Source organism: Streptomyces nojiriensis (genome assembly GCF_017639205.1).
GTDB classification, from domain to species: Bacteria; Actinomycetota; Actinomycetes; order Streptomycetales; family Streptomycetaceae; genus Streptomyces; species Streptomyces nojiriensis.
In genome coordinates, this window is sequence record NZ_CP071139.1 from 7,780,317 (window position 1) to 7,836,317 (window position 56,001).

Genomic DNA, 56,001 nt, shown 5'->3' on the forward strand with positions numbered 1-56,001 from the left:
GGTGGCCGTCGTCGGGGTCAGCACCACGTCGAAGCGGTCGAAGACCTCGCCGACCCGCCGCCGCAGCACCGTCTCCGCCCTGCGGGAGGCCCGCAGGGCGAGCCCGCCCAGGACGCGGCCCGTCCGTACGGCCTCGTGCGTGCGCGGGTCCAGCAGTGCGGGATCGGGCACCCGCGCCACCCAGTCCCGTACGCCACTGGTCGCGCGGGGTACGAAGGTCAGACCGATCGGGCCGTAGCGCGGATCCTCCGGGATCACCTCGTGCCCCAGCGACTCCAGCCGCGCGGCCAGCCGCTCCACGGCGGAACGGACCTCGGGGTCCAGGGACTTGGGCGTCGCCGTGAAGGCCGTTGCGAAGGAGAGGGCGATCCGCAGCCGGCGGGGCGTGCGGCGGGTCGCCTCGACGGCCGAGATCCGTGCCGGACGGTGCAGGTCCCCGGGGTGCGGGCCGCTCGCGGCGTCCAGCAGGAGCGCCGCGTCGGCGACGGTGCGGGCCAGGACTCCGTTGACCGTCAGCCCGTGGAAGGACTCCGGCTCCGGCCAGGTGGAGATGCGCCCGCGCTGGGGTTTCACCCCCACCAGATGGGTCCAGGCCGCGGGGATCCGGACCGAGCCGGCCCCGTCCGAGCCCAGCGCGGCCGGGACCAGGCCCGCCGCCACGGCGGCCGCCGAGCCGCCCGAGGAGCCGCCGGGCGTGTAGGCCGGGTTCCACGGGTTGCGGGTCTCGCCGAAGGCCTTGCCCTCGGTGAAGGGCCACTGCCCCAGCTCCGGCGTCTGGGTCTTGCCGACGATCACGGCGCCGGCCGCGCGCAGCCTTCGTACCGCCTCGCTGTCGGCGGTCTTCGGGGCGAAGGATCCCGCGCAGCCGAAGGCGGTCGGCTCCCCGGTCACGTCCATGTCGTCCTTGACCGCCAGCGGTACGCCCAGCAGCGGCAGCCGTTCGCCCGCGGCCAGCCGCCGGTCCGCCGTGTCCGCCTCCGCGAGCGCGGCCTCGGCGCGTACGATCCGGAAGGCGTTGAGCTCCGGCTGGGCCGCGGCGATCCGGCGCAGCGCCTCCTCGGCCAACCGCCGCGCCGACACGGTCCCTTCGGCGAGTGCGCCGACCATGTCGACCAGGCCGGAGGTCGTCGGAACAGCTGAATCGGGCATCGCGTACCACTCCCCATTACCGGTCGGTAGGAAGACCGTAACGGGGAGCGGCCGGGTCGTTCTAGAGCCAGCCCTCCAGGGAGGCCATGAACCCGTCGAAGTCGTCGCGGTGGATGGTGTGTCCCGCTCCGGCGACCGAACGCACCTCGAAACCGCGGCTCCCCAGCAGCTGCGCCCGCTCCTCGTCGATCAGGACGCTCGGATCGGCGAGCTGCACGAGGGACGGGACCACCGGTGCGGGCGGCATCAGGTCGGTGCCGGCCAACGGCGCGAGGCTCAGCGCGGTCCGCTCGTCCCAGACCGCCAGGGTCTCCAGCTCGATGTCGACGTCCACCTCCTCCCAGCGCGGGTTCATCGCCCGTATCTGCTCCTTGGTCGCCGTCTTGAACCGCGCGAGCACCTCGGGACCGATGCCGTCGGCGGGGGCGGCCAGGTGGAACGCGGGGTCGCTGAACACGGCCCGGGCCGGCCGCAGCCGGTCCACCGCGAGCGACAGGGTCAGGCCGCCGAGGGAGTGGCCGATGGCCAGTTCGGCGCCGGCCGGGAGCGTCTCGACCACGTCGTCCGCGAAGAGCCCGGGGCTGTACTCGCCACGGCCGCTGGCGCCGTGGCCCCGCAGGTCGACGGCGATGACGCGGTAGCCGTGGTCGGCGAGGGCGGGGCCGACCCGGCGCCAGGTCCGGTGGTCGGCCATGATGCCGTGGATCAGGAGGGCGACGCGGTCGCCCTCGCCCCAGGTCTGGGTGTGCAGGTGCACGGTGTGCCTTTCTCGGCGGTGGATCTCGGTCGGGGTGGCGAGTGGGGAAGGAAGGAAAGGCAGGAGAGGCGCCGGGGTGTCAGCGCACGCTGCGGATCGGCTTCACGGCCAGGGCCCCCGCCACGGCCAGTACGGCCGCGACGACGAACAGCGCGGTGTACCCGCCGCTGAACGAGACGATCATCGAGGCGACGAACGGCGCGATGATCTGCGGGCCGGCGTTGGCGACGTTGAGGACGCCCATGTCGCGGGCGGCGTCCTCGGCCTTGGGCAGCACCATGGTCACCAGGGCGGTGTCCACCGCCATGTAACACCCGAACGCCAGCCCGTTGACCGCGGCGAAGGCCAGCATCGCGGTCCAGCTGGTCGACACGGCCGGGATGACGAGCGCGACGGCCGACAGCAGCGCGGAAGCGCCGACGAAGAGCTTGCGGCGGTCGAACCGGTCCGACAGGTAGCCGCCGAGGACCGTGGAGACGACCATCGCCACACTGGTCAGCGGCATCAGCACCGCCACCGCGGCCTCCGGCTTCATGCCGTCGGGCAGCACGGTGTGGTCCTGCAGGATGTAGAGCTGGTAGCCGCTCACGGCGAAGTAGCCGAGGACGAGCAGCGCCCGCCCGATGAAGGCCCACCGGAAGTCGTGGTCGCGCAGCGCGCTCGTGAAGGCGGCGAGCTGGTCCTTGACGGGCATCGGGGCGCGGGCCGGGAGCCGCTGCTCGCGGCCGCACGCGGTGAAGAGCACCGCGGCGCCCGCGACGAGGGCGCCGAAGACGAGATAGCCGGTCCGGTAGTCCTCGGAGAAGGCCGCCCCGACGAGCGCGCCGAGGGTGGAGCCGAAGGGCAGGCCGAGGCCGACGGCCGCGGAGGCCTTGCCGCGGGCGTCCACGGGGACCCGGTCGGGGACCACGGAGGTGATGGCCGCCTGGTAGACGTTCATGACGGCCTGCCCGAGGCACCAGGCGATCGTGATCAGCAGGATCGTGTCGGCGAGGCCCAGCAGGAACATGGCGGGTACGGCGGCGAGTCCACCGCCGAGGATCCAGGGGTTGCGCCGTCCGCTGCGGTCGGACAGGGCGCCGGCGACGGGGTTGAAGACCGTCGCGAAGATCGCCGAGACCCCTGCGATCAGGCCGAAGTTCGCCACCTTGTTCGCCGGATCGATGTCCTCGACCTGGAGCGCGAGCAGCACGCCGGCCACGCCGATGTACAGGGCGTACATGGCGCTGTTGCCGACGAGCAGCAGGGGCAGCAGACCGCGCCGTGCGGGTCCGGTGCCGGGTCCGGTGCCGGATCCGGGGGACGCGTCGGTGGTGGTGGCGGAGCCGGTGCCGGTGTCGGGGGAGGAAAGGGCCACGGTGCCCTCCTGGGCGGATGCGGGCGGATGAGGGGAGGGGGAGGTGCGGCGGGGTGTGGAGGAGTGCGCGCCGCCCTGTCGCGACGGCGGGGGTGCGACGGAGCGCGGCAGGACGGCGGCACGGCGGGGCACGACGTCGACACATCGGCCGTAGAGGGATGTGACGCCGTGGTTACACGTGTCAATGACTCGTGTAACCACTGTGTAGCATCCGTTTCCGGCCATCCGCTAGCCCTCGGGCGTGATCGGTCTGGAAAGATGCCACGGCAATGTCTCAGTCATCGAAATCGCCGAAGCCGCCCACCCCGGCCTCCGGATCGACCACCCCGCCGCCGCCCCCCGTTCCGACGAGCGCCGACGTGGCCCGCCTCGCCGGCGTCTCGCGCGCGACGGTCTCGTACGTGCTGAACAACGCGGAAGCCGTGCGCATCAGCGAGCCGACCCGCCGCAAGGTCCGCGAGGCCGCCGAGGAGCTCGGGTACGTCCCGCACGCCGCCGCCCGCAGCCTGCGCGCCGGACACACCAGGATCGTGCTGCTGCCCACCTCCCACGTGCCGGTCGGACCGCTCTACAGCACCTTCCTCAACGAACTCCAGTGGGCGCTGCGCCGCCTCGACTACACGGTGGTGCAGTACGGGAGCCTCGGACTCAGCGGCGACGAGGCCGTGCGGGCCTGGGCGGAACTGCGCCCGGTGGCCGTGATCTCCCTCGGCGAGATCACCCTCTCCGCGCGCAACGTCGCCACCCTCAAGCGGGCCGGGGCCCGCGCGGTGATCACGATGGGGCCGGTCGCGGTGCCCGGCGCGCACGCGCTCGTCATGGACCAGCAGGAGGTCGGTGTCCGGGCCGCCGCCCATCTCGTGGAGCGCGGACGCGGGCGGATCGGTGTGGTCGTTCCGGAGGAGGAGGGCCTGGAGCTGTTCTCCGTGCCACGGCTCGCCGGCGCCCGGTCGGTGGCGGGCGCCGAGGTCACGGCCCTCCCGATGGCCTACTCCGAGGAATCGGCCGCGGCCCTCGCGGCCCGCTGGCGCGGGCTGGGGCTGGACGCGGCGTTCGCGTACAACGACGAGTACGCGATGCTGCTGATGCGGGCCCTCCAGGACGAGGGGCTCCGCGTCCCCGAGGACGTCGCCGTCATCGGCGCCGACGACCTGCTGATCGGGCGGCTGCTGCGGCCCCGGCTGAGCACCGTACGGCTGGAGATGCCGACCGGCGCCCATCTGGCCTCACTGGTGGACCACGCGGTGCGCGAGCCGTCGGAGGTCACGGAGCGGCACGACCTGATGGCGGCCGCCGCCGTCCACCGGGAGTCGACCTGACGGTGCCCCCGCGCCGGGGGAGCCGTTGACAGGCGGTGACGTGCGGACGGAGACTGCGGGCGCGCCCCACCGGGCGTGCCCGGCGGCGTGCCCCGGTGCCCACACCGGCACCGACGCGCCACCGCCCGTACGGATCCGCGCAGGAGAGACCCCATGAGCATCCGCACCGTCCGCGACGTCTACGTCGTCGACGCCGTCCGCACCCCGATCGGCAAGTTCGGCGGCGCCCTCGCCGGGGTCCGGCCGGACGACCTGGCCGCGCACGTCGTGCGCGCGCTGGTGGAGCGTACGCCGGACCTCGATCCGGCGCGCATCGACGACGTCGTCTTCGGCGACGCCAACGGCGCGGGCGAGGACAACCGGGACGTGGCCCGTATGGCGGTGCTGCTGGCCGGGCTGCCCGTGAGCGTCCCCGGGGTCACCGTCAACCGGCTCTGCGGTTCCGGCCTCGAAGCCGTGATCCAGGCCGCCCGCGCGATCGCGCTCGGCGATGCCTCCGTGGCCATCGCGGGCGGCGTCGAGTCGATGAGCCGCGCGCCGTGGGTCGTGCAGAAGCCCGAGCGCGCCTTCCCGGCCGGGCACCAGCAGATGTGGTCCACCACCCTGGGCTGGCGCATGACCAACCCGCGCATGCCCGAGGAGTGGACCGGCTCGCTCGGCGAGGGAGCCGAACTCGTCGCGGACAAGCACGGCATCACCCGTGACGCGCAGGACGCCTTCGCGCTGGAGAGCCACCGCAAGGCGGCGGCCGCCTGGTCCGCCGGGCTGTACGACAACGAGGTCGTCCCGTACTCCGGTGTGGACCTGGTGCGTGACGAGTGCATCCGGGAGGGTTCCACGCCCGAGGCGCTGGCCCGTCTGAAGCCGGCCTTCCGGACGGACGGCACCGGCACGGTCACGGCCGGCAACGCCTCCCCGCTCAACGACGGCGCCGCGGCGCTGCTGTTGACCGACGAGGAGGGCCTGGCGGCCACCGGCCGGGAGCCGCTCGCGCGGATCAGCGCGTCCGCCGTCACCGGGATCGAGCCCCAGCTCTTCGGCCTGGGTCCGGTGGACGCCGTCCAGCGGGCGCTCGCCAAGTCCGGCCGCGGGTTCGCCGATCTGACCACCTTCGAGCTGAACGAGGCTTTCGCCGCACAGGCGTTGGGCTGCCTGGCGGCCTGGCCGGAGCTCGACCCGGCCGTGGTCAACCCGCGGGGCGGCGCCATCGCGATCGGCCATCCGCTCGGTGCCTCGGGTGCCCGGCTGGCCGGTTCGGTCGCGCACCAGCTGGCGGCGGCGGGCTCCGGCACCGGCATGGCGGCCCTGTGCATCGGGGTCGGGCAGGGCATCGCCCTCGTCCTGGAGCGCTGACCCGGGCCGCTGCCGTGCGGGCGTCGATCGTTTCCGGTCACCGCTCGGCGTCAACTGCCCAATAACTGAACTGATGTGGAGCCTCCGGTCTGGCACGATGGCGCGTGCTGCCGCCCCCCGCCCCGCCCATCCCCACCCGGAGGCCCCGCGCCATGCCGCTCCTCGATCCGACGCTCTGGCAGGACGGACCCACTCTCACCGGCGGCTCCGCCCCGGTCGTCGAACCCGCCACCGGCCGCACCCTCGCCACCGTCGACCTCGCCGCGCCCGCCGATGTGGCGGAGGCCGCCGTACGGGCCCTCGCGGCGCAGCGGGACTGGGCGCGCGCCACCCACCCGGAGCGGGCGGCCGTGCTGCGCCGCGCCGGGGACCTGTTCACCGCACACGCCGACGAGCTGCGGGAGTGGCTGGTCCGCGAGTCCGGATCGATACCCGGCAAGGCCGACTTCGAGCTGCACGTCGCCGCGCAGGAGTGCTACGAAGCCGCGGCGCTGGCCTCGCGCCCCACCGGGCAGGTGCTGCCGAGCGAGGCGCCCCGGCTGTCCTTCACCCGCCGGGTGCCGGCCGGAGTGGTCGGGGTCGTGGCCCCCTTCAACGCCCCGCTGATCCTGGCGATCCGCTCGGTCGCGCCGGCGCTGGCACTCGGCAACGCGGTGCTGCTCAAGCCGGACCGGCGCACCGCCGTCTGCGGCGGCCTCGCCCTCGCCGCGGTCTTCGCCGCCGCCGGGCTGCCGGGCGGCCTGCTGCAGGTCCTGCCCGGCGGCGCCGGAACGGGCGCCGCGGTGGTCGCCGACCCGCACGTGCGGGTGGTGTCCTTCACCGGATCCACCGCCGCGGGCCGCTCCGTCGGGGAACTGGCCGGCCGTCACCTCAAGCGCGTGCACCTGGAACTGGGCGGGAACTCCGCCCTCGTCGTGCTCCGCGACGCCGACATCGAGGCCGCCGTGGCCCAGGCCTCGTGGGGTTCCTTCTTCCACCAGGGCCAGATCTGCATGACCGCCGGGCGGCACCTCGTCCACACCTCGCTCTACGACGAGTACGTCGAGCGGCTCGCCGCGCGCGCCGACGAGCTGGCCGTGGGGGACCCGTACCGCGAGCGGGTCCACCTGGGCCCGCTGATCGACCGCGCCCAGCTGGACCGGGTCCACGCGCTGGTGGAGGCCAGCACCGGGCAGGGGGCCAAGCTCGTGGCCGGCGGCACGCACCGGGACCTCTTCTACCGGCCGACCGTCCTGGCGGGCGTCGCCGACGACACCCCGGCCTACGCCGAGGAGGTCTTCGGCCCGGTGGCGCCCGTACGGTCCTTCGCGACGGAGGAGGAGGCGGTCGCGCTGGCTTCGGCGGGCCCCTACGGCCTCTCCCTGGGGATCGTGACCCGGGACGCGGCGCGCGGGCTCGACCTGGCCGACCGGATCCCGACCGGGATCGCTCACATCAACGACCAGACGGTCAACGACGAGGCCGTCGCCCCCTTCGGCGGAGTCGGCGCCTCGGGTACCGGCGCCCGCTTCGGCGGCGAGGCGAACCTCGACGCCTTCACGGAACTGCGCTGGACCACGGCCCGCAGCACCCCCGCCGGCCACCCCTTCTAGGCGGTGCCCGGGCTCCGCCCCGCGTGGGCGGAATGCGGAAGGCGGGACGTTCGTTCAAGGGAGCAGACGGCTCAATCAGGAGGTCTGGACACCGTGGCTACAGTCGAGCTCACCAAGGAAAACTTCGACCAGACGGTCAGCGAGAACCCGTTCGTGCTGATCGACTTCTGGGCGGGCTGGTGCCGGCCGTGCCTGCAGTTCGCCCCGGTCTACGAGCGGGCCTCCGAGGCCCATCCCGACCTCGTGTTCGCCAAGGTGGACACCGAGGCGCAGCAGGAGCTGGCCGGGGCCTTCCAGATCACCTCGATCCCGACGCTGATGATCGTCCGGGACCAGGTGGCCATCTTCGCGCAGCCCGGCGCACTGCCGGAGGCCACCCTCACGGACCTCATCGGCCAGGCCCGGGCCCTCGACATGGACGAGGTCCGCGCGAAGATCGCCGCGGAGCAGCAGGGGCCCCAGGGCCCGGGCAGCGGGGACGCCGGCCCCGCGGGGGCATGAGGCGCGGGCCTGAGGATCCGCCGGGCTCGAGGGCCCGGCGGATCTGGCGCCTCAGCCCGGTGCGCACACCGGCTGCTCCGGGACACGGACCGGGAGGCTCCTGCGCTCCTCGGCGGTGAACGTCCGGTTGCCGATGGCCTTGCACAGGTCGCGCTGCCACGCCCGGGGGTCGAGCGGCAGGACACCGCCGGGGCCGGAGGGGTCGGCGTAGATCACCGCCCTGGCGTCCTTGGAGATGTCCATGAAGGAGTACGGACGTGCCGAGGAGAGGGAGGTGGCGGTGGAGGTCTGGCCCGGCGGCTGACCGAATTCGTACGACTCCAGGAGGGCGCGTTCCTCGATGCCGTAGGTCCGCACGGCGTTGTTGGCGGCGATCAGGAAGTGGCCGTCGCGGTCGAGGAACTGGGTGACGGTCGGGGTGGCGGAGTCTTCGGCGGTGCTGCGCAGGGGACCGATCTCCTTGCGCAGCGGGTCGCGCCGCCACAGTTCGACGATCGAGCCCCGGCGCATCAGCCCGAAGTAGCGGCCGCTGGGGTCGAACTGCACGGCGAGGACGTCCTCGGAGGTGCGGACGGTCTCCGTGACGGTGCCCGTGGTGATGTCGACGATGCGGACCGACGGGTCGCCCCAGACGATCACGGCCACCTTGTTCGGGGCCGGGTAGGGGCCGATGCTGGTCTGCGGCTCGGATCCCGTGGTGGGCAGCAGGGCCTTCGCGTCGTAGTGGGCGAGTTCCCGTCCCGTACGCGCGTCCCACTGCTGGACCATGGTCCCGGAGACGGTCAGGACGTTGCCGGCGGCATCGAAGAAGTGCTGGAAGTCCGCTTCCGTGCCGCCTCCCAGGATCGGCGGCGTGGTGGTGGCCGGGCCCGGCGGCTCGGCCGCGGTGATGGTGGCCAGCCGGCGCAGGGTGGAGGCGTCGAGTACGGACACCACGTTGGTCCCCTCCAGGTCCGCGAGCAGGCGTCCGTCCTTGCTCAGCCTCAGGAGGTCGGTGCTCCCGGGCTTCCGGTACGGCGTCCGGCGCGGGGCCTCGGCGATGAGCTGGTCGTTGGTACCCGGTGCCGTGGGCCGCACCTGGAGCGCGGATCCGTCGGCGAGCACACTGATCGTCCTGCCGCCGTCGTCGGTGAGGATCTGCTGGCCCACCTGGAGTACGGATTCACCGGTGGGGAGTTCGGTGTAGGTGATCAGGGAGTCCTTGTACCCGACGTAGTAGAGCTTGCCGTCGGCCGACGCCAGCCGGCGCGACCAGCGCGCGGACGGTGAGGGGACGGTGGAGAGCACCTTGTTCTGGACCAGGTCGACCAGCCGCAGCGTGTCGTCGTACCACAGCGCCACCCGCGTGCCGTCCGTGCTGACCGCCTCTGGGAGGCAGATTCCGGACTTGTACCGCTTGTCCTGCTCGTTGTACTCCTTCCCCTGCGGGGCGCCGTCGGAGATCCGCACCAGGCTCAGCGCCGTGCTGTCGCCCCGCTTGCTGCACACCACGGCCGCCGTCCGGTCCCCGGACAGCTCGACCTCGGCCACCTCGCCGGCGACCACGCGAAGCGCCTCGGTCGCCGGGTCGAAGGCGAGCAGGGCCGTGTTGTTGTCGCCCAGTCCGCTCCGCCGCAGCAGCAGGGTCCGGTTGTCCGCGCCGAGCCACAGGTCGTCGGTGCTGCCGTCGGTCTGGATCGTGGGCGCGCGCGTGGAGCGGGCGATGGCGCCGCTGTCCAGGTCCCACCAGACCAGGTGGTCCAGCACCCGGTGGACGATCAGTGTCCCGTCCGCCGACATGGTGGGGTCCAGCCCCTTCTCCGTCCCGACGGCCGCCCCCGGGGCCGCGGCCAGCTTGTGCAGCTCGCCCATCGGCTCCTCACGGTCGGCGTGCACCGGGAACCACGCGGCGACCCCGTCCTCCTGGACGTAGCCGGCCCGCTTCCCGTCGGCCGAGACCATCGGGTACTTCACCTGCCCGACCGAGGGAACCTGCGCGCTGCGGACCTGGCCGGTGGTGACGCCCGTGAAGAGCATCGCCCTGCCGTTCTTCGAGGTGGCCAGCACCACGTTGCCGTCGAGGCTGGTCTGCAGGCCCCGTACCGTTCCCAGCAGGCCCGAGACGACCCGGCTCTTGTCCGAGTACGCCACGTGCTGGCGCAGCAGCTGGTTGCGGGCCTCCTGGGTCGGCGACGTCCGGTAGGCCGCGAGCGCGAGCATCACGGACTGGGCGGGGTCGGTGGCCGCGACGTCCTGTGCCGCCTGAGTCAGGGCGCGCGAGGTGGCGAGCGCGTCGCGTTTGCGGCTCTCCTGCCGTGTGACCAGGAACAGCGACCCCAGTACGACGGCCACGACCACGATGAGGGAGACCGCGGACCACGCGCCGCGCACCCGGCGGGCCCGGGCGCGCTGGTGGGCGCGCCCGGCCTCCAGGTAGGCGCGTTCTCCGGGGCTCAGGTCGTCGGCGCGCCGGGGCAGCCACTGCCCGGCGCCCGCGAGGGCCACCTTCGTCGGCAGCAGCTCGGAGGTGCGCTCGGCCCGCTCCCAGCGGTCCATGTCGTGGCGCAGGGACTCCCGCCACACCAGGAAGGACCGGTCCTTCTCGACCCACCGCGCCAGTTTCTCCCAGCCGCTGATGAGCGCCTCGTGCGTGAGCTCGACGGTCTCGCCGCCTTCGGCGCTGCGGCCGGTCACCAGGAGCCGGGTGGCGGCGAGCCGCTGGGCGACGCGCCACTGCTCCTCGCCCAGGTCGGCGCGCAGGGCCATCCGGCGCGTCGCGGCAGGTGATCCCACGGGGACCCGGATGAGCTGGGTGAACAGCCGCCTGGCCGCCGGCTCGTCCCCTTCGGGGACGTACTCGGCCCAGACCTGGTCGGCGTGCCGGCTCAACGCCCCGGTGACACCGCCGAGGTCCTGGTAGGCCTCGTAGGTGAGCAGCCCTCCGCGCTGTTTCCGCCACAGCAGGTCGAGGGTGAAGCCCAGCAGGGGCAGTGCGCCCGGTTCGGTGCCGGTGTCCTGCAGGATGCGGTCCACGAGGCCGGTTTCGTAGCGCACCGCGGGGACGGCGTCCACGGGCGCGGTCACGACCTCGCGCAGCCGCTCGGGGCCCAGGGGGCCGAGGGCGTGGACGCGGCGGCCGATGACGGCCCCGAGCCGGGGATGCGCCAGCGCCATCTCGAGGAAGTCGGCCCGTAGCGTCGTGAGCACCCGGACCGGCTGCGGCAGGGCGTCGCCGAACAGCACATCGGCCAGTTCGTCGACGGCTTCCGGGGCTAGGGCGAGGAGTTCCTCGAACTGGTCGACCACGACGAGCAGCCGACGGCTGCCGGACAGGTCCAGTACCCGGGCCACGATGTCGGCGAGGCCGCCCTGGCGCAGTACCCCGGTCAGCTCGGAGATCCGGGAGAGGCGCCCCGTCTCGGACAGCCCGGGCTCCAGCAGCGGCAGCAGCGCTGCCGCGAGGACGGCCAGCGGACTGCTGCCGTGGGTCGGCCGTACGACGACCGCCGCGGCCCCCGATCGCCGCAGCCGGGGGATGACCCCGGCCAGGGCCAGGGAGGACTTGCCGGATCCGGAGGCGCCGACGATGGTCACCCATCGCTCGCCGGCCAGGGCGAGGTCCAGTTCGTCGCTCTCGGCCCGCCGGCCGTAGAAGTGCGGGGCGTCGGTCTCCCGGAACGCCGTGAGGCTGCGGAACGGCGAGGGCGGGAGGGTCAGCGGGCGCAGCTCGGGGAAGGCCTCCAGGATGCCGGCCGTCGGGATCAGGTAGCTGACCGGGGGCCGGCCCGACTCGGCGACGGCGATCATGCCGACCACGCCGACGCCGTTCTCGTCCCAGACCGGCGTGCCGCTGAAGCCCCGGGAGACCGGATAGCCTCCGTCGGCCAGGTCCGCCTGTATCCATCCGTAGGCCTGTGACTCCCGCAGGACTCCCGAGTGCCAGACTCCGCCCGGGCGGCCGGCGGGGAAGCCGAAGGCCCGTACCGGATGCCCCCACACCCGCTCGGCCTCGATCAGCCGCACGGGGTGGGCACCGGGCAGCGGGGCGTCCAGCCGGAGGACCGCCATGTCGCCGCCGCCCGGTTCGCGTGGCGGCAGCCAGCGTTCGACGCTCGCGCCCACCCCGGCGGTGTCCGGCGCGAAGGCGGACGCCAGGGGAAGGTCGACGCGGATCCGGGAGGCGGGGGCGGGCTCCTCGTCCTGCGGTGTGCCGAGCGCCGCGGACACCACGTGGGCGCACGTGAGGGCGAGCTCGGGGGAGATCAGGAAGCCCAGGCCGACCGGATCCCCGCGCAGGTCGCGGATCCGCAGCACCGCCGTGTTCAGGGCTTTGGGGCCGACGCCCTCCGACGCCTGCTGCCCCGTCACGGCGTCGGCTCCACCGCGGGGCCGGCGGCGGGGTCGGTGGCAGGCACGGCCGCCGGGACCGCCGCGGGGCCGTCGGACGGAGAACGGGTCCAGGTGAGCGAGATCTTGAAGTTGGCCTCGGCCGCCGTACTGGAGATCACGACGTCGGCCTCGGCGGAGATCGACAGCCCGAACTCCAGGTTCAGTTCGTCGGGCGCCTGGGCCATGCCGCGGAAGCCGTCGACGAAACTCTGCGCGACCGGCCGGATCCCGGTCACCATCTCCCCCAGCGACCGTGAGGCGCGCGCCATCACCTGCCCCGGACGGGCCACCCGGACCAGGCCGTCCTCGCCGGTCTCCACGACCTCGACCAGCACCACGTCCGGCGGCCCGTCCGCTCCACCGATCGGTAACTCCACGTGATACACCGTGTCTCCCCCTTCTCCAGGACGCGGCCCAGTGTGGACCCCCCGCTCGCAGAATGGAAAGTCTTTCTAGAAAAGAATCTAGTAATGGCGCTTTAGGCTGAACCCTAAGAGGATCGACGGGATCCGCCCCGCTAGGAGACCGAGGACGCCTGCCCGATGCCGAAGCAACAACGCGGCGAAGCCACTGTCGAACAGGTACTGGACGCGGCGCTGGGCCTCTACGCCTCGTCCGGGGAAGCGGGTCTCACCCTCGGAGCCATCACCAGCGCCAGCGGGGTCAGTTCCGGCAGCATCTACCACCACTTCGGCAGCCTGGACGGGGTGGTCGCCGCACTCGCGCTGGGGGCCCTGGAGCAGCTCCTGAAGGAACTGGGGACAGCGCTGCTCCAGGCGGCCGACGCCCGCTCCGGCATCCGGGCCGTCGTCCTGGCCTACCTGGACTTCGTACAGGCCCGTCCCGACGCGGCCCGCCTCATCCACTCCGTCACCGCGGACCGCCTGGGCATGGCCCATGCGCGCGAGATCCGTGACACCCAGGAGGCCCGGCTGACGCCGATCACCCTCTGGATCCACGCGCACCAGGAATCGGGCGAACTCGCCGCACTCTCCGCCCCTTTGATCGAATCCCTCGCGATGGGCCCGGTGGTCGCCGTCGTCCGGCGCTGGCTCACCGTGGGAGACGTCGACCTGGAGGAGGCCGCCCGCGAACTGCCCGACCACATCTGGCGGTCGGTCGGCAAGTGACCCGCCCCGGTCGGCACGGCCGACGCGGCGGCGTCACCACGCCGAAGCCGCCCGCCATCCCGGGCATGTCTCGCGGACCACACGTAGAGTGACGGGATATCAGCCCCTGACCGGGATTCCCATGGGTCCTGGTGGACCCTCTGGAACCTTGGAAGGTGTCTGTGTCGGAAGCGGTGGAGTACGACGTGGTGGTCCTCGGTGGAGGCCCGGCCGGTGAGAACATCGTCGACCGGACCCGCGCCGCCGGGCTCAGTACGGCGCTCGTCGAGAGCGAACTGGTGGGCGGCGAGTGCTCGTACTGGGCCTGCGTACCGAGCAAGGCGCTCCTGCGCCCGGCGCTGGCCCGGGCCGACGCCCGCCGGGTGCCGGGCCTGGCCGGCGCGGTCCAGGGCCCCCTGGACACGGCGGCGGTGCTCGCGCACCGCAACTACTGGACCGGCGACTGGAAGGACCAGGGCCAGATCGACTGGATCGACTCGATCGGCGCCCACGTCTACCGGGGCCACGGCCGGCTCTACGGGGTCCGCAAGGTCGCCGTCACCAGCCCCGAGGGCGAGCACCACATCCTCTCGGCCCGGCACGCGGTGGTCGTCGCCACCGGCACCCGGGCGGTGATCCCGGACCTCCCGGGGATCGCCGGGGCCCGCCCCTGGACCAGCCGTGAGGCGACCTCCGCGCAGGAGGCCCCCGGCCGGCTGCTGATCGTGGGCGGGTCGGTCGTGGCCGCCGAGATGGCCACCGCCTGGCAGGCCCTCGGCTCGCAGGTCACCGTTCTCGCACGCGGCTCCGGGCTGCTGCCGCGGATGGAGCCCTTCGCGGGGGAGCTGGTCGCCGACGCGCTGCGCGAGGCCGGGGCCGTGGTCCGTACGGGGGTCTCGGTCGAGGCGGTCGTACGGGACGGCTCGACGGGCCCGGTCAGCGTGGTCCTGGAGGGCGGCGAGACGCTGGAGGGCGACGAGCTGCTGATGGCGACCGGCCGGGCGCCGCGGACCGAGGACATCGGGCTGGACACCGTCGGCCTGCCCGCCGGCCGGTGGATCGACGTGGACGACACCTGCCGGGTGCCCGGGCACGACTGGCTCTACGCCGTCGGGGACGTCAACCACCGCGTGCTCCTCACCCACCAGGGCAAGTACCAGGCGCGGATCGCGGGCGCCGTGATCGCCGCCCGCGCGGCCGGCACCCCGCTGGACACCGCGCCCTGGGGCGCGCACACGCCGACCGCCGACACCCGCGCCCTCCCGCAGGCGGTCTTCACCGATCCGGAGGCCGCCGCCGTCGGCCTGACCCTGGCCGAGGCCGAACGGGCCGGGCACCGGGTGCGCGCGGTCGACTACGACATGTCCAAGGTCTCGGGCGCCGGTCTGTACGCCGACGGCTACACGGGCCGGGCCCGAATGATCGTGGACCTCGACCGCGAGGTCCTCCTCGGGGTGACCTTCGTCGGTCCCGGCGCGGCGGAGATGATCCACGCGGCCACCATCGCGGTCGCGGGGGAGGTCCCGATCCAGCGTCTGTGGCATGCGGTGCCGTCGTTCCCGACCATCAGCGAGGTCTGGCTGCGGCTGCTGGAGACCTACCGGGGGTGAGGGTCGGCCCCCGCGGGCCTCCCGGACACGGCCCGACCGCGCCGCACGGCGCGGTCGGGCCGTTCCGCGTTGCCCCCGTTCCCTCCGGATCCCCGGATCGGTTTTCAGAGGACCTGAGTTGACCGGCCGCCACGGAGCGGGAGATGGCGTGAAGTAGGCGTACAACCTTGATCGAAATTAGGTTAGCCTTACCTCAGTTTTACGACTTCCTGTGCCTGAAAGGTGTTCCAGTGATGCGTGCTGCCTCCCTGCCCCGTACCGCCGCCCGCGCGGCCGTCGCCGCCTCCGCCGCCGTCGCGCTCGCCGCCGGCGCGGCCGGCTCCGCCTCGGCCGCCACCTCGACGCGTACGGTCACCGACGGCGGGACCACCTACAACCTCAGCCTCACCGCGCCCTCCGCCGCCGCGGCCGCCGGTCAGAACGTCACGGTCACCGGCAGCGGCTACAACACCTCCAGGGGCATATACGTGAGCCTCTGTGCGGTGAGCGGGGCGCCGGGTGCGAGCAAGCCCACCCCCTGCCTGGGCGGTTCGGACCAGTCGGGCACCACCGGGGCCTCGCACTGGGTCAACAACGTCTTCGGCGGGACCCTGGCCAACACCTCCAAGTTCGGTACGGGCGGCACCTTCAGCGTCACCATCCACGTCAAGGCCGACCTCGGCGGCGGCCAGATCTGCGGCGAGACGGTCGAGTGCGCCATCGTCACGCGCGCCGACCACTTCAACTCCTCGAACCGCAAGTACGACGTCCACGTCCCGGTCACCTTCAACTGACCCAGCTCAGGGACCGATTCCCCGACCCGCCGACGAGGAAGCCATGACACCCCGACATCCCCTCACCCCCGGTCGTGCGGGCGCCGCCTCCGCCGCGCTCGCGCTCGTACTGGCCTCGGCCGCCACCGGAAGTCCCGTATCGGCGGCCGGGGGCGAGGGGGCCGACGTACCGCAGGGCACCGTCGCGTACCGGTCGGTGGCGCGGTTCGCCACGGCGGGCAAACCCCGTGACCTGCTGCTGCACCCGGAGTCGAAGAAGCTGTACGTCGGTTCGGACGACCTGCCCGAGACCGCCGACGTCAACGAGAGCGGACTGCACGTCCTGGATCCCGCCGACGGCAAGGTGCGCAGCACCGTCGGGCAGGCTCCCGGGCCCACCGGCACGCTCGGACGGCGGGCGGTGCGGCAGCTGCTCGCGCCGCTGCCCGGTGACGGGGCGGTCTTCCTCTATCCGCTGCGCGGCATCGGCAGCGCGAAGGACGGCGACGCCGCCGCGGCGGGCGCGTGGGTGCCGGGTGCGGCCGTCACCCACGCCACCGCCGGGCTCACCCCCTCGACGGTGCTGGTCGCGCAGGGCCCCGTACTGTCCGAGGTCGACATCGCGACCGCCGCCGTGAAGCGCTCCGTCACGCTGGAGGGCGGGGACGGGTTCGCGGTCGACGCGGCGCGCGGCACGGTCTGGTTCACGGACATCGGCAACCGCCGGATGTACCGGATCGACGCGGCCACCTTCCAGGTCGCCGCGACCGTCGAACTCCCGGCCGGCGAGGGGTTCGGCGGGTTCACGGAGGTGGACCCCGAGACCGGCGCGGTGTGGGTCGGGCTGGACTCCGCCGTCGTCGTCCACGACGCGACGGGCAAGCGGCTGGGCACCCTGCGGGGCACGGGCACCGACATGCCCCGCGCGGCGGTTTTCGACGCCACCACGCACGAGGCGTTCGTCGTGTGGCAGGACGCGGGGGACACCTCGCAGCCCGGCAGCGACAACGACGGAGCGCTCACCGTCCACCGCACCCGTGACCTCCAAGAGGCCGTGAAGCCGGTCGTACTCCCCGGGACCCACGTGCAGTCGGGCAGCGCGGCCGTAGCCGTCGAGCCCGGTGGCGCGGCCGTCTTCGTATCGGACCCGGTCGCCGCCAGGATCATCCGGCTGGAGCGGTCCACCTCCCCGCGCGTCACCCGGGGGCCCGCGGACCGGTCGGTCACGGCCGGCACCGAGGTCTCGCTCACGGCGGAGGCCGAGGGGACCCCGCGGCCCACCGTCGCCTGGCAGGTCAGTACGGACGCGGGCCGGACCTGGCAGGCCGTGGCGGGCGCCACCTCGCCGACGTACACGTTCACGGCGGCCCTCTCCGACAGCGGCCGCCGCTACCGGGCGGAGTTCGCCAACGAGGCCGGTGTGGGCCGTAGCGCTGCCGCCACGCTCACCGTCACCATCCCGCACACCACGACGGGCGGCAGCGGCGACGGCGGCTCCGCCACGACCGGGGGCACCGGCGGGACGGGCTCCACCGGCTCGGCCGGGAGCGCGGCCGGCGGCTCCGACGGCGGTTCGGGCGGTGCGGGCGACTCCGGCGGCACTTCTGGTGCTTCCGGTACTTCAGGCACCCCCGGGAGCGGCGGCGGCGGTTCGGCCGGTGCCACGGTCGGCGGCGGCGATCACAGCGCTCCGGGCGGCGGCGCGCTCGCCTCCACCGGAGTGTCGGTGGCCTCCCTCGCCGGCAGCGCCGTCGTGCTCACGGCGGCCGGGTGGGCGCTGATGCGCCGCGCACGGCAGCGCAGCACCGGCTGACGGTCGGGCGGGGGTCGGTAATGTGCAGCGGGTGGGCGGTGGTTCGGCGTGTTGAATGGGTGTCCGTTACCTCTCTTGACCAGAGACGAAGGAGACACCGCACGTGATCGTGATCGCCCACCTCAGCGACGTCCATCTCGACGGTGACCGGCGCGCGGCCGACCGCACCCGCGCCGTCATGGAGTATCTCGACGCCCTTCCCCACGACTTGGACGCCGTACTCGTGAGCGGGGACATAGCCGACCACGCCGAGGACGCCGAGTACGAGGAGGCCGCGAAACTGCTGCGCTCGCGCCACCCCATGGTGGTCTGCCCCGGCAACCACGACGAGCGCGCCGCCTTCCGCCGCGGCCTGCTGGGGGAGGGGTCCGGCTCCACCGGGCCCGTCGACCAGGTGCTGCGCGGCGAGGGCTTCGTCCTCGCCGTGTGCGACTCGTCCGTTCCCGGCGAGCACCACGGCTTCCTGGGGGAGTCCACCCTGGCCTGGCTGGACGGCGTACTGACCGACACCCCGCCGCAGGTCCCGGTCCTGGTCGCCTTCCACCACCCGCCGGTGCCGCTGCAGACCCCGTACGTGGACGAGATCCGCCAGTTCGGGGAGGAGCGGCTGGCCGCCCTCGTCGAGCGCCACCCGCACCTGACCGCTTTCCTGTGCGGGCACGCGCACACCGCCGCGGCCACCACCTTCGCGGGCCGGCCGGTGCTGGTCGCGCCCGGGGTGGTCTCCACGCTCCGGCTGCCGTGGGAGGCGCCGACCGGGTCCTCCGAGCACGTGCACCTCGACGAGCCGCCGGCCGTGGCCTTCCACGTGCTCGGTGACGACGGCCGGCTGACGACCCACTACCGAGTGGTCGCCGCCCGCCGGTAGGTACGTCCGTCAGGGGTCCGCGTGAGGCGGCCCGAGGTGATCAGATAGCGCCGCAGCGCCGAGCAGTCCTCGTGCACGGTGCGCAGCGCGTCGTTCACCTCGGGCTCCGTGTACTCCCGGTCCACCGCGAACAGGGTCTCCGTGAGGTGGGCGAGCAACTGCTCGTGCCGGGCGACCTTGCGCGGGATCACGGTGAGGCGGCCGCCGGAGAAGAGGTCGTGGACGTCCCGTCGTGGCGGGCGCGGGCGCGGGCGCGGGCGCGGGTCGGAGGCGGCGGCGGTGGCGTCGGCGGACTGCGACGACTGGTGCTCGGGGCTCTGGGACATGACGGCGAGCTTGGCCCGTCCGCGGCGGTGGCGGCAACGCATTTTCCGCATGGGGCGATCGGCCGGGCCGGCGGCGAGAAGTGACGGTCGCTCACCCCGCGACCCGCCCGGCGCCGGACACTCCGGGGCCGGGCGGGCTCGAACGGGGCCTGCGGCCGGGGACCGGCGGCGGTCAGGGACCGACGGTGATCTGCTGCGCCGGGTCGGTGGTGTCGGTCACCTTGTAGACCGCGTTGAAGGTGGAGGTGGTCGCGCTCGTCGGGCAGCCGAACCCGCCGGTGACGGTGACCGGTACGGAGACGTTCGTGAAGGTCAGCGTCGACGGAGCACCGTTGACCCAGGTACCGCCGACGTTCGCCGGGGCGGTGGGGGCGGCGGTGACCGTACAGGAGGCGAGCCCGCTCGTCTGGACCACCAGACCGCCGACCGGCAGGCCCATGGTGGCGGTGACCGGGGCGCCGTCCTGCATCGACACCGACCAGGCGCCGCCGGTGGTGACCGTGGGCGTCACTCCCCACATGCTCGAGGTGCACGAGCTGTACGTGGGCGCCGAGATCGGCGAGGACACGGGCCCGGCCGGATTGCTGTTGCCGGGGGCTCCCGGCACGCTGCCGGTGGCGACGGAGACCGTACAGGTCACGGTGACCGAACCGGCCTTGAGGGTGGCCTTCCCGCTGAGGGTGGCCTTGAACGCGTGCCCGGCCGGGGTGACGGTGGTCGACCCGGCCAGCGGTAAGGGGGCGGCGGATGCGGTGACCGAGGCGAGCGCGATGGCTCCGGCGACGGCCGTCCCGAGGGCGAGCGCGGTGCGCGTACGGCTCATGGCTGTGCTCCTTGGGGATCGTGGTGCGGGGTGGGGGGAGGGGGTGCGGCCACGACGGACTCCGCTTCTTCGGCCTTGTCGGCGTTGTCGGCGTTGTCGGTACGCCGGGCGGCGCGCGGCTGCCAGGCGAACATCAGGCCGCCGCCGAGGATGCCGAGCAGGGTGCCGATCAGGAACCCGCCGAGGTTCGACAGGACCAGAGCGGCGGTGGCGATCAGGGTGGTGAGGACACCCGCGAGAGAACGCTGAGGGGGAGAGAACCAGGCGGTGAGCCCGAGCACGATCATCACGACGCCCATCAGGACGGACGGGATCCCTGCCACCCCCTGCTGGAGCATGATCTTCAGCGGTGCCAGCGGCAGGACGCAGATCCACGACCCGGCCAGGACCGCGAACAGCCCTCCCCAGAAAGGCCTGCTGCGCCGCCACCGCCGCCAGCGCCGCAACAGGTTCAGAAGCATTCCTTCTTGCCCTTGCTGACGTCCATGCTGAGCCCGGAGAGCTTGAAGGTGCCGGCGTTCGTCGCCCACGCCGTCTGCTGGAGATCGGTGATGCTGACCGTGTCGGCCTGCTGGGCGAAGAGGTCCTGCATTCCCTGGGCCTCGGCCGGGCCCTTGTCGAGGGTGGAGGCGTCGCGCCCGATCTCGATGTTGCTGAAGACGGCGTCGCCCGCGAGCTGGGTGGCGTCGACGAAGAGGTTGCTCGCCTCGACCGGGGTCTTGCGTCCGGCGGTGAGGTTGAGCGAGATGTCCCCGATCACCGGGAGCGAGGTGACCACGGACTGGCAGAGGCTGTGGAGCTTGGCCTCCCGGATGGCGGTGACGGCCACCGGGATGAGCTCCTGGCGCGCATTGACGTCCACGCTGCCGTACTGGGCGAAGCCCTCGCCCTCCAGGCTGCTCGCCGACACCTTGAACTGCTGTCCCGACACGGCGAACGAGGCGGCCAGCACGCCCTGGGCGAGGGCGATGCCGAGGCCGGCGGTCACGGCCACGGCGGGGATGGTCAGGACGGCGAACCGGCGCCAGCGGACACGGCCGGAGTCATCGTCGGAAGGGTCGGATAAATGCGGGGAACCGGTCATGGGAGCGTCCCTTATTTCGGCTGTGCACCGTTGTTACCGACGAGTTGAATGTAAGAGTGCCAATGGGGGTTGGCAAGGTTGTGCGAGTGCACCCTTTGAGCCGACTCCTACTGCTCCGTACGCAGCAGTTCGGCGACCTCCGTGTCCACCCGCCGGGCCATCGCCCGCGCGAACTCCGTGGCCACCACCTCACCGGCCACCGGCCGCAGAGCCGCCACCGCCGCCGTGATGTGCTGCAGCTGTGTGGCCGAAAGCCGCTCCAGGCCTTCCGGTCCCGCCGGTCCCGCCCGTCCCGCCGAGCCGTCCACGCCCGCGGCGTCGATCACGTACCGCCGGAAGAGCCCCACGAACCGGTCCGCGACCGCTGCCGCCTGCGCCTGTACGAACTCCCCGGCATCCAGGATCTCGGCGAGCGGCACCCCCTGCCGCACCAGCGCCAGCGTCGACTCCAGCAGCCGGCGGTTCGGGTACGTGACCAGGTCCCCGTCGATGGTCACGTAGCCGAGCTCCGCCGCCCGCCGGGTGTCCGCGGCGGTCGCCGTCGGACCGAACAGCTCCCGCAGGTCGCCCCGGGTCAGCGTCACCGGCTCCTCCTGGACCCAGTCCCGGGTCATCTCCCGTTCCAGGCCCAGCAGTTGGGACAGGCCGCCGCCCTGTTCCCAGGCGTGCAGGAGCTCGGCGATGCCGTTGACCGTGTAGCCGCGCCCCAGCAGATCGCTGATCAGGCGCAGCCGGGTCAGGTGATCGTCGGAGTACCAGGCGATCCGGCCCTCCCGGCGTGGCGGCGGCAGCAGCCCGCGCTCCTGGTAGTAGCGCAGGTTGCGCACCTTGACGCCGGCCGCGCGGGCCACGTCCTCGCGGCGGTAGCGCCCGCCGCTCCCGCCGCCGCTCCCGCCGCCGCTCTCGCTTCCGTCCTCCACCTGGCTGCTCACGCGCCAGAGTGTAGGAGCTACCGGAAGGTCACATCGGCCTCGGACGATCCTGCTTGACCGCCCGCAGGACCACGAACTTCGGCTCGCTCGCGACCACTTCGCTGTTGCCGAACAGCCGGCGCAGATGGGTGTGGTAGCCCATGTGCCGGTTGGCGACGATCCACAGCTCGCCGCCCGGCCGCAGCACCTTGCGCGACTGCGCGAACATCCGCAGCGCCGTCGCGTCCGTCGTGGCCTGGTGGGAGTGGAAGGGCGGGTTGCTGAGCACCAGGTCCACCGAGCCGGGGGAGAGCATCGCGACCCCGTCGCCCACGTGGAACTCGGCGGTGCGCCGGCCCTCGCGGATGTTCGCCCGGTAGGTCGCCCGCGCGGATTCGACCGCCTGGTAGGACTCGTCCGTGAACACGACCTCGGCGTCCGGGTCGTGGACCTGGACGGCCGTGCCGACGACGCCGTTCCCGCAGCCGAGGTCCACGACCCGGGCACCGTCGGTGTTGGTCGGCAGGTTCTGCAGGAAGAAGCGGGTGCCGACGTCGAGCCGGTCGGCGCAGAAGATCCCGGCGTGGTTGACGACGGACAGGCCGGAGGCCGACCCGGCGTCCTCGTCCACCGTGTACGTCAGCGGCCAGGGCCCGGCGGACGCGGGACGGGTCGCCCCGGGGGTGCCCGGCGTGCAGAAGATCAGCCGGGCCTTCTTCTCCGCGAGCGAGGTCTTCGTAGGGCCGAGGATCTTCTCGAAGAGGCGCAGCGTGGAGGTGTGGATCTCCTTGACCATGCCGGTGCCGACGACGACGGTGCCCGCGTGCACGTGCGGGGCCAGCCGGTACAGCTGGTCCTCCAGCAGCGCCAGGCTCTTGGGCACGCGCACCAGCAGGACGTCGATCCGCTCGGGCGGCGGGTCCTGGGTGGTCAGCAGGGTCACCGTCGACTTGGACGTCCCGATGCCGGCCCGGTCCAGGTTCGCGGCGGTGGCGGCGCGGGTGAGGGCGGAGTCGGTGATCTGCGTCGGGTGGTACGCGGCGAGCGCCGTCGTCAGCGTCCCCCAGCGGTCCCCGAGCACGACGATCCGGCCGGCGGCGGCCAGGTCCACCGGCCCGCGTTCCCCGGTACCGGAGTCGAGGTGGCGCAGCAGGTACTCGTCGGCGGCGTCCCAGGCGCGGAGCCGGTCGCGCGGGTCCTCGGGGAAGCGGGTGAGCTCGTAGGAGCCGAAGGGTGTGGTGAGGTGGTTCATATGGGGCCCAGGCTATCCGAGCCGAAGGCCCGACCCCGCATGCGCGGGGCCGGGCGGCACGCTACTCGGGGAACTCGCCGGCCATGGCGGCCGCCATCCGCAGGTAGGGGCGGGCCTCGGTGGCCCGGCCGAGGCGCTCCAGGGTGCGACCGAGCATCAGCTGTGCGTAGTCCTCCACCGGCCAGCGCTCCAGGATGGCGCGGAGCTCGCGCTCGGCGCGGGAGAGCTGGGCGGAGTGGTAGTAGGCGCGGGCCAGCAGCAGCCGCGGCGCCAGCTGCTCGGGGGTCTCGCCCGCCAGCGTCTCCAGGATGCGGGCGGCCGTCGCGTACTCCTTCGCGTCGAAGAAGAGCTGGGCGCGCGCCCAGCGCTCGGCTGCCGTCCCGTGCTCGAAGTACGTCGTCGGCGCGTTCATCGCGTCCCTTCCGCCGTTCAGGTGATCTGTCCGCTGCCTCCAACACACCCCGGCCGTGGAACATTCCGCTCTCCACCGGCACCCCCTCGGGGCTAGGTTGTCCGCATGAGCAATCTCGATCGCCAGCCCGCTCTCTCCGCGTGCGGCGGCCGCGGCTTCGTCGTGGCCGAACCGGTGCGCGAGCTCCTCAGCCCGCGCACGGTCAGGCTCGGAGAGTCCACCGAGGTCCGCCGGCTCCTGCCCAACCTGGGTCGCCGCATGGTGGGCGCCTGGTGCTTCGTGGACCACTACGGCCCGGACGACATCGCCGACGAGCCCGGCATGCAGGTCGCACCGCACCCGCACTCCGGGCTCCAGACGGTGAGCTGGCTGCACGAGGGCGAGGTGCTGCACCGCGACAGCGTCGGCAGCCTGGAGACGATCCGGCCCCGGGAGCTGGGCCTGATGACCTCCGGCCGCGGCATCAGCCACTCGGAGGAGAGCCCGCGCCCGCACGCCCGCTTCCTGCACGGCGCCCAGCTGTGGGTGGCCCTGCCGGACGCCCACCGCGACGTCGAACCGCACTTCCAGCACCACGCCGACCTCCCGCGGGTGACGGCCCCGGGGCTGACGGCGACGGTGATCCTGGGCAGCCTGGACACGGCGACCTCGCCCGGGACGGCGTACACCCCCATCGTCGGCGCGGACCTCGCCCTCGCGGCGGGCACGGAAACCCGCCTCCCCCTCGACCCGGACTTCGAGTACGCGGTCCTGTCGATGTCGGGCGAGGCCCACGTGGACGGCGTCCCGGTCCTCCCGGGCTCGATGCTCTACCTCGGCTGCGGCCGCACCGAACTCCCCCTGCGGGCGACCTCGGACGCGGGCCTGATGCTCCTGGGCGGCGAGCCGTTCGAGGAGGAGATCGTGATGTTCTGGAACTGGATCGGCCGGAGCAACGAGGAGATCGTCCAGTTCCGCAAGGACTGGATGGAGGGCACCCGCTACGGCGAAGTGAAGGGCTACGACGGCCCTCCGATCCCCGCCCCGCAGCTCCCGCCGGGGCCCCTGAAAGCGCGCGGACGGATGCGCTGACCTGCGCTTTTCCGCAGTAGGTCGACCGGCCGACATCAGCCGCGGAGAGGCCGTATCCCGTGCGGAGACCGTTCCGGCGGGGCGAGCGACGGCGTGCTCCGAGAGGCCGTCTCCGGGCCCTCGACGTTTCCCAGGTATGACCAGCTGGGGTCAGCTTTGCCAGGACCAATGCTGACCCAATGCTGACTTTGGTGAGAGTTCGTCAGGTTTGCTGGCGTCCCGCCATGGGGCTCTCGGTGGCGTTCGAGGCCCGGCGCTGCTCGGTACAGCATGTTGTACCGAGCAGCGGGTCTGGCGGGGTGCTGGGTTCAGGCGGCGTCGCTCGCGACGGGCGGCCGCCTCCGCGGGCCGAACGTGGAGTCGAAGGTGCGACAGCGTGTCGTAGGCACGAGCAGGTACGGCGCCCCTGAACCTGCGATCGAGTGGGGGCCGGTCTGTCCAGCGGCGAGGGCGTCGTACGGGGTGAGGACGTCGAGGCTGCCGAACACGTAGTAGAGGGGCAGCACGGTCCACGCGACGAGCTGGAGGTGTGCGCGGACCGCGGCGCTTTCGATGGCGTGGCGGTGCGTCGCCCGACTGGTCATGTGGCCCTCCTTGGCAGCATGGAGGTCGGGAGTCCACCGAAGGGAGCTGTCCGTCCCTCGGAGTGCGGCTTGAACAGGGTGGGTGAGGACTCATTGACCCCACGGGTTGACCGCCCATCCGCGCGCGGTCAGTTCCTCGGCGATGCGCTGCTCGTGGGCGTCCCCCACGGCCTTCCTCTGCTGAAAGCTCGGCATGCTGTGAAGTGTTGCGCACCTCGCTCCAGGCAAAACAAGGGGCGGATGCAGACCGGCCAGGCGCAACCCCGCAGAACCCGTCTCGCTGTGTCCGCCTGTGTCCGCCTCAGTCCAGCTGTGTTCGGCTGCGTGCGGACAACAATGGCCGGAAGTAATCCACGCCTGGTCCTACTTCGCTCCGAGGCCTTCGGGGAGTTGTCCCGCTCCCCGAAGGCTGAACGGTGGTTGCGGTCAGCTGAGGCGGAGGCGGCGCAGGGCCATGACGGTGCCGTCGGGGTGGAGGGAGACGGGGCCGCGCCAATTGGCGTCCCAGGGGTCGGAGTCCCAGGAGTCGCGGAGGGTATGTACCTCGTGGCGGTACTGCTCGACCCTACCGTCGCGGAGGTGGTCGAAGAGGTCTTCCGCGAGGCCGGAGAAGGCCTCCACCCGGACGCCGTTGAGGCGGAAGACGTGGTCGGTACCCACGAACTTCTTGCCATGGATGGTGTGGGTGACGTCTTGGACGATGCCCGTTCCGGCGTGGGTGAAGGCCTCGAAATGGCCCTTGCCCTGGCGCTTGGTCAGGTACTGAGCAGTGGGTTCGCCGCCTCCGGTGAAGGCCATCAAGCCCGCGGCGTCGGCCTGGGCGAGCACCCGGCCGAACCAGCTGCACTCCTCGGGACGCACGTGGTAGCCGACCGGCGGTTCCTCGTGCGGGTCGGTGGGGGCGTCGATGCCAGGGGCGATGCTGCGGTCCTCGACCGGAGGGTCGAGGCGGAGGTCCTTCGCACCCCAGAGGGTGCCGTCGCCCGGAGCCTGGAGCAGGTAGAGAGTGATGCTCTCGCTCTTCTTGGGGAGCGTGGTGCCGAAGACGAAGGTCGGCGTCTCGTTGTACGGGCCGATGTGGATGCCCTCTACGTCGGCGGAGGCCGTGGCGAGCTGCTTGTGTACCTGCGTGGCATGGCCGTGGGTGCCCTTGCACGTGACCGGGATGACCCGGGACGGCTCACCGGGCTTCCACACCTCCAGGAAGAAGGCCGGCCGGCGCGGGGCGCTGCTGCGCCCGGCTTCCTTGCCCGTCAGCGTCCAGCCGGCCCGCATGGCTATCTCGGCGTCGATGACCGAGACCGAGTGGTCCGGGTACTGCGCCGCGAGTACGCGTCGGGCGAGTGCCAGCGCGAAGCCGATGCCGAGCTCGCCCGACTGAGTGGCGGCGTAGTGGCGCCTGGGGTTGCGGCCCTCGGTGGAGAGCGCCATGTAGCGGCCGTCGTTGCCGGTGAGGGCCTGGCAGTACTTCAGGCTGGCCCAGTGCTCGGCGAGCCCTCGCCCCGCGCCTTGGCGGGCGAGGACGTTGGCCCGGCCCAGGGAGTGCAGGACGTCCCAGGGGGTGAGTTGGAGCGAGATGCCGAGTGGCTTGATGGGTAGGGGCCGGAGTTCTGGTTTGCGGCGGAGAGGGGCCTGGCCCTTCTCCCGCTTGGCCTTGTCGTCCGCGGTCGCGGCTTTCGCAACGCTGCCCGCGAGATCCGATGTCGAGTGAACGGCCACGTTCCACGGCTGCGCGAGATCCCTCAGCACGTCTGCTCGCTTCAAGCTGCTTTCCCCCTACGTTCGTACGGGTGATACAGGCCAACGTCGCAAGCTACGTGGGGGAGTAGGGGCGCATGAAGGGCGTAAGCGCGCACATCGCCGATGTCGGCCCCCACCCTTGGGTGGGGGCCGACCAGTCAGGCGTTGACCTGTGCTACGTCGACGGCGGCGTTGCATTCGGGACTCGTCCGGTACGGGCAACGGCCCGAGAGGATGACCATCGGCATTCCCCGGCCTCGGCCGCGGGGACATCCGGGTCGTCGTTATGCACGCGCCCGGCCCGTCTAGTGGGCGGCCCGCAGGGATCGAGCCATGGCCGACGGGCGCCCTTACTGGCACGCGTCGCCTTGCCCAGACTGCTGATCGGAGATGGGGAGGTATTGGGTGGCGGTACGCAAGAGGCGCCGGTCGGCATCACGGAAGCGTCGGGAGGCTCGGCTCAAGGCGGGCGCATGGGCCGGCGTCGCGGTCCTGGCGTTGCTCCTGACGTTCTGGTCGGCCATCTGGCCATACCTGCTCGGACTGTTGCTGCTTGGGGCTGTCGGTGGTGGCACTTGGTGGCTGTGGAGGACGGACCGTCTCATCCGGGGCAGTGACCGGCGGTGGCGTCACGAGGACGCGGTCAACGTCGGCCATCGAACGCTTGCCGAGGTGGACCTGATGGACGGCACACAGTTCGAGGATTTTGTGGCCGATCTCTGCAGGCGGGACGGATGTACGGAAGTCCGCCGCGTCGGCCGCACGGGTGACGACGGCGCCGACGTACGCGGACGCCTGCCCGACGGCCGCACCATGGTGATCCAGTGCAAGCGCTACCACCCGAAGCGAAAGATCTCCAACGGAGAGGTCCGCAACCTCCTCGGCTCGCAAGTGCACTTCAAAGCCGAGGTCGCCGTCTTCGTCACCACCACGTACTTCAGCGGCCCCGCCGAACGCTGCGCCGTGCAGAACGCTGTCGTCGCCGTCCACCGTGACCACCTCGGCCTGTGGAACAACGGAGCGGCGCTCCCGTCACTCACAGCGGTGAACGGAGCCGGCCAGGGAGACCGCCGACACCGCGCCCTGCGCAAGAACACGTACGAGTAGCGCTGCTTGCGTTCCGCCTGCCGTGCTCGGAAGGCAGGGGGGGTATGAAGGGCGTAGCGCGTACCCGGAGAACGTCGGCGCCGTGTACAGCAGAAGGGCCCGGATCCTGTACGGGATCCGGGCCCTTCTGAGCAGTAGCGGGGACAGGATTTGAACCTGCGACCTCTGGGTTATGAGCCCAGCGAGCTACCGAGCTGCTCCACCCCGCGTCGATGCCTCCACCATACGGCACCTTTGGCCTGGGATTCGCCAGGTTTTCCTGCCCGACGTGCTGTCGCAAGCGCTCGCGGCTTTCAGGGGCAATCAGGGTCCGGGGCGGGTGGTCCGGACGGTGGCGATTTCGCAGCGGGCGCGGAGGGCGGACGGGTCGCCGGCGGCAATGTGCAGGGGCACGGGTCCTCCTGGGTCAGACGTCCCCGATGGTGATGTCGAGTTCGCTCACAAGGGCTTCGGCGAGGTCGGACTTCTGGCCGCGGTCGATGCGCACCTTGGCGAGGTTCGCGACGCCGCGGATTGCCGACAGATCGTTCTCGCGCATGTCGGTGTTGCGGTAGCGGCCCGTGCCGAACTCGGTGTGCCGGAGCGTGCAGTCGGTGAACACGACGTCGGACAGGTCGCAGTCGGAGAACGTGGCCTCTGTGAGAAGCAGCCGATGAAGGCCATAGGGCCGGCGACGCGGACCTTCTGGAAGGTGGCAAAGTCGAACTTGCAACCCTCGAACAGCACGTCATCGAGCACCAAGCCGTCCAGGGCGGCGCCCATCAGCTTGCAGTTCCGGACGTGGACTCGAGTCAGCTTGCTCCCAGTCCAGCGTGCAGTGCCGAGGTCCGTCGCTGATCTCGACGCTGTGGAGGTTGACTGAGCATCCAGGCCGCCATCGAGATCCGCCGCCAGCTCCTCAAGGGAGCACCCGACCTCCGCGACCTCTACAAGGTCACCGCGCTGCTCGCGAAGATCCAGCTCCGCTTCAGTGGGATCGAGTGCCCCTCCGACGGCGACGCCCTCGCCGTCCTCCTTGACGCCAAACGGCAGGACACGAGTGCGATCACCGCAGCCCGCCCCGAGCGGCCCGCCGCAGAAACGCTCGCGACCCTCGTTCTCCAGAGCTGGCTGGACACCATCCCCGCGGAGAAGCAGTGAGCGCGAGTACCAGGCGGGCCACGGCGACAGTGGGCACCTTCCCCAAACCAGTGGGGACCCGTGAGCAGGCCGAAGCCGAGGTGAAGGGATGGACGCGGCTCGCCTCGCGCATTTCGGTTCCGGCCCTTCACGGGGAGGTCGCGTTACCGGACAGGCGCCTCCTCGCCTACGAGGACGTCTTCGCCACCGGCCGGTGCGAGGTGCTGATGGGCGACGTCATCGCCCTGGCCGACCGGGACCCGGCCGTGCTGCCCCGCTTGGACCGCCTGGTGGACGGCGTCTGCGCTGACCTGCGGGCGGCGGCCGAGGAGACCGGTAAGCGCGTGCCGCTGGCCGACTGCGTTCCGGACCTCTACCTGGACCGGATCCGCCCCGGCGGCCGGTTGGACCGCTGGTACCTGCGCCGTGACCTGCCGATCGCCCTGCCCCACACCCACATGACCGTCACCCTCCGGGAGCTGGCCGACTACACCATCACCGCCAACGGCAGGCGGCTCACCTTGAACGTCGCCGACACCATCGACAGCCTCCGCCACTCCCTGGCTCCCGACCGCCTCTGGCTCGCTGGTCTGACCCAAGGCGACACCACAGAGCCCAACATCGCCGACCCGCTGTGCTGGCTCGACTTCGAATTCGCCGGACGCAACACCGCAGCGGGCGAGGCCGCCAACCTGATCTGGTACCTGATGGCCCTGGGCGGCTGGCTCGTCCCCCGCTACCAGCCCGACGTCTACGCCCGCAGCCTCCGCCTCGCCCTGCCGCCCCTGACCCGCCCGCGAATCGAACACCTGGAGCTGAACGAGGGCAGGCGGCACATCGACGTCCGGTACTTCTGGGACACCGGCCCCGGTCGTAGTGCGGCCGTCACCCGGGCCCTGGGCGGCCTTCGTGGCGAGGGCGGCAGCGGTCTGGAGGAGATCCGCGCGTTCCTCGCCCTGCGGATCCTCGGGGTGATCCCGGCCTCCCGGCTGACCGGACACGACCTCCTGCTCGTACTGATCAACCTCGCCGAGAGCCAGGACCCGCTCACGGCGATCGGCACCTTTTTCACGACGACACAGGCCCCTCACCGCAACTCTGGCGAACGGAGCAGCAATGTCCCTGCCCCTGCTTGAGACCCCTCTCCAGACCCGACCGCTCCAGGGCCGCACCGCCCTCGTCACCGGCGGGGCCACTGGCATCGGTGCCGAGATCGGACGCGCGCTCGCTGCTGCCGGCGCGACCGTCGCGGTCAACCACCTCGGCCAAGACCCCGATGCCCACGCCCTCCTCGCCGCCTTCGAGCGAGACCGCAGCCCCGGGATCGCGGCGAACGCCGACCTCGCCGATCCCGGCGCCGTCCAGACCATGGTCGACCTCGTCCGTGCCGAGATCGGCCCCATCGATATCCTGGTCGACAACGTCAGCTCCTACCCCCGCGTCCACTGGCAGGACACCGACGAGGCCGCCTGGAGCTACTCCCTCGACGTGAACCTCACCGCCCACTACCGCACCTGCCAGGCCGTGACCCCCGGCATGGTCGAACGCCGCTGGGGCCGGATCGTGAACATCGGCAGCGTCAACGCCCGCGCCGGCCGAACGAACCTCGTCGCGTACAGCACCGCAAAGGCCGGGCTACTAGGGCGTGTCCGCAATGTCGATCGGTCGTTACTCCGTTCGTGGTGCGACGTCATGAACTGACCGATCAGGCCTGGGAAATCATCGGACCGTTACTGGCTCCGCCCCGGATGGGACGTCCGGTGCGGGACCGGCGGCAGGTCCTCAACGGCATCCTGTGGAAGCTGTCCACGGGTGCTGCCTGGCGGGACCTGCCCGAACGGTATGGGCCGTGGAAGACGGTCTACGAACGGTTCCGCCGCTGGTCGGCGGACGGAACCTGGGACCGGCTCCTGGCCCACGTCCAGCAGCACTCGGATGCGATCGGCGAAGTCGACTGGTCGGTCGTCTGCGTCGACTCGACGATCGTGCGGGCCCACCAGCACGCTGCCGGAGCCCGAAAAGGGGGCCCTGGACCGGTGAGGCACTCGGCCGGTCCCGAGGCGGACTGAGCACCAAGATCCACCTCGCCTGCGACGGCCGGGGCCGCCCTCTCGCGTTCACGCTCACCGGCGGGAACGTGAACGACTGCACGCAGTTCGAGCCGGTCATGGCCCGCATCCGCATCAAGCGGTGCGGGCCGGGTCGGCCCCGGACCCGACCGGAACGGGTGGTCGGCGACAAGGGCTACTCATCCCGCAAGATCCGCTCCTACCTGCGCAAACGCGGCATCGCCTGCACCATCCCCAAACGCGTCGACCAGATCAGCGGACGGCGTCGACGCGGAGAGAGCCTGTGCCGTCTCGACCGTGAGGTCTACCGGCGCCGCAACGTCGTCGAACGCTGCTTCAACCGGCTCAAGCAGAACAAGGCCCTCGCCACCCGCTACGACAAACGAGCCCGCCACTACAAAGCCCTGGTCACCCTCGCCTGCCTGCGGCTATGGCTCCCCGGCTGACATTGCGGACACGCCCTAGGCCTGACCCGCTCTCTCGCCCGCGAACTGGGCCCGTACGGGGTCTGCGTCAACACGGTCATGCCCGGCGCCATCCAGGTCGAGGCCGAAAACGCCATCCCCGCCCAGCACCTCGCGCGCCCGGAGGACCAGATCAAGCGCCAGTGCGTCCCCCGCCGTGGCCGGCCCGAAGACGTCGCGGCCCTGGTGGTATTCCTCGTGGGCCCCTCCGCCTCGTTCATCACTGGCCAATCCATCCACGTCGACGGTGGCTGGCTGCTGCACTGAGACCGTCAACAAGCAAGGAGACAGACCGAAATGATCGAACGAGTCCGCGCCGTCCTCGTCACCGCTGACGACACGATGCTGGTCATCCGTCGCACCAAGCCCGGCATCCCGGTGTACTGGGTCCTGCCCGGTGGTGGTGTCGAACCCAGCGACGAGTCCCGGGAGGCCGCCCTTCACCGGGAGATCCACGAGGAGATCGCGGGGAAGGCCGACATCGTCCGGCTCCTCCACACGATGGAGTCCGACGAGGAGCGTCAGCTCTTCTACCTCGCCCGCATCGCCACCTGGTCCTTCGACGACCGCACCGGTCCCGAGTTCAGCGCCGAGGGCCGCGGTGAATACGCGCTGGAGGAAATCCCGCTGACCGTCGAGGGGCTCGACGGCATCGACCTCAAGCCCGAGGAGATCGCCCACGTCCTCCGGGGCGCCATCGGCGTCGGCGCCCTTCGGGCAGAGGCTGCGAAGTAGCTGTCCGTCTTTGTGGATTGCCGTCGGGACCAACGCCGAGGTGCGTCGGCCCCGACGGCGCCACGGTGCGCGCTGCTGGTCGCTGTGAGCTGCTCGGATTGGGACGGGCGTGGTTGTTGGCTGCCTGAGGGCAGTATCCCGCACCCCGAGGACCTGGCCGTCACCGTGCAAGGGGCCTACGCCGGAGCGGCCGCACATTGAATCGCGCCACCAGGCCTCGGCATGACCGAGGTGCTGGGTGCCGGCCAGTCAGAGGTGGTGCGCTCAGGACCAATCGAGGAACCTGTGAGTGATGTGCCCGAGCACTGTATCCCTGGCCGGAGCCGCATCGCGCCGCGGTCCAGCTCGATGGTCAGCGCTGCGCTCGACCTGGTCCCGTGTCGGTCCACGGGATCAGTGGTCGAGACGGCGCAGTAGCGCACCTCAACCCGTCAGACACGCTCTAGTCGGACAGACGCCCCAGCAGCGCACCCTGGCCGGACTGGAGAACGTGCGCGGCCTCCAACGGGATCCAGAAGCACTCGAAGTAGGTTGGCTCCTGCTCGACGTCGTGGTCCTCCTGGCTCATCCACCGCTCCGGGGTCGGCTCGGTGAGCTCCAGGTGGAAGACGTGCCGGTGCTGGATCTCGAACCGGTACGGGCTGATGTCGTACTCGGTCTCGCCGAGCTTGCGGACGATCTTGAATTCCGACAGACTGGTCTCCTCGCGGGCCTCGCGCAGAGCGGCGGCTTCCGGCGTCTCACCGGGGCGGACGCTGCCTGCGGGCACCTGGATGCCGACCTCCTCGTAGGAGTAGTCGGTGTGGCGGAGCACCAGCAGGTGTCCGTCACGGACGACGTAGACGAGGACCTTCTCCTTCGTAACCTTCTCAGGCAAAGCGGCAACCTCCACTCGGTTCAGGAACTGATTCGTGGGCCAGGCCCGGTGGAGGCCGGGACTCTCTACCCCGTGGTCGGTGACCATTTCAGCTGTCCGCGGACCGGCGCAGGCGTGCGGCTGATCTTCACCTGCCTGGGGTGGGCTGAAGCTCGCCCACCAAGCGCTCGGCCTCACTTCGGGCCGGCGCCAGCAGCGGATCTCCCTCGTAGGAGGAGGATCCGACGATCTTCGAGAGAAAGAAGAGTGACATCAGCTTGCCGTCCCGGCTCTCGAGGTCCGCTCGTCGCTCCTGCCGGACGCGGTCCGCGAGCGTCGGGACAGCCAGGGCGTTGCCCCACAACGTTGCGGCGTCCAAACCCCGGGGCGCCATGCCCCAGTCCTCCCAGTCGATGATGGAGAACTCCGGTCCCATCACGTTGGCCCAAGTCAGGTCAGCATGAGCCGGCGCCCATCGCTCGATCTCTGTGTCGGCGAGGCCGGGGAAGGCCTCCGCTAGGGTCTGGGTCACCTGCTCCTGCGTGATCGTCACCGTGTCCGGGGTCGCGAGCCGCGGTGTCCGCTGTGCGGCAAGCGCGTCCAGCGAACCATTCAGTGCTTCCCACCACGCATCCGGCAGGCCCGGGTCATCGAGCACCAGGGCGCTCCTTCCGACAGACGGCGACGTCATCAACTCCAGCTCATCAGCACGCCACATGACCGGCTCGCCGCGCTCGCGCCATGCCACGCCTTGGTACCACTCGGGCATCGTGACCCCTTGCAACACGGCTGCGGCCTCGGTCCCGTTCCAGCCCTGCGGGCCGATCCGCTCGAATCCCCGTCGCTCGATGCGCACCCAGGTACCCTGCTCCGTACGGCTGCCCAAGGAACGGCGCTTGCGGACCAGCGCATGCCGGTCCAGTCGTACGTGCAGGGCCTGTTCCACTCGCGCCAGCACGTCTTCCACTGGCTGGCGGCGCAGGTCCACCTGGGCGGCAATGGGCAGGGATCCAGTCATCACGACCTCCTCGGCGAACGGGCGACCGTAGCAGGAACAGGCCCACTGGCCTTGAGGCGGCCGTAGGTCTTGGTGGTCTGGTTGACCTGCTCGGTGATCCGGTAGACATCGCCGGCGACGAGGTGACAGGGCCGCAAGCCGCTGGTGCGGCGACATCACCCAGATCCCCACCGGTCAGGGCTGGCTCTACCTGGCCACCGTGATCGACATCTCCACCCGCAGGGTCCTCGGCTGGGCCACCGCCGACCACCTCGGTGCCTCCCTGGCCGTCGACGCGCTTAAAGCCGCCTGGCGTCGGTACCGCCCCCGCGAGGTGGTGATCTTCCACTCCGATCGTGGAGTCCAGTACACCAGCCGCGTCTTCGAACGCATGGGCAGCCGCCCACGACATCCGGCTCTCCGTCGGACGAACCGGCGTGTGCTGGGACAACGCCGTCGCCGAGTCGTTCTTCGGCACCCTGAAGAACGAACTGGTCACCCGACACGCGTGGCCCACCCACGCCGCTGCCAGAACCGCGCTCTTCGAGTACATCGAAGGCTGGTACAACACCCGACGACTCCACAGCAGCCTCGGCTACCAAAGCCCCGGCTGAGGTTGCTTCGGTTTGGCGGACGACACCAGCCCAGGGACGGCACCCTTCCGGGCCTCAGTGCGCGGCCACGACGCGCCGTCGCCCCGGTCAGGGGTTCGCGCCGCGGGGCACGACCATGTCGGTCAGCCGGGCGGCACCCGCTTCGAGGGATGCCCAGCCTGGCACGCGCAGCACGGCGATCGCAGATGTCGGGAACTTCGTACGGGTCTGCTGCAGCACGTAGCCGTCCGCCTCACCGGCAAGCGACAGAACCAGCTCCTGTACGCCGGGGTTGTGCCCGATCAGCATCAGCGTCCGCACCTGCGCGGGGATCTCCCGTACCACCCCGAGCAACTCCCCGGCGCTCGCCCCGTAGAGGCGGGCCTCGTAGATCACCGGTGCGGGGGCGGCGCCGAGCTCGGCCGCGACGAGGTCCCATGTCTCGCGCGTGCGGCAGGCGGTGGAACACACGACCAAGTCGGGAACGCAGTCGGCCTCGCGCAGCCAGCGGCCGGCCGCAGGGGCGTCCCGGCGGCCGCGCGCGGCGAGTGGCCGCTCGGAGTCGGGCACGTCCGGCCAGGCGGACTTGGCGTGCCGCAGGACGACCAGGCGCCGGGAGTCGCGCGAATTCATGGCGTCTCCCGGTGCTGGTGGCCGACCTCGCGCACAAGGTCCAGCCCGAGGACGCGGTCGAGAAAGGCGAACGTCTCGAATTTGGCTCCGGCCGGCACATCGGCGCGCATTGCCACGCCGGCCATCATGTCCAGGACGCCGGGGACGCCGAGGTCATCGGCGAGCGCGGCATGAGCCCGTTGCAGGAAGTCGGCAGGGATCGGCCTGGACGGCTCCTGCGCCCAGTGGGCCACCTGCTGCCGCCAGTGCGTCAGCGTCCGCAGGGCCTCTGCGAGCGCGGGGCTGGTGACCGTGACCGGTGTGCGGTAGGCGTGGCCGAGCAGCAGCATCCTCACAACCAGCGGATCGGTCCCCTCCGGGACGCCCCCGTCTGGGGGTGCCGGGCTGACCGGGCTCACGTCGATCCGGACCCCGCCGACGGCCTCCTGCACAGCGGTTCCGTACTCGACCACGTGCACATCGGCAGCGGCGCAATGGGTCTCGGTCGCCTGGTGAACACCGACAGTGGCAGGCGGGTGGATACCGAGAGCGGCCATGGCGTGATCGAGCGCACGGGCTTGCTCTTGCGGCAGGTCCGGCGTGGTGAGGACCGTGAGGGACTCCAGGCCGTGAAGCTCCGCGGCGCGCGCCAGTAGGTCGCCGACCAGGGGCGCTCGCAGGTGCACCGCGCCGATCCCGGCGTCGGCGACCGGCAGGTGGACGCAGATGCGCAGCAGGTGGCGGCGTCCTGTGGGGATCTCCACGAAGCGGCCGGTGCGAGTGTCGGCAATACGCAGCATGATGCGGAGGCTAGTCGTGGAACCCTCCGGTACCGGGGAGGACGTGACCAAGACGCCGACGTTGTGGCGTGCCGCGCGTCGCGCGAACTCGTGGCTCCGCCGCGATCAGCATGGCCGACAAGCCCCTCGGGCAACGCGTCAGGACGGCGGAGACAGGAGCGTCCCCTGCCGACGATGAATGGCGAGGCGCCGGCCGCGCGAGGCGACCACGGCGCCTGGTCGGCAGCACTGTTCACAGCCCGGCCTGAAATGCTCGAACTGCCCCATGGTCGTAGTATTGGGTTCGGGTCGAACACTCTCACGTGCGACGACCCGAAAGGGCGGCCTCGGCGGTGTGAATGCGCCGGGGCCGTTGTGGCGACCGCCGCGGCCATGAGCGCCTCAGCCCATCACGGGACAACGGTATGCCGTACCGGCCAGGCGCCAACGGCGAACGGCAAATGCGCGTTCGTGCGAGCAATGCGCGCAGGCGGCGCCAAACCATGGAGGACCTTCGCCCCATCACGGTGGCCATATGACGTTGGAGATCACCTACGGCATCGCCGTGCCCTATCCCTATCCTTGAGAGCGGTCAACAGCGTTGATACGGGTGCTCAGATGGGCTGCCGATCACACTCCCGGCAGGTGATACCTGCAGGTCAGCGGGGGTGTGGTCGTCCGATGTGCCGTTGATTCCCAAGCCTATGGCGCGGGTTCGATTCCCGTCATTCGCTCCACGCGAAAGCCCCAGGTCATGGACCCGGGGCTTTGTTGTTGCCCGAAGAGTGCCGGGCTCCCCGGGGAAATCTCCGGGGAGCTTCAGCTGCGTCGGGGCCTACTCCATACCGGTCCGCTGACGGGGACGGCGCCCAGGGAGACGACCCCCTTGGCGAGCTTCACCGCGGGTAGGGCGGCCAGCAGGGCCTCCGGGCTGTTTGCGGCGAGATTCGGCTGCGGGACGAAGCAGCACAGCCAGAACGATCACCGCGATCCGTCCGGGCGGAAGGATCCGGCACCTGGACCGTATCGCCTTCAGATGGCGTCGCAGCAGGTCGGCGAGGTGGTTGACGGTCCGCGTGGACAGCGGCAGAGGGCACTGGTAGACAAGCGAGCACGTGCCCTCGGCGCGTTTCTTGGTTTTCGTCACACAAATCCAACGGCCGCCGGGGGGGGCACCCCGGTTACGCCCGCGCCTCCCAACTCGGGGCGTCGGGCATGCCCGGTCACAGGCAGGTGGTGAACCGGCCGTCGGGCAGCTTCCGCAGCCAGCCGCGATCAACGAGTCTGACCAGCCTCCCCCCGCAGCAGTTCAAGCTTGGCCCGCACGCTGACGTCCACTCCCGGCATCTCGCCGACCTGCCGAGCCATGACCGGCCCCGCGGCCTGCCGCCCCGCGGCAAGGACGCGTTGATAGTCCGGCGGGCGCATGGTCTCCTCCACATCCGGCGTACGGTGCGGGATCAGCATCACCGCCCGGCCGCCCACCTGCCCGGGCGGCAGCGCGGCCGAGGCACGTTCGTCGGCGAGCTGGTCGCTCACACGCTCAAGGACACGTTCGGCGAGGGCGAGTTCGTCCCGCTCTGCCCGCACCTCCGCCAGCTGCTTAACCAGCTGTTCTTCAAGTTCGTCCAGTTCCGCGCGCCGCGCGGTGATCCGTTCCAGCAGCTCGGGATCCATGCACCGGATCGTAGAAGGCCGACCGACTCGAGCGAGCAGAATCCAGGGAGCCGTCCGGCCCTGCCAGACGATTTACTCCTCAGACAGCCGTCCACGACCAGCGCGAGCACCCCAACAGTTGAACACACCAGGTCCTTTGACCTGCGACTTCAGGTTGGCGGAAGCTCAGTCCGCTCGGCAGGACCACCCATGTCGTCAGATGCGCAGCGCAGACAGCCCAGCGGGGCGGCGCCGCTGCGGAGATGACCGTCGAGTCGCTCGTTTGAATGCTCATGCCACACATCGTCACGCGCCACCAAACAGACTTCATCACCCTGCGCGACGGACTCAGACGGCCCTGTGGAGCGAGAGCGGGACGGTGGCCTCCCCCGAGTGGGGGAGGCCAGAACTGGTCGACAGTCACGGCGCGACCACCTGGCCAGAGCACGCCGCGACCGCACCCGCTTCTGGCCGCCCGGTGGCGGCCGTGGCGGGGTGCGGCCATGGTCCAGCGGTCGCTCCCGAAGGGCAAGGGCAGGGCACCCGTCAGCCCGTCAGGGACGTCCACATGGTCAGGGGTCGGTCCTCGACCGTGATCTGGTCCTCGTGGCCGTGGCCGTCGCGGATCACGATGATCCGGTACTGGTCCTGGTGGAACACCCAGAACAGACTCATGCCGTTGATCCGCTGCATGTCCGGGACCGCGAGGAATTCGTCGACCCTTGTGATCCCGGTCAGTGATCGCCATAGGTCGAGCCCTCGGTCGCCGCGCTCGAGGGCGTCCTGGTGCATCCTGCCGTCGGCGATCGAGACGAGCCGGTAGACCTGGCGACCCATGAGGGTGTGGAAGACCCAGTAGTGGCTCTTGCCGTTCACCCGCTGCATGTCGGGCACCGGCAGGAAGGCGTCCACGCTTTCGATGCCGCTGAACGAGGCCCAAGCGGAGAGGGAACGGTCCGGCAGGTCGGTCCCGGCCGCCTGCTCGGGAGGGAGCCCGGACTCGGCGCCGTCGGCGATCCAGATCCGCCGGTAGACCTGCCGGCCCTCGACGGTGTGGAACAGCCAGAACCGGCTGCGGCCATTGATCCGCTGTTCGTCCGGGACGGGCAGGACCGCGTCGACCTTCGTCACTCCGATGTAGCACGGCCACATGGTCAGCGGCCGGTCGGGGCGCTCGATGACGTCCGTGTGCTCGTCCCCGTCGGCGATGGAGACCGTTCGGCAGACGGCGCCGTCACTGCCCGCCCCATACGCCCAGTACCAGCTCTTGCCCTTGTCCCGTTGCATGTCGGGGATGGGCAGGAAGGCGTCGGTCGGCCGGACTACGGTGGGCGGCTTGTCGGTGAGCCGGCCGTCACCGAGCAGCCGTAGCAGGGTCAGCGAGGGAGCGAAGGCGTAGACGGACCCCTCGGTGAAGACGAACTGGCTCAGGCTCAGCTGCGTGGTCTTGCCGGGGGTCTCGTAACTGAGCTTGCCGGCGGCGCCGACCATTCCGTCAGGGCCGGGCTTGTTGGTCCGGTTGGGTGGGAAGTCCGGGCTGTTGATCCATGCCTTCTGGATGAACTCGAACTGCTGCACAAGGTCCGACTGGTAGCAGACGAAGAGCAGGCCGCGCTTCTCGTCGGGCCCTCCGGGGCCCTCCGAGGCGGGGTCGAAGGGCGCGCCGTACGGGGCGCCGCGGCGGATGATCCGGCGGCGGTCCATCACCGGATTCTCGTCGAACGGCGGATCACCGGGCTTCTCCTGCAGGCCGTCCCGGGGGTTGGTCTTGCGCAGGTGCGAGAAGAGCGGGGTGATGAAGCCCTCGGGGTCGTTGCGGTAGCCGAAGTCGTTGTCCTCCCCGGCCAGCGCGCTGGAGGGCCGGTCGGCATTCGGGCACGTGGCGACGGGGGTGCCGGACCGCCAGCGGCCGACGAGGCGGGCGGCCAGCCACTCCGTGGTGGCCTCGGGCGGCACCACCTTGGCCTGCTTGAGCGCCTTCAGCTGCCCGGCGACCTGGAACCAGAAGCCGGGGACGTCCTGGCCGAGCCGGCGCACCACCTGGAAGCTGCCGTTGTCAGCCCAGTCGGGCGTCTCGTGCGGCACGCCGCCGACCCGGTCGTGCCCGACGACGAACTCGCCGGGCGGGATCAGCCGGGTGCCGTGATGGCCCTTGACGTACTCGGGCTTGACGGGGTCCGGCTCGTCGAAGCCGATGACACCGGGCTCGCTGACGCCGTCCTTGAAGCCGAAGTGCTCCTTCCCCCTCCGGCTGCCGGACAGGGTGGCGGCGTCCTGCTGGAACACGATCACGATCTTGGCCGCGGCGCACGCCTCGCGCTGCTGTCTGACCGTCGCCTGGAGGTCCTGGACGGTGTCCGAGGCGACGGTGAGCACGGCGTGGACGACCTGGCCCTTGCCGTTGCCGAAGAGCCACATCTCCGGCGAGCTGTCGCCGGTGTCCCCGAGTGCCCGCTTGTCCGAGCCCTGCTTGAAGGCCTCCAGACCGCTGCCGGGCTTGACGGAGGGCAGCGGGTCCTTTCCGGTCAGCTCCCACAGGCCCGCGCAGGTGAAACTGACATTGATCCAGGTGGCCTTCAGCGCCTTCGGGTCGTCGCCGGCCGAGGCCTTCCTGGCCTTGCTGAAGGCGGCATTGAAGGTCGCCACCTGCCTCGTCGTGGAAATCTGCGGTTCCAGCGCCTTGACCCAGGTGCGCGCCCGCGCTGCATCCTCGAACTTGAGGAACAGCAGGGTCATCTGGTCCTTCTTGAAGCCGGCGATCACATCGCCCTGGATGTCGTCGCTCTCACGCAGCTTGAGATCGTCCACGATGCTCTCCCTAGAAGATCGACACCTCCGCGCCGATGCTGCGCAGAGTAATCAACAACGTATGCGGCACTCCCGTGCACTCCCACCGACCGACTGGCCGATTACGCCGACCGCCACCCATTTCCGCCTCGAATCTGCTGGTAGAAGGCGTGAAGAAACCTTTGGGTTGGTCGCAGTCACCCGCCTGCGCGTCTCGGAGCGACAGTCGACCGGCGCGCCTCAACACTGAAGATCGTCACTGTGCGTGAACATGTGGCAGTCCTGGTGCAGCCCGTGTCAGCCGACGTGTCCCCCAGCCGGGGCCGCTGCGCCTTCCTCTTGCCGGCAAGGAGTCCCATGTCCCGCAGCAATCCGCGCCTACCCGCCCGCCGGAGGCTCGCCACGGCGATCTCAGTCTGTGCCGCCACCGCGATGGCCGTGTCCATGGCCCTGGCGTCGGCAGGCCCCGTACTCGCCCACACCGGTCACGGAGACGAGGGCGATGCCGTCCCGTACGGCCCCGCCTCCCGGGCGGCGAGCGCACCGGTCACCGTCGACCCGGAGGAGGCTGCGACGCTCGGCAAGGAGCACGCCGAGGAGCACGCCCGCACCCGGATGGCCATGGCCGGCGTCGGCGAGTACCCGCAGACCACCCGTACGGAGCGGCTCAAGGCGCTGACCGCCTCCCAGGAGAAGGCCAACGCATCCTTCGACCCGGCCGAGTTCGGCCGGTTCCAGGAGTACTTCCAGTCCCCGGACTTCGCGGCCCACGTCGCGCTGCTGCCCACCGGCAAGGTCCTGCTGTTCTCCTTCGAGCGGATCGAGACCAACCCGCAGAATGAGCCCGCCCCCACCCAAACCATCGGCAAGGAGAACGCCGGCCGCGCCTGGATCTGGGACCCTGCCAAGGGGACCGGCGCCGACGCGTTCACCGAGAAGAAGCCGCCGGTCATCAACATGCCCGACGGCAAGAACGAACCCCGCCCGGCCCCGTTCTTCTGTGCCGGCCACTCCTACCTGCCCAACGGCATGCTCGGCGTCTTCGGCGGCAACCTCGGCGGCAACGGAGGCAGCGGCGCCAAGCTGTCCCTGGTCTTCGACCCGTGGGCGGAGGAGTGGTACCTGAACAAGGACATGTCCGTCGGCCGGTGGTACCCGAGCGTGGTCACCGGCGCCGACGGGCGCCAGGTGATCATGTCCGGTCAGTCGGAGCTCGGCTGGGGCACCCCCACCCCCGTCGTCGAGCGCTTCCCCGCCGCGACCCACCAGGTGCCCTTCGAGAAATCGGTCAAGCCGATCGGCTGGGGAGTGGACCAGCTCAAGACCGAAGCCCCCTTCAAGTGGGACTATCCGCAGCTGTTCTCGCTGCGCGACGGGAAGATCTACGGACTCGGCCGCTCCGTGGACCAGCAATGGCTCTTCGACACCGCCGCCGACACCAAGACCGACCTGCCGAACCGCCCGGACATCAACAAGGGCAAGCCGGGCCCGGACGGCGGGGAGTGGAGGCGCAACTACGGCTCCGCCGTCCCCCTGCCGGCCGGCTTCAGAGGCCCCGACTCGGTCCTGGTCCTCGGCGGCGACCGCAACGACCCGAACACCTACCGTCTGGCCGGCGGCAAGTGGAACACCGAGAAGCCCCGCGCCTTCGGCCGCACCCAGGACGACACCCTGCTCCTGCCGAACGGCAACCTGCTCACCGTCAACGGTGCCTTCGACATCCGCGACTACGGCAACGGACCGTACAACCCCAACGCCGACCTGAAGTACCGCCAGGTCGAACTGCGCGACGAGAACGGCGACTGGAAGCTCGGCCCCGTGCAGCGGCTTCCGCGCGGCTACCACTCCAACGCCGTGGTCCTCCCGGACGGCCGAGTCATGATCACGGGCGACGAGCTACAGCAGCTCGCCAACGACCCCGACATCACCGACAACAACAACGGCAGCATCGAGATCTACGAGCCCGCCTACCTCCACCAGGGCAGCCGCCCCTCGCTCGGCCTGATCTTCAACCCCAGCGTCGTCTACAACGAGAAGATCACGGTCAGCACGAGCACGCCCAACGACGTCACCCGCGCCGTCCTGCTGGCCCCGACCACCGCCACCCACTCGATCAACACCAGCCAGCGTCACCTCGAACTACGTATCAAGAGCCGCGGCGGCAACTTCCTGGAGCTCCAGGCCCCACCGACCGCCGCCGCGGCCCCGCCCGGTCACTACATGCTCTTCCTCCTCAACGAGGAAGGCGCACCGAGCAAGGCGGGCTGGATCCAGGTCAAGCCCCCGACGACCGCCGCCACGGGTGCCACCGCCACCAAGATGAAGCCCGGCGACTGACACCCGTCGGCGCTTCGGGGCGAGCCCCCAGCCTGGTCACGGGACACGGCTGGGGGTCAATGCGGACAGCCCGCGCACAGTGGACGTCGTGCGCCGGGACGCCGACGACGGCGGCCGCGCCCGAGCGAGCGGCTGCGGGCGGGCTGAGCATGGGGTGGGGCGCTGCTGGGATGAGGTTGAGCGCGGCCCTTGTGGCAGATGGGTCAGGTCGGAGAAGACTTCTTCTCAGCGCCCTGCTTGGTAGGGGCGGCTCGCCTCGTGCCGGAGCTGGCTCTTCGCAGCCCTTGATTGGGGATGGTTCAGCTGGTTACGTCTTCGTCGATCTCATCTGTGATCCAGTCATGCGGGACCAGGGCGTCGCCGTTACTGCGCCTCCAGCGGGCTTGGACGGCGCTGCGGAAGGGTTCCTCGTCGAGGTCGGCGTGTTCCATGACGATGACCTGGAACTCGCCCTGCAAGGCGTCGATGGTGCGCCGGATGGTCTTGTACAGGTTCAGCGGCGCTGCCCGGTCAGTCACGGGGGTGCCGTCGTTGGCTCTTCGGGGAATACACCTGGGACGGCTGATCCAGGATGAGGAAGCGTGGGACGGGACTGCCCTGTTCGTAGAACCGTTCGTGCAGGCTGAGCATGGTGGCGACGTGATACCCCATCGCGTTTTCCCCGCCTCCGATCTCATTACGCTGACCAGGGAGGTGGAGCTGCTCACTCGATCGTCCTGGACGGCCGTGCCGAGCTGCTCCTCCCGTTCCGTGATCTGCACGACGATGTCCTCGCGCCGGTCGAGCACCCGGGGCACGTGCTCATGGCGGGCGGCCGTCTCCAAGAAGTGGCTGGCTCGACCGAAGGGCATGAGCGGCCCGGACCGCGAAGGTGGTCTTGCCCACGCCTGCCGAGCCGGTGACCGCGCCCACCACGCCGACGCCCGGTGCACTCTCCTCGTACACGACCCTCAACCGCCACCGGCTGCGACGTTCCTGCGCCGCAGCCAGTGCCACCACCGGCTCTGTGGCCGTTGGGTGGACATGGCCAGCGCTGTCTCCAGCGCGTTGCGGGTGCTCAAGGTATGCGTGTGCTCGTCGCCCAGGATGCGGACGCGGTCATCGAGGGTTCGGCGCAGCAGGTCTATCGCCTCGGCCTGCTCACCTGCACTGGTCAAAGCGAGAGCGAGGTTGTGGCGACTGGCAAGGGTATCCGGGTGCTCGGGGCTCAGGATGCGGGTGCGGTCCTCCAGGGTCTGCCGGTGCATGCGCACTGCTTGTGCGTGCTCGCCCATCCCGTCCAGTGCGAGACCGAGGCCGTCACGGCTGGCCAGCGTGTGCGGATGCTCGTCGCCCAGAATGCGGGCGTGGTCGTTGAGCGCCTGCCGCAGCAGTTGTATCGCTTCCGTCTGCTCACCCGCCCTGGCCAGGGCACTGGCGAGGTTGTGGCGGCTGAGCAGGGTGAGGTGGTGCTCGGGGCCCAGGACACGGATGCGGTCGCCAAGGGTGCTCCGGTGCATGCGCACTGCATGTGCGTGCTCGCCCATCCCGTCCAGCGCGAGACCGAGGCTGTCCCGGCTGGCCAGGGTATGCGGATGCTCGGGGCCCAGGACACGGGTACGGTCGTTGAGGGTCTGCCGCAGCAGACCTACTGCCTCGGCATGCTCACCCGTCCCGTCCAAAGCGCATGCGAGGTCATTGCGGCTGGTCAAGGTATCGGGGTGCACGGGGCCCAGGACGCGGGTGCGGCCCTCCAGCGTCTGCCGGAGCAGGCGTATTGCCTCGGCCGGCTCTCCCATTCCGAACAAGGCATTGCCCAAGTCGTTGCGGCTGGTGAAGGTATCGGGGTGCTCGGCGCCCAGCATGCGGGTCTCGACGTCGAGGACCCGTTCGTGCAGCAGGCGCGCCGCACCGAAAGCGCCAGCCTGCTGCAGCATCTGCGCCAGGGCGTTGAGAGTGGTGCGGTGCTGTGCGGCGGTGCGCGGGTCCGCGTAGTCGAGCAGCAGCGGCAGGTGGGGGGCGAGGAGCACGGCTGCAGGCCAACCAGCGCGCCCGCGCTGGTTGGCCTCGTGCACGGCCGTGGTCAGCCGCTCGGCAAGGGCCTGGTGCCACACGGCGAGATCGGAGGTCTCGGCCGTGAGGGCGACAGCGTTGATCTCTCGGATCAGGGGATGCAGCACCACCTGCGCCCCCTCACTGCTGCCCGACGCCGGGCCGGTGCTGCCGGGAGAGTGGGGCAGGCCGAGGAGACCGTAGCGGTGCAGGCCGGCGAACGCGGCCTCCAGGGCCACCGCGGTGACGTCGTGTCCGGTGACGACGGATAGCAGGTCCGGGGTGATCAGGGACAGTGGGACGGGGGCCTGAGCCAGCAGGGCCAGCAGTCGCAACACAGGGCGGGCCAAAGCGTTGCCCTCCCCGGCGAGCTGATCCAAGGACACCTCCCAGGTGTGCCGCACCACGGCGCGGGCGACCTGCGGATGGGAGGCATTCGGGTCCGCCGCTCCCAACAAGAACCGCAGTTCCTGTTCCAGGGCCTGGCGGTAGGCGGCAAAGGTGCGGTAGCGGCTGGTGGGTCCGGCCAGATAGGTGCCAGCCGCGTGCAACGCCAGTGGCAGCCCACCCAGTCGCGCCGCCAGCTCCCGGGCCTGCTCGGCGGTGCCGGCTGCGGGAGCAGCGTCCAGCAGGACCTGCCCCGCAGGCCGCACCGGCAGCGGCTCCAGTAGCAGCAGCTGCGCGCACGGACCCCAGGTCTGCTCGCTGCCATCCCGGCTGGTCACCACCAGCAGGCCCCGGCCGTGAGGACGGATCCAGCCGCGATAGTCGGCCACCGGCTCCCCTGCCGGGCCGATCTCGTGCGGCTCGTCGGCGTTGTCCACCACCAGCAGCCACCGCCGCACCCGGCCCAACTGTCGCCAGACCACATCCGGCAGGCTCGCCTGCCCCGCGTGCGCGGCCTCCAGCTCTGCCTCTGGCAGGCCGCAGGCCAGCGCCACCTGCACCATCTGCTGTGCCAGCTCGGCACCGTCGCGCCAGCGCACCCAAAACACTCGCCAGCCCGCCGCCTCGGCCTGGGTGGCCAATTGCGCGGCCACCGTTGTCTTGCCCATCCCGCCGACCGCGCACAGCACCGCGAACCGGCCTTGTGGCCGCCGAAGCATGCCTGCCAGCACGGCGAGTTCGCCCTCACGCCCCCGCACGCGCTGAACATACGGGGGACGTAACGAAGCCTGCTGGCCCCGGGCCAGTCGGCTCACCGGTGCCAGCCGCGCCGGGGGCCTTGCTGCGGCATCCAGATGCCGGCCCCACAGCAACAGCCCGATGCTGACCGCCACCAGCACGGCGAACACCGGCCAGATCACCCACGCCTGCGCCGCCCAGCCAGGCACCGCCTCACTGGCGTAGTTGGTCACCGGCCCCAGCACAGCCGCCACCACTGCGGCCGCTCCCGCTACCGCCGACCCGCCCCACGCACCCCGTCTACGCCCCATGGTCTGCCACCCCCGTCCACCGATACCAGCATGCTCCCGCCTAGATCACGTCCATGGAAGGTTGCGGGTGGCCACGACGCGGGCGGCGGTGTTGCTCCGGTTCAGCGGCCGGATACCGAGCCTGCTGCTTGAACGCCGTCATCCGCCGCCCGGCGCGGCCCGGGCACCAGGGCAGGCAGCAGGTCGAGCCGCTCGTCCGTGTCGACGCGGAAGGTGCCGTACGGGTTGATGTTCGACCAGAACAGCGCAGTCAGTCCTCGCCGGTCCTCGCCGGTCCTCGCCGGTCCTCGTCGGACAGCTTCTTCGCCCAGGCCGGTTCGGCGAGGACCTGCTGAACAGCAGGGTGTTGACGTGCGCCATGCCGGGGCCGGCGAGGTAGTCGCACGCGAAGGTCGTGCGTACGGCGCGGCCGAGTTCTTCGAGCGCGGAGCAGATGGGGTGCTTGAGGCCGCCGCGGGTGAAGCGCCGCAGCACCTGCCCGGCCTCGGCGGTGCCCCGGCGCAGGGCGGTGGCTCACTTGACCATCTGGTCGTACTGCTGCTCGATCAGGTCCCACTTGATGGCCCGGGTCAGGGAGGCGCCGACCGGACGACCACCCGGGCGGGTCGTCGTCCGGTCGGTACAGGCGGATGCTGCCGATGTTCTTCAACCGGGGCAGCAGCCGGAAGTTGAGCAGCAGCTCAGTAAAGGCGAACCCCACCACGCTCGCGCCGTGTGTGTCCACGTAGTCGGACCCGATCTCGGCCTCCGTGCAGTGCCGCAGCAGGCCCTCGATCATCGCCGCAACCTCAGAGGAAGAACAGCTCTTGAGCTGCGAGTAGATGCAGACGTTCTTGCGCTCCACGTGCCAGTAGATCGTCACGCCGTTGCCGCCGTAGCGGGCGTGGTACTCGGTCATGAAGTTCGAGGAACCACGAGCCGAACTTCTTCGAGTCCGAGGCGCACGCCGTGCCACGGCCCCACCATGCGGCATCGCGGGCGGCGAAGGTGGAGTTCACCAGTTTGGTGACGGCGGCCCGGAGGTTGTCGACGGTGATGAAATGCCGGCGGACGTGCCGTAGCGCGGCCTCGGTCTCCCCGTGCTCGCCGGTCGCCACGATCGTGCGGATGCCCATGTTCGTGCCCAGCGCGAACAGCGCGAGCAACAGGCGGCGCTGGAGGGTGGCGCGGTCGATCCGCTCGTACGCGGCGACGGAGGCGAACTCGTCGGTGAAGCCAGTCGTGAAGTCGGCGTGCTTGAGTACGTCCAGGAGGTCGAGGACGCCCCATCGGCTTACGACCTCCTCTTTCAGGGCCGCCAGGCCGGTGGGCTCGTCCAGCTTCTCCAGCCTCGGCACGGTGATCCACGGCTCACCCTTGTGGGTGGTGACCCGCCCGCCGAGCCGTCTGCCGGAGCGGCGGACAGCCGGTCCGGGCCGTCGGTCATCCGCTGCTTCAAGCCGGTGACGAACTCGGCGGGGTCCTGGGGCTGGCGGATCGCGGCGTAGTGCACGGTGCGGGTGGCGTCGAAGTCGCCCGCCAGGTCGTCCTCCGGGTTACGCCGGCGCAGGCCGCCCTCGATGCAGATCTCGCGGCGCCTGATCGCCTCCGGCAGCGCCACCAGCGTGCACAGTTCGTAAGGGATGCGCTCGACCCCGCCCTTGTCGTCAACGACCGCCGAGCGCCAGTCCTTGCGCACGACGCCGTCCATCGGCACCTCGTCGGCGGCGTCGTAGAAGCGGGTCTTGCCGTCGACCTCCGCGTACTTCTCCAGCAGCCTCATAGCGTCCATCACCGGCCGGTAGGCGGTGTTGTTGCACCTGAAGCCCAGCGTCCTCAGCAGCGGCGGCAGCATCTGCCGGTAGTAGGAGCTGTACGAGAAGCGCAGGGTGGTACGGACCTTGACCTTGAAGACCTCTTCGTTCGCCTCCGCCACCAGGTCGCGCAGCGTCTTCTCCCCGACCACCGGGTACAGCGCCGTGCGCACCACCTCGTTCGGCTTGCCGATCGCCGCGTCGGCGAGCTTGAAGGGGATGCCCTCCTTGCCGCGGACCTTCTTCAGCTCCGCCGTCAGCTGCTTCTCCACCCGGCGCTCGGCACGGGCGTTGATCTTGTGGACCAGAGCCACCAGCAGCTCCACCAGCGCGTCCGTGGTCTCCGCCTGGCGGGAGGAGCACAGCGCCGCGAGCAGCGTGATCCGTACGTCCGCGGCGGTGTCGCGGAAATCCGAGGGGTACATCCCGGCTCGCCTCCGTCACCGCGGACGCATCACCATGTGCCTGCGAGGCGGTCGCGGTCAGTGCTGCGGCAGGCCCTTCACCGCCTCCCAGGTCCAGTCGCGCATCGCATGCCGAACGATGTGCCGCTCGGGTGGAGACCCTTCGTCGTCACTCAGCTGCAGCTGGTCGAGGCCGTCAAGGCCGGGTACCTCCCGGAGGGCACGCAGGCGCATGCGGCAGGCCATGCGGACGATCGCCCGCAGCCAGGCACCGACGGCGGCGCCGCCCCGGACGTCGCCGATGCGCCGCAACGCGGTCAATGAAGCGTCCTGTACCGCGTCCTCCACATCGGGTCCGTAGCCGAGCAGGCTCAGTGCCACCGCACGCATCGACGCCTGATGGCGGGCGATCAACAGCCCGAGAGCCCCGGTCTCACCGGCCTGCGCCCTGCGCGTGAGCTCTTCGCCCGAGGGCGCCGCGGACGGCCCGAGCAGCGTCATGGCCCAACACCTCCCGGACTGCCCTGCCATCCACGCACGGGCTAACCCTGCATGAACGTGCGTTTGGCTGGCCCGCTGTCGGTGATCACTTGCCCGCGGTCACGGCCTTGAGCCCTTCCAGCGTCTCCCGGACGAGGCGCGAGAGATCCTGTTGGTCGGGCTCGCCGATCCAGCGTCCGAACGCCACCTTGAAGGCGGCTATCCCGACCTCGCCGGCCAGGCTCGCGACCGGTTCGGCGACACCGCGTCGGCGCAGCGCCTCGGCCAGGGCGGAGGCAAGGGAGGCGAGCTTGATCAGCTCGCGTTCCTGGAGCTCGGTGTTGGCCGCGATGACCGCCTGGCGCTGCCGGGCGAGTTCACGGCGTTCCGCGAACAGCCCGCAGGCGCTCTCCAGGGCCGCGGCCACCGCGTCGATCGGCGCCGCCGTATCGGGGGCGGCGTCGAGGGCGGTGAGGAGGGACTCCCGCAGAGGGTTCGCGTGGGGGAACAGGACCTCGCGCTTGTCCGTGAAGTGGCGGAAGAACGTCCGTTCCGTCAGCCCCGCCCGTTCGGCGATCTCCTTCGCGGTGGTCTGTTCGAACCCCCGCTCGCCGTAGAGCTCGAGTGCTGCCTGCTCCAGTCGTCCTCGTGCGTCCGGCTTCCATCTACCCATAGGGCCGATCCTACGTGATGACAGTGACTGTCATTAAATGTACTCTCGATGTCAGTCACTGTCATCGCTTGGTGCGCGCCATTCTGCGGCCAGGTCGGGTGACCCGTCTAGGAGGTCTTTCACATGCGTGTTCTCGTTACCGGAGCGTCCGGCTGGATCGGTTCCGCCGTTGTGCCCGTGCTCATCGGCGCGGGTCATCAGGTCGTCGGGCTCGCCCGTTCCGACGCCTCTGCCGCCGCCCTGGCCTCGGCCGGGGCCGAGGCGGTCCGCGGAACTCTCGACGATCTCGACGTCCTGCACGGCGCGGCCGCCGAGTCGGACGGCGTCATCCACCTCGCCTTCAAGCACGACATCGCCTTCTCGGGCGATTTCCGGGGAGCCGCGGAAGCGGACCGCCTCGCCGTCCAGTCGATCGGCGAGGCGCTCACCGGCTCCGGCCGGCCGTTCGCCATCGCTTCCGGGACGCCCGCCGAACCCGGCTGCACCGCAAGCGAAGACGACGGCCACATCCTCGATCCGGCCCAGGTCCGGGGCCCGCAAGCACGGGCCGCCACCTCGGAGTGGGTGCTCTCCCTTGCCTCCCGCGGTGTCCGTTCCTCCGTCGTGCGCCTGCCCCGTACCGTTCACGGCGACGGGGACGGCGGCTTCATCGCGACTCTGGTCCGCATCGCCCGCGACAAGGGCGTCTCCGGCTACTTGGGAGACGGAACCAACCGCTGGCCCGCCGTGCACCGCCTCGATTGCGCGGACCTGTTCCACCTCGCGCTGGAGAAGGCCCCCGCGGGATCGACGCTGCACGCCGTCGCGGACGAGGGCGTGCCCCTCCGTGACATCGCCGAGGTCATCGGCCGCCACCTGAACCTGCCCGTGGCCCCCGTCCCTGCTGCGGACGCGGCCGAGCACTTCACCTGGCTGGCCCCCGTCCTCGCGGTCGACCAGCCGTCCTCCAGCACGCTGACGCGCGAGCTGATGGGATGGCAGCCGACCCGGCCGGGACTTGTCGAAGACCTGGACAAGGGTCACTACTTCGGCTGAACGGCCGACGTCAGGTCGGAGACGAAGCCCGCGCCCGGCCGCAGCTCGCGACGGCATCACCCGCATGAGGGTTCTACGCCGAAGCGGTCGCGGGCACGGTTGCCCTCGGACACGGGTGGTGCTCGAACAGTCGGGGCACGTGCTTGGAGCGGGACGGGCTGGGTTGCGCTGTCAGTGTCGAAGGCCGAGCCGCATCGGGACCGGGGGTGGCCGGCCGGCGCCGAGGAGGTGTGGGCGGCGTGGGCGGACCCGGCGTGCGAGACGCCCGGCGACGCAATCACCGCGGGCCGGCCCACGAAGCTCGCCGTCGAGCTGGGACGGGATCCGTTAGCTCGGACACCAGCAGACGTTGGCCTCGGGCGACTTCGGACCGACCGGGGCGCGAACGTCCTCGAAGACTGAAGCCGGGCCAACTGCGAAGGGCGTGACACCACGATGTCACGACGTACCCGGTGACTCCGCTCAACCCCTGACGGCACGGGCCGGGCCGGGCAGGGCGGCGTTGCGCAAGTGCACGCGTGTGATTGGTCAGTGGTGCTGGGTCATGTGGGCGAGGACCTGGGCGGCGCCGTCGGGGCTGAAGGCGTCGTCGATGGCCCCGGCTGCTCCTTCGGCGGCTTCTACGGAGCGCGGCAGCAGGACCCTCTCGTAGGCGGTGACGGCCTCGTCGATGGTGGCGTTGTCGATGAGGGCCTGGGCGAGGTCGGCGCCGTCGAGCATGGCGAGGTTGGCGCCCATCCCGGAGAACGGGGACATCAGGTGGGCGGCGTCGCCAAGGAGGGTGAGGCCGGGCGCGTGCGTCCAGGTGTGTGGGACGGGCAGGGCGTACAGGGGGCGGTTGACGTAGCCCGTGTCGGTGTCGGTGATGAATCCGAGCATTCGGTCGCTCCAGCCGGTGAACCGGTCCAGGATGGCGTCGCGCACGGCGGCGGTGTCGGTGAGGTCGAGCCCGGCCTGCCGGTGCCAGTCCTCGTCGTTCCGCATGGCGACGTAGACGCGGATGTGTCCGCCGCTGTTGCGCTGGGCGACGAAGCCCTGCTGGTTGTGGAGGGCCATCATGGTGCCGGCAGCGGTGTTGCCGCGAGGCGGGGGTGGCGGGTGTCGACGTCGTTGAAACCGGTCTCGACGAAGGTGATACCGGTGTAGAGGGGCGTCGCATCCGTCAGCAGGCAGCGGACCCTGGACCACGCGCCGTCGGCGCCGATGACGAGGTCGGCGTCGGTGGCGGTGCCGTCGGCGAAGTGCAGGCGGTGGATGCCATTGCCGACGGGCTCGGCGCTGGTGAGCTTGTGGGCCCACTGCACGGTGCCGGGCTCGAGGGAGTCCAGTAGGAGGTCGCGTAGCTGGCCGCGGTCGATCTCGGGGTTGCCCTCGGTGGTGTCGGCCTCGGGCGGGATGCCGTCGAACACGATCCGGCCGTCGGCGTCGACCATGCGCATCTGCTGGCCCTCGGGGCGGGCCAAGGTGAGGAATTCGTCCAGCAAGTCGGCGGCACGCAGGGCGTACTGGCCGGTGCCGGGGTGCATGTCCAGGGTGCCGCCCTGGCTGCGGGCGGCGGGAGAAGCGTCGAGATCGTAGACCGTGACGGGTATGCCGTGCCGCTGGAGGATGCGGGCGCAGGTCAGTCCGCCGGGGCCGGCTCCGATGATCGCGATGCGGGGGGTGGTGACGTTCATGGTGGTTCCCTCTCTCATTCGGGTGAGGAGTGGGCGGGCCGGGGCAAGGCCGCGCCGACGCGGCCACAAAAACACACTCACTCAAAAAGTGCAACGAGCCAATGTTTGAAGTCGGCAGATTTTCTCTATGATGAAGACATGACTGCAACCGTGGGGCGCCGTGAGCGCAAGAAGGCAGCCACCCGCCAGGCGCTGGCCGACACCGCCCTGAACCTGTTCCTCGAACGCGGCTACGACGGCGTCACCATCCGCGACGTCGCAGACGCGGTGGACGTGTCGACCACCACGCTGCTCAAGTACTTCCCCACCAAGGAAGCGCTCGTGTTCGACGAGGACGCCGAGCAGGAGACCGGACTCGTCGCCGCCGTCCGCGACCGGCCGGAGGGACAGGGCATCCCCCAAGCGCTGTGCGCGTACATCAAGCGGGTACGGACCAGTGCCGGCGACGGAGATGTGCGGTTTGCCGCCTTCGTGCGCCTCGTCGACGAAACGCCGGCCCTGAGCGAGTACGGGCACCGCATGTGGATGCGTCACCGGGTTGCCCTCGCCCGTGCCATCGCCGAGGCTGCCGGGAGCCGGCCCGACGACTACCGCTGCGCCGCCCTTGCCCACTTCGCCCTGGAAGCATCGGCCTTCGCCCATCGCTCTGATGACCCCGAACGCGCCATGGACGCCGCCTTCGCCCTCCTCCAAGACGGCTGGGGGACCGCATGAGGGATCACGCCGGGCCCCTCCTCGGGCGGTTCCCGCTGGCTGGCTCTCAGGCTCGGCGGTCCGCACGCGAGCAGGCTGGTTGCCGTCCGCCACGACCCCGGTACGCCGCGGTCGGCAATCGCCGACCCGACCCGACCCGACCCGACCCGACCCGACCCGACCCGACCCGACCGGGCCGGGCCGGGCCGGGCGTCGGGAGAGCGTCGTGACCAGGGAACCCCTGCCGTCATGTCATCGCCCTCAGCCGGTATGGGCGCTGGCCCTGGCCACGGCCGGGAGATCTGGGTGCTGCGCTGCAGCTGGACTCCAGCACGCTCTTCCCGCTGCTCGAACGGCTCGAAGTGAACGGCCTGGTCCTGCGCGAGCGGCGCGCGGCGGACGAGCGCTCGGTCGCCGTCCGCCTCGCCGAAGCGGGCGTGGACCTTCGGACCAAGGCCCGCACCGTCCCGCTCGCCATCGGCGATGCCATGAACCTCACGTCGGAACAGGAAGCCACCGCCAAACACCTGCTCCGCCTGATCGCGGCGAACGTCACCCGCGGCTGAGCGGCCCCTTCGGCCCCGGCCGTCGGGCCGTCGCCGTCATGGCGCTTCGCGGAGGTCAGCTCCCCGTCCCGGGGCTGCCCGCCGTGCGGGGGCGGACCCCGGGCCGATGGGGGAGCCCTTCGTCGGCGGGGGAGCGGCGGCTGTGCGCCGAGCGGTGCCGACGGCCAGGGCCGCGACGGCCAGTCCGCATCCCGTGATGGCCCACCAGGCCGCCGGCCGCGCCCCGGAGGCTGCGGCGGCTCCGATCACCGCGATGCCGAGCGCCGCGCCGACCTGCCGGCTGGTCGCGGCGATCGAGGCGGCCACCCCGGCTTGGGCGCTGGGCAGGCCGGCTACCGCTGTGTTCGTGACGGGAGCGTTGACGAAGCCGAAGCCGAGCCCGAAGAGCGCGTACGTCAGGGACAGCAGGAGTGGAGACGGGTGGGGCGAGCGGGTGACCAGCGCGGCCAGTGCGCCGCTGGAGGACATGCCTGCCCCCGCGATCAGTAGCGGCACGCGCGGGCCGCGGCTGCCGACGATCCGCCCGGACAGCGGCGGGCACAGGAGCGACATCGCCGCCATCGGCAGCAGCCGCAGTCCGGTGTCCAGCGGGCTCAGCCCGAGATCGCCTTGCAGATAGACGGAGTTGGCGAACAGGAATCCACTGAGCGCGGCGAAGGCGAAGACCGCCGTCGCCATGGCTCCGCTGAAGGGCACGCTGCGGAACAGCCTCGGGTCGATCAGAGGTTCGTCGCGCCGGCTCTCGTACGGTACGAGCCCGGCCAGCGCGCCCGCCGCGACCATCAGGCCGGCCACGACCAGGGGAGAGGTCCAGCCCGCGCCGGGCCCCTCGATCAGGGCGTACGTCAGCGTACCGAGCACGACGGTCACCAGGACCTGTCCCACCGGGTCCGGCCGACGGGGGTGCGGTGCCCGGGACTCGGGTATGTGGAGCGTGGTGAGCAGGAGCGCTGCCAGACCGATCGGCACGTTCACCCAGAACACCGACCGCCACCCCGCGGACTGTACGAGGAGTCCGCCGAGGACCGGCCCGGCAGCCATGCTCAGGCCGACGACCGCGCCCCAGGCGCCGATCGCCCGTGCCCGCTCATGCGGATGCGGGAAGGCGTGGGCGAGGACGGCCATGGCGACCGGGGTGAGCATGGAACCGCCCGCCGCCTGCACCGTGCGGAAGGCCACGAGCCAGCCCGTCGTCGGTGCGAGGCTGCACAGCGTCGACCCGACGGTGAACAGCATCAGCCCGAGCCGGAAGACGCGCTTGCGCCCGAGGCGGTCGGCGGCGGAACCGGCCGGCGTCAGCAGGGCGGCCAGCACGATCGTGTAGGCGTCCAGGGTCCATTGCAGGCCGGTCGCGGAGGAGTTCAGGTCCTGCCGGATCGCGGGCAGGGCGACGTTGAGGATGGTGGTGTCGAGGCTGACCAGCAGCACGCCCAGGCAGCAGATGGCCAGTACGAGCAGCTGCCGGCCGTGACCCGGCTCGGTGGTGCGGGTGCTTCCCACTCAACGCCGGTCCTCGGCGAAGTCCACTACCACGGACAGAAGTGGGATGGGGGTCTCGATCTGGGGCATGTGCCCGCTCTCGGGGAGGAGGCGGAACTCGGCGTCGGGGAAGGCAGCGGCGTAGGCGCGACCGTAGTCGGCGTCGACGACCTGGTCGCTGGCGCCCCACACGACGAGGGCCGGCACGGCGACGCCGGCCAGCCGTCCGCGCAGGCCCGGGTCGGCCATCGCGTGCGGGCCCGAGTAGACCTCCAGGGCGGAGCGGTTGGCGGCCATGGCAGTGCGCGCGGCCTCCGGGAGGGTGGCGGGGTCGACGGCGAACGCGGCGGGATCGTGGAAGGCGAGCTTCGACAGTTCGGCGGGCGTGAGGGAGAAGGTGTCGGCGATGGGGTGGCCGGGGACGTGGATGCCGGCCGCGTTCACGAGGACGACGGCGCTGATCCGGTCGCTGCCGACCAGGGCCAGCTCGGCGGCGATCCAGCCGCCGATGGAGTTGCCGACGACGATGACCCCTGTGAGGTCCAGCTCGTCCAGCAGCAGGGCGTAGCTCTCGGCCAGGGTGGTGACGTCGGTCAGCCAACCGGGGCGATGGGTGGCGCCGAAGCCGGGATGGACCGGGGTGACGACCCTGGCGTCGCGCTGCTCAGCCAGGAGCCGCGCGAACGGGGCGACGGTCTGGGGGCCGCCGCCACCGTGCAGCAGCAAGTAGGTGCGGCCCTCGCCCTGGTCGTCGACGGTGAGGTCGAGTGTGCCGGCGGGGTGGGCGAGGGTGTGGACGGTGCTGGTCACGGGATTCCTCCTGGACGGTACGGGGGGTGTCATGCGAAGTCGGTGGCGGGGATGGTGGCGTAG

The 56,001-nt window shown here is 71.1% G+C and carries 54 protein-coding genes, 1 tRNA gene and 4 pseudogenes (2 of these 59 running past the window's edge); 22 read left to right on the forward strand and 37 right to left on the reverse strand.

Annotated elements, in window-relative coordinates; genetic code table 11:
• The 3 genes from JYK04_RS35765 to JYK04_RS35775 form a co-directional block, all read right to left on the reverse strand.
• Nucleotides 1-1,149, reverse strand: the 5' portion of a protein-coding gene (locus JYK04_RS35765) for an amidase (RefSeq protein ID WP_189741516.1). 285 nt of this gene lie to the left of the window's left edge; 1,149 of the gene's 1,434 nt are visible here — the first part of the coding sequence; it begins with the start codon at nt 1,147-1,149; the stop codon falls past the left edge of the window.
• Nucleotides 1,150-1,210: 61 nt separating this feature from the next.
• Entirely contained in the window at nt 1,211-1,906 is a 696-nt protein-coding gene (locus tag JYK04_RS35770) for an alpha/beta fold hydrolase (RefSeq protein WP_189741513.1), read from the reverse strand.
• 79 nt (nt 1,907-1,985) lie between these two features.
• Nucleotides 1,986-3,263: an MFS transporter gene (locus JYK04_RS35775; RefSeq protein WP_189741510.1), complete on the reverse strand. Its 1,278-nt coding sequence runs from the start codon at nt 3,261-3,263 to the stop codon at nt 1,986-1,988.
• A gap of 269 nt (nt 3,264-3,532) precedes the next feature.
• Here JYK04_RS35775 and JYK04_RS35780 point away from each other — a divergent pair, with 269 nt between their 5' ends.
• The 4 genes from JYK04_RS35780 (at nt 3,533) to JYK04_RS35795 (ending at nt 8,028) form a co-directional block, all read left to right on the forward strand.
• Nucleotides 3,533-4,582, forward strand: coding sequence for a LacI family DNA-binding transcriptional regulator (locus tag JYK04_RS35780; protein WP_189741507.1), 1,050 nt, complete (start codon nt 3,533-3,535; stop codon nt 4,580-4,582).
• 153 nt (nt 4,583-4,735) lie between these two features.
• A complete protein-coding gene (locus tag JYK04_RS35785; protein ID WP_189741504.1) occupies nt 4,736-5,935 on the forward strand; it encodes a thiolase family protein in 1,200 nt (399 codons plus the stop codon).
• A gap of 152 nt (nt 5,936-6,087) precedes the next feature.
• On the forward strand, nt 6,088-7,527 hold the full coding sequence (locus tag JYK04_RS35790) for an aldehyde dehydrogenase family protein (protein ID WP_189741501.1): 1,440 nt from the start codon (nt 6,088-6,090) through the stop codon (nt 7,525-7,527).
• 93 nt (nt 7,528-7,620) lie between these two features.
• On the forward strand, nt 7,621-8,028 hold the full coding sequence (locus tag JYK04_RS35795; protein ID WP_189741498.1) for a thioredoxin family protein: 408 nt from the start codon (nt 7,621-7,623) through the stop codon (nt 8,026-8,028).
• Nucleotides 8,029-8,079: 51 nt separating this feature from the next.
• Here the strand turns inward: JYK04_RS35795 and JYK04_RS35800 are convergent, their stop codons facing one another.
• The gene (locus tag JYK04_RS35800) at nt 8,080-12,375 is read right to left on the reverse strand and encodes an nSTAND1 domain-containing NTPase (protein WP_189741495.1); all 4,296 of its coding nucleotides are present in this window, start codon (nt 12,373-12,375) and stop codon (nt 8,080-8,082) included.
• Nucleotides 12,372-12,773, reverse strand: a complete 402-nt coding sequence (locus tag JYK04_RS35805; RefSeq protein WP_229875991.1) for a CU044_2847 family protein — start codon at nt 12,771-12,773, stop codon at nt 12,372-12,374. The genes JYK04_RS35800 and JYK04_RS35805 overlap by 4 nt, the downstream gene beginning before the upstream one ends.
• Before the next feature lie 165 nt (nt 12,774-12,938).
• Here JYK04_RS35805 and JYK04_RS35810 point away from each other — a divergent pair, with 165 nt between their 5' ends.
• From JYK04_RS35810 to JYK04_RS35830, 5 genes are all read left to right on the forward strand, one after another.
• A complete protein-coding gene (locus JYK04_RS35810) occupies nt 12,939-13,526 on the forward strand; it encodes a TetR/AcrR family transcriptional regulator (protein ID WP_189741492.1) in 588 nt (195 codons plus the stop codon).
• Nucleotides 13,527-13,687: 161 nt separating this feature from the next.
• Complete coding sequence (locus tag JYK04_RS35815; protein ID WP_373297471.1) at nt 13,688-15,115, forward strand: dihydrolipoyl dehydrogenase family protein; 1,428 nt, start codon at nt 13,688-13,690, stop codon at nt 15,113-15,115.
• A 233-nt stretch (nt 15,116-15,348) separates the two neighbouring features.
• On the forward strand, nt 15,349-15,888 hold the full coding sequence (locus tag JYK04_RS35820; RefSeq protein ID WP_189741488.1) for a hypothetical protein: 540 nt from the start codon (nt 15,349-15,351) through the stop codon (nt 15,886-15,888).
• 43 nt (nt 15,889-15,931) lie between these two features.
• Complete coding sequence (locus JYK04_RS35825) at nt 15,932-17,680, forward strand: immunoglobulin domain-containing protein (RefSeq protein ID WP_189741485.1); 1,749 nt, start codon at nt 15,932-15,934, stop codon at nt 17,678-17,680.
• Between the two features lie 103 nt (nt 17,681-17,783).
• Entirely contained in the window at nt 17,784-18,548 is a 765-nt protein-coding gene (locus JYK04_RS35830) for a metallophosphoesterase (RefSeq protein WP_189741482.1), read from the forward strand.
• Here the strand turns inward: JYK04_RS35830 and JYK04_RS35835 are convergent.
• The 7 genes from JYK04_RS35835 to JYK04_RS35865 form a co-directional block, all read right to left on the reverse strand.
• On the reverse strand, nt 18,521-18,874 hold the full coding sequence (locus tag JYK04_RS35835) for a DUF2087 domain-containing protein (RefSeq protein WP_189741479.1): 354 nt from the start codon (nt 18,872-18,874) through the stop codon (nt 18,521-18,523). The two genes, JYK04_RS35830 and JYK04_RS35835, sit on opposite strands and share 28 nt — an antisense overlap.
• A 172-nt stretch (nt 18,875-19,046) precedes the next feature.
• Nucleotides 19,047-19,697 carry a hypothetical protein gene (locus JYK04_RS35840; RefSeq protein WP_189741475.1) on the reverse strand — a complete coding sequence of 217 codons (651 nt, stop codon included), beginning with the start codon at nt 19,695-19,697 and terminating at the stop codon, nt 19,047-19,049.
• Nucleotides 19,694-20,158: a DUF6114 domain-containing protein gene (locus tag JYK04_RS35845; protein WP_189741472.1), complete on the reverse strand. Its 465-nt coding sequence runs from the start codon at nt 20,156-20,158 to the stop codon at nt 19,694-19,696. The genes JYK04_RS35840 and JYK04_RS35845 overlap by 4 nt, the downstream gene beginning before the upstream one ends.
• Nucleotides 20,149-20,781 carry a DUF6230 family protein gene (locus tag JYK04_RS35850; RefSeq protein ID WP_189741469.1) on the reverse strand — a complete coding sequence of 211 codons (633 nt, stop codon included), beginning with the start codon at nt 20,779-20,781 and terminating at the stop codon, nt 20,149-20,151. The genes JYK04_RS35845 and JYK04_RS35850 overlap by 10 nt, the downstream gene beginning before the upstream one ends.
• A 107-nt stretch (nt 20,782-20,888) precedes the next feature.
• Nucleotides 20,889-21,713: a MerR family transcriptional regulator gene (locus JYK04_RS42010; RefSeq protein WP_268254157.1), complete on the reverse strand. Its 825-nt coding sequence runs from the start codon at nt 21,711-21,713 to the stop codon at nt 20,889-20,891.
• Nucleotides 21,714-21,741: 28 nt separating this feature from the next.
• A complete protein-coding gene (locus JYK04_RS35860) occupies nt 21,742-22,944 on the reverse strand; it encodes a methyltransferase (protein WP_189741466.1) in 1,203 nt (400 codons plus the stop codon).
• Nucleotides 22,945-23,005: 61 nt separating this feature from the next.
• Nucleotides 23,006-23,356, reverse strand: coding sequence for a tetratricopeptide repeat protein (locus JYK04_RS35865; RefSeq protein ID WP_189741462.1), 351 nt, complete (start codon nt 23,354-23,356; stop codon nt 23,006-23,008).
• A 105-nt stretch (nt 23,357-23,461) separates the two neighbouring features.
• On the opposite strand from JYK04_RS35865, the gene JYK04_RS35870 reads away from it, so the two are divergent.
• Nucleotides 23,462-24,427, forward strand: coding sequence for a pirin family protein (locus tag JYK04_RS35870; protein ID WP_189741459.1), 966 nt, complete (start codon nt 23,462-23,464; stop codon nt 24,425-24,427).
• A gap of 308 nt (nt 24,428-24,735) precedes the next feature.
• Here the strand turns inward: JYK04_RS35870 and JYK04_RS41600 are convergent, their stop codons facing one another.
• Both JYK04_RS41600 and JYK04_RS35880 read right to left on the reverse strand, forming a co-directional pair.
• Nucleotides 24,736-25,011, reverse strand: coding sequence for a hypothetical protein (locus tag JYK04_RS41600; protein ID WP_229875989.1), 276 nt, complete (start codon nt 25,009-25,011; stop codon nt 24,736-24,738).
• 426 nt (nt 25,012-25,437) lie between these two features.
• A complete protein-coding gene (locus tag JYK04_RS35880; protein WP_189741456.1) occupies nt 25,438-26,775 on the reverse strand; it encodes a hypothetical protein in 1,338 nt (445 codons plus the stop codon).
• Between the two features lie 657 nt (nt 26,776-27,432).
• Here JYK04_RS35880 and JYK04_RS41605 point away from each other — a divergent pair.
• A complete protein-coding gene (locus tag JYK04_RS41605; protein WP_229875987.1) occupies nt 27,433-27,858 on the forward strand; it encodes a restriction endonuclease in 426 nt (141 codons plus the stop codon).
• A gap of 135 nt (nt 27,859-27,993) precedes the next feature.
• Here JYK04_RS41605 and JYK04_RS35890 read toward each other — a convergent pair.
• Together JYK04_RS35890 and JYK04_RS42015 are read right to left on the reverse strand one after the other, a co-directional pair.
• A tRNA-Met gene (locus tag JYK04_RS35890) sits at nt 27,994-28,067 on the reverse strand.
• A 197-nt stretch (nt 28,068-28,264) separates the two neighbouring features.
• Nucleotides 28,265-28,570, reverse strand: a complete 306-nt coding sequence (locus JYK04_RS42015) for a pentapeptide repeat-containing protein (RefSeq protein ID WP_189741450.1) — start codon at nt 28,568-28,570, stop codon at nt 28,265-28,267.
• Between the two features lie 424 nt (nt 28,571-28,994).
• Between JYK04_RS42015 and JYK04_RS35900 the strand changes: the two genes are divergently transcribed.
• From JYK04_RS35900 to JYK04_RS35920, 5 genes and pseudogenes are all read left to right on the forward strand, one after another.
• Complete coding sequence (locus JYK04_RS35900) at nt 28,995-30,113, forward strand: hypothetical protein (protein ID WP_189741447.1); 1,119 nt, start codon at nt 28,995-28,997, stop codon at nt 30,111-30,113.
• Nucleotides 30,094-30,678, forward strand: coding sequence for an SDR family NAD(P)-dependent oxidoreductase (locus JYK04_RS35905; protein WP_229875974.1), 585 nt, complete (start codon nt 30,094-30,096; stop codon nt 30,676-30,678). The genes JYK04_RS35900 and JYK04_RS35905 overlap by 20 nt, the downstream gene beginning before the upstream one ends.
• A pseudogene (locus JYK04_RS35910) lies at nt 30,660-31,492 on the forward strand (IS5 family transposase). Before JYK04_RS35905 ends, JYK04_RS35910 begins: the two are co-directional and overlap by 19 nt.
• A gap of 21 nt (nt 31,493-31,513) precedes the next feature.
• Complete coding sequence (locus JYK04_RS35915; RefSeq protein WP_268254190.1) at nt 31,514-31,777, forward strand: SDR family oxidoreductase; 264 nt, start codon at nt 31,514-31,516, stop codon at nt 31,775-31,777.
• Between the two features lie 30 nt (nt 31,778-31,807).
• Nucleotides 31,808-32,245, forward strand: coding sequence for an NUDIX hydrolase (locus JYK04_RS35920; RefSeq protein ID WP_189747942.1), 438 nt, complete (start codon nt 31,808-31,810; stop codon nt 32,243-32,245).
• Nucleotides 32,246-32,687: 442 nt separating this feature from the next.
• On the opposite strand, the gene JYK04_RS35925 is transcribed toward JYK04_RS35920, so the two are convergent.
• Nucleotides 32,688-33,122: an NUDIX hydrolase gene (locus tag JYK04_RS35925; protein WP_189747940.1), complete on the reverse strand. Its 435-nt coding sequence runs from the start codon at nt 33,120-33,122 to the stop codon at nt 32,688-32,690.
• A 127-nt stretch (nt 33,123-33,249) separates the two neighbouring features.
• Nucleotides 33,250-34,119 (reverse strand): phosphotransferase, encoded by an 870-nt coding sequence (locus JYK04_RS35930; protein WP_189747938.1) that lies wholly within the window; start codon nt 34,117-34,119, stop codon nt 33,250-33,252.
• A 163-nt stretch (nt 34,120-34,282) separates the two neighbouring features.
• Here JYK04_RS35930 and JYK04_RS42450 point away from each other — a divergent pair.
• A pseudogene (locus tag JYK04_RS42450) lies at nt 34,283-34,432 on the forward strand (DDE-type integrase/transposase/recombinase); the annotation flags it as partial.
• Between the two features lie 22 nt (nt 34,433-34,454).
• Complete coding sequence (locus tag JYK04_RS42455) at nt 34,455-34,712, forward strand: integrase core domain-containing protein (RefSeq protein WP_189747936.1); 258 nt, start codon at nt 34,455-34,457, stop codon at nt 34,710-34,712.
• A gap of 87 nt (nt 34,713-34,799) precedes the next feature.
• On the opposite strand, the gene JYK04_RS35945 is transcribed toward JYK04_RS42455, so the two are convergent.
• The 4 genes from JYK04_RS35945 to JYK04_RS35960 form a co-directional block, all read right to left on the reverse strand.
• A complete protein-coding gene (locus tag JYK04_RS35945) occupies nt 34,800-35,324 on the reverse strand; it encodes a SixA phosphatase family protein (RefSeq protein WP_189747934.1) in 525 nt (174 codons plus the stop codon).
• Nucleotides 35,321-36,103 (reverse strand): cysteine--tRNA ligase, encoded by a 783-nt coding sequence (locus tag JYK04_RS35950; protein WP_189747933.1) that lies wholly within the window; start codon nt 36,101-36,103, stop codon nt 35,321-35,323. Before JYK04_RS35950 ends, JYK04_RS35945 begins: the two co-directional genes overlap by 4 nt.
• A gap of 1,254 nt (nt 36,104-37,357) precedes the next feature.
• The gene (locus JYK04_RS35955; protein WP_229876936.1) at nt 37,358-37,759 is read right to left on the reverse strand and encodes a hypothetical protein; all 402 of its coding nucleotides are present in this window, start codon (nt 37,757-37,759) and stop codon (nt 37,358-37,360) included.
• Nucleotides 37,760-38,284: 525 nt separating this feature from the next.
• Entirely contained in the window at nt 38,285-40,546 is a 2,262-nt protein-coding gene (locus JYK04_RS35960) for a Dyp-type peroxidase (RefSeq protein WP_229876935.1), read from the reverse strand.
• 336 nt (nt 40,547-40,882) lie between these two features.
• On the opposite strand from JYK04_RS35960, the gene JYK04_RS35965 reads away from it, so the two are divergent.
• Nucleotides 40,883-42,862, forward strand: coding sequence for a galactose oxidase early set domain-containing protein (locus JYK04_RS35965; protein WP_229876934.1), 1,980 nt, complete (start codon nt 40,883-40,885; stop codon nt 42,860-42,862).
• Between the two features lie 299 nt (nt 42,863-43,161).
• On the opposite strand, the gene JYK04_RS35970 is transcribed toward JYK04_RS35965, so the two are convergent.
• The 9 genes and pseudogenes from JYK04_RS35970 to JYK04_RS36005 form a co-directional block, all read right to left on the reverse strand.
• Nucleotides 43,162-43,380, reverse strand: coding sequence for a DUF3732 domain-containing protein (locus JYK04_RS35970; protein ID WP_189747931.1), 219 nt, complete (start codon nt 43,378-43,380; stop codon nt 43,162-43,164).
• On the reverse strand, nt 43,373-43,534 hold the full coding sequence (locus JYK04_RS42460) for a DUF3732 domain-containing protein (RefSeq protein WP_373297544.1): 162 nt from the start codon (nt 43,532-43,534) through the stop codon (nt 43,373-43,375). Before JYK04_RS42460 ends, JYK04_RS35970 begins: the two co-directional genes overlap by 8 nt.
• Nucleotides 43,535-43,812: 278 nt before the next feature.
• Nucleotides 43,813-46,251, reverse strand: coding sequence for an FxSxx-COOH system tetratricopeptide repeat protein (fxsT, locus tag JYK04_RS35980; RefSeq protein ID WP_189747927.1), 2,439 nt, complete (start codon nt 46,249-46,251; stop codon nt 43,813-43,815).
• Between the two features lie 216 nt (nt 46,252-46,467).
• Nucleotides 46,468-46,803, reverse strand: a complete 336-nt coding sequence (locus JYK04_RS42020; RefSeq protein ID WP_268254189.1) for a Tn3 family transposase — start codon at nt 46,801-46,803, stop codon at nt 46,468-46,470.
• Nucleotides 46,804-46,993: 190 nt separating this feature from the next.
• Nucleotides 46,994-47,227 (reverse strand): annotated as a pseudogene (locus JYK04_RS42025) (Tn3 family transposase); the annotation flags it as partial.
• Entirely contained in the window at nt 47,118-47,666 is a 549-nt protein-coding gene (locus JYK04_RS35990; RefSeq protein WP_189747923.1) for a Tn3 family transposase, read from the reverse strand. The gene JYK04_RS35990 and the pseudogene JYK04_RS42025, both read right to left, overlap by 110 nt.
• On the reverse strand, nt 47,618-48,547 hold the full coding sequence (locus JYK04_RS35995; RefSeq protein WP_189747921.1) for a hypothetical protein: 930 nt from the start codon (nt 48,545-48,547) through the stop codon (nt 47,618-47,620). The genes JYK04_RS35990 and JYK04_RS35995 overlap by 49 nt, the downstream gene beginning before the upstream one ends.
• Before the next feature lie 57 nt (nt 48,548-48,604).
• Nucleotides 48,605-49,027 (reverse strand): RNA polymerase sigma factor, encoded by a 423-nt coding sequence (locus tag JYK04_RS36000; RefSeq protein WP_189747919.1) that lies wholly within the window; start codon nt 49,025-49,027, stop codon nt 48,605-48,607.
• An 85-nt stretch (nt 49,028-49,112) separates the two neighbouring features.
• Complete coding sequence (locus tag JYK04_RS36005) at nt 49,113-49,679, reverse strand: TetR family transcriptional regulator (RefSeq protein ID WP_189747917.1); 567 nt, start codon at nt 49,677-49,679, stop codon at nt 49,113-49,115.
• Between the two features lie 123 nt (nt 49,680-49,802).
• Between JYK04_RS36005 and JYK04_RS36010 the strand changes: the two genes are divergently transcribed.
• Nucleotides 49,803-50,714 carry an SDR family oxidoreductase gene (locus JYK04_RS36010; protein ID WP_189747915.1) on the forward strand — a complete coding sequence of 304 codons (912 nt, stop codon included), beginning with the start codon at nt 49,803-49,805 and terminating at the stop codon, nt 50,712-50,714.
• A gap of 258 nt (nt 50,715-50,972) precedes the next feature.
• Here JYK04_RS36010 and JYK04_RS41625 read toward each other — a convergent pair.
• From JYK04_RS41625 to JYK04_RS42225, 3 genes and pseudogenes are all read right to left on the reverse strand, one after another.
• Nucleotides 50,973-51,128 (reverse strand): annotated as a pseudogene (locus tag JYK04_RS41625) (GNAT family N-acetyltransferase); the annotation flags it as partial.
• 114 nt (nt 51,129-51,242) lie between these two features.
• Nucleotides 51,243-51,773, reverse strand: a complete 531-nt coding sequence (locus JYK04_RS42220; protein WP_308431147.1) for an FAD-dependent oxidoreductase — start codon at nt 51,771-51,773, stop codon at nt 51,243-51,245.
• Nucleotides 51,770-52,390, reverse strand: coding sequence for an FAD-dependent oxidoreductase (locus JYK04_RS42225; protein ID WP_308431146.1), 621 nt, complete (start codon nt 52,388-52,390; stop codon nt 51,770-51,772). Before JYK04_RS42225 ends, JYK04_RS42220 begins: the two co-directional genes overlap by 4 nt.
• Before the next feature lie 138 nt (nt 52,391-52,528).
• Between JYK04_RS42225 and JYK04_RS36020 the strand changes: the two genes are divergently transcribed.
• Nucleotides 52,529-53,104, forward strand: coding sequence for a TetR/AcrR family transcriptional regulator (locus JYK04_RS36020; RefSeq protein WP_189747913.1), 576 nt, complete (start codon nt 52,529-52,531; stop codon nt 53,102-53,104).
• 233 nt (nt 53,105-53,337) lie between these two features.
• Nucleotides 53,338-53,649, forward strand: a complete 312-nt coding sequence (locus JYK04_RS36025; RefSeq protein WP_189747950.1) for a MarR family winged helix-turn-helix transcriptional regulator — start codon at nt 53,338-53,340, stop codon at nt 53,647-53,649.
• A gap of 36 nt (nt 53,650-53,685) precedes the next feature.
• Here the strand turns inward: JYK04_RS36025 and JYK04_RS36030 are convergent, their stop codons facing one another.
• The 3 genes in view from JYK04_RS36030 to JYK04_RS36040 are tightly spaced (at most 29 nt apart) and all read right to left on the reverse strand, a layout consistent with a single transcriptional unit that may run on beyond the window.
• Nucleotides 53,686-55,149 (reverse strand): MFS transporter, encoded by a 1,464-nt coding sequence (locus JYK04_RS36030; RefSeq protein WP_229876933.1) that lies wholly within the window; start codon nt 55,147-55,149, stop codon nt 53,686-53,688.
• Nucleotides 55,150-55,938 carry an alpha/beta fold hydrolase gene (locus tag JYK04_RS36035; protein ID WP_189747911.1) on the reverse strand — a complete coding sequence of 263 codons (789 nt, stop codon included), beginning with the start codon at nt 55,936-55,938 and terminating at the stop codon, nt 55,150-55,152. It lies immediately after the preceding gene.
• 29 nt (nt 55,939-55,967) lie between these two features.
• Nucleotides 55,968-56,001, reverse strand: the end of a protein-coding gene (locus JYK04_RS36040; protein WP_189747909.1) for a cupin domain-containing protein. Its footprint extends 425 nt past the window's final position; only the last 34 of its 459 coding nucleotides appear in the window; its start codon lies beyond the right edge, outside the window; it ends in the stop codon at nt 55,968-55,970.

Bases quoted from the DNA above. Each gene is read 5' to 3' on its own strand.
- JYK04_RS35930 (WP_189747938.1), bottom strand. From the start codon at position 34,119: ATGACTGGATCCCTGCCCATTGCCGCCCAGGTGGACCTGCGCCGCCAG.
- JYK04_RS35810 (WP_189741492.1), top strand. From the start codon at position 12,939: ATGCCGAAGCAACAACGCGGCGAAGCCACTGTCGAACAGGTACTGGAC.
- JYK04_RS35785 (WP_189741504.1), top strand. From the start codon at position 4,736: ATGAGCATCCGCACCGTCCGCGACGTCTACGTCGTCGACGCCGTCCGC.
- JYK04_RS36010 (WP_189747915.1), top strand. From the start codon at position 49,803: ATGCGTGTTCTCGTTACCGGAGCGTCCGGCTGGATCGGTTCCGCCGTT.
- JYK04_RS35995 (WP_189747921.1), bottom strand. From the start codon at position 48,547: ATGTACCCCTCGGATTTCCGCGACACCGCCGCGGACGTACGGATCACG.
- JYK04_RS35780 (WP_189741507.1), top strand. From the start codon at position 3,533: ATGTCTCAGTCATCGAAATCGCCGAAGCCGCCCACCCCGGCCTCCGGA.
- JYK04_RS35845 (WP_189741472.1), bottom strand. From the start codon at position 20,158: ATGCTTCTGAACCTGTTGCGGCGCTGGCGGCGGTGGCGGCGCAGCAGG.
- JYK04_RS35865 (WP_189741462.1), bottom strand. From the start codon at position 23,356: ATGAACGCGCCGACGACGTACTTCGAGCACGGGACGGCAGCCGAGCGC.
- JYK04_RS36020 (WP_189747913.1), top strand. From the start codon at position 52,529: ATGACTGCAACCGTGGGGCGCCGTGAGCGCAAGAAGGCAGCCACCCGC.
- JYK04_RS35790 (WP_189741501.1), top strand. From the start codon at position 6,088: ATGCCGCTCCTCGATCCGACGCTCTGGCAGGACGGACCCACTCTCACC.
- JYK04_RS42220 (WP_308431147.1), bottom strand. From the start codon at position 51,773: ATGATGGCCCTCCACAACCAGCAGGGCTTCGTCGCCCAGCGCAACAGC.
- JYK04_RS41600 (WP_229875989.1), bottom strand. From the start codon at position 25,011: ATGACCAGTCGGGCGACGCACCGCCACGCCATCGAAAGCGCCGCGGTC.
- JYK04_RS35870 (WP_189741459.1), top strand. From the start codon at position 23,462: ATGAGCAATCTCGATCGCCAGCCCGCTCTCTCCGCGTGCGGCGGCCGC.
- JYK04_RS35840 (WP_189741475.1), bottom strand. From the start codon at position 19,697: ATGAGCCGTACGCGCACCGCGCTCGCCCTCGGGACGGCCGTCGCCGGA.
- JYK04_RS42225 (WP_308431146.1), bottom strand. From the start codon at position 52,390: ATGAACGTCACCACCCCCCGCATCGCGATCATCGGAGCCGGCCCCGGC.
- JYK04_RS35920 (WP_189747942.1), top strand. From the start codon at position 31,808: ATGATCGAACGAGTCCGCGCCGTCCTCGTCACCGCTGACGACACGATG.
- JYK04_RS36005 (WP_189747917.1), bottom strand. From the start codon at position 49,679: ATGGGTAGATGGAAGCCGGACGCACGAGGACGACTGGAGCAGGCAGCA.
- JYK04_RS35945 (WP_189747934.1), bottom strand. From the start codon at position 35,324: ATGAATTCGCGCGACTCCCGGCGCCTGGTCGTCCTGCGGCACGCCAAG.
- JYK04_RS35850 (WP_189741469.1), bottom strand. From the start codon at position 20,781: ATGACCGGTTCCCCGCATTTATCCGACCCTTCCGACGATGACTCCGGC.
- JYK04_RS35955 (WP_229876936.1), bottom strand. From the start codon at position 37,759: ATGGATCCCGAGCTGCTGGAACGGATCACCGCGCGGCGCGCGGAACTG.
- JYK04_RS35835 (WP_189741479.1), bottom strand. From the start codon at position 18,874: ATGTCCCAGAGCCCCGAGCACCAGTCGTCGCAGTCCGCCGACGCCACC.
- JYK04_RS35950 (WP_189747933.1), bottom strand. From the start codon at position 36,103: ATGCTGCGTATTGCCGACACTCGCACCGGCCGCTTCGTGGAGATCCCC.
- JYK04_RS35820 (WP_189741488.1), top strand. From the start codon at position 15,349: ATGCGTGCTGCCTCCCTGCCCCGTACCGCCGCCCGCGCGGCCGTCGCC.
- JYK04_RS35860 (WP_189741466.1), bottom strand. From the start codon at position 22,944: ATGAACCACCTCACCACACCCTTCGGCTCCTACGAGCTCACCCGCTTC.
- JYK04_RS35905 (WP_229875974.1), top strand. From the start codon at position 30,094: ATGTCCCTGCCCCTGCTTGAGACCCCTCTCCAGACCCGACCGCTCCAG.
- JYK04_RS35965 (WP_229876934.1), top strand. From the start codon at position 40,883: ATGTCCCGCAGCAATCCGCGCCTACCCGCCCGCCGGAGGCTCGCCACG.
- JYK04_RS35825 (WP_189741485.1), top strand. From the start codon at position 15,932: ATGACACCCCGACATCCCCTCACCCCCGGTCGTGCGGGCGCCGCCTCC.
- JYK04_RS41605 (WP_229875987.1), top strand. From the start codon at position 27,433: ATGGACGGCACACAGTTCGAGGATTTTGTGGCCGATCTCTGCAGGCGG.
- JYK04_RS36000 (WP_189747919.1), bottom strand. From the start codon at position 49,027: ATGACGCTGCTCGGGCCGTCCGCGGCGCCCTCGGGCGAAGAGCTCACG.